The 56,421-nt window shown below is 41.9% G+C and carries 64 protein-coding genes and 1 riboswitch (1 of these 65 running past the window's edge); of the genes, 25 read left to right on the forward strand and 39 right to left on the reverse strand.

The genetic code is table 11. The features are described 5' to 3' along the window. Positions 1-94 precede the first annotated feature (94 nt). Positions 95-1,264 carry an aminotransferase gene (locus ACCB35_RS18060; RefSeq protein WP_374054739.1) on the reverse strand — a complete coding sequence of 390 codons (1,170 nt, stop codon included), beginning with the start codon at positions 1,262-1,264 and terminating at the stop codon, positions 95-97. Next, entirely contained in the window at positions 1,261-1,761 is a 501-nt protein-coding gene (locus tag ACCB35_RS18065) for an Lrp/AsnC family transcriptional regulator (protein WP_374054740.1), read from the reverse strand. Before ACCB35_RS18065 ends, ACCB35_RS18060 begins: the two co-directional genes overlap by 4 nt. 199 nt (positions 1,762-1,960) lie before the next feature. Here ACCB35_RS18065 and ACCB35_RS18070 point away from each other — a divergent pair, with 199 nt between their 5' ends. Beyond that, entirely contained in the window at positions 1,961-2,869 is a 909-nt protein-coding gene (locus tag ACCB35_RS18070; protein ID WP_374054741.1) for an alpha/beta fold hydrolase, read from the forward strand. Between the two features lie 101 nt (positions 2,870-2,970). Continuing rightward, complete coding sequence (locus tag ACCB35_RS18075) at positions 2,971-4,176, forward strand: MalY/PatB family protein (protein ID WP_374054742.1); 1,206 nt, start codon at positions 2,971-2,973, stop codon at positions 4,174-4,176. 241 nt (positions 4,177-4,417) lie between these two features. On the opposite strand, the gene ACCB35_RS18080 is transcribed toward ACCB35_RS18075, so the two are convergent. The 3 genes from ACCB35_RS18080 to ACCB35_RS18090 form a co-directional block, all read right to left on the reverse strand. Next, positions 4,418-4,948, reverse strand: a complete 531-nt coding sequence (locus ACCB35_RS18080) for a superoxide dismutase family protein (RefSeq protein WP_374054743.1) — start codon at positions 4,946-4,948, stop codon at positions 4,418-4,420. A 172-nt stretch (positions 4,949-5,120) separates the two neighbouring features. Next, positions 5,121-5,324 carry a hypothetical protein gene (locus ACCB35_RS18085; protein ID WP_044338116.1) on the reverse strand — a complete coding sequence of 68 codons (204 nt, stop codon included), beginning with the start codon at positions 5,322-5,324 and terminating at the stop codon, positions 5,121-5,123. Between the two features lie 232 nt (positions 5,325-5,556). Continuing rightward, positions 5,557-6,147 (reverse strand): peptidylprolyl isomerase, encoded by a 591-nt coding sequence (locus tag ACCB35_RS18090; protein ID WP_374057068.1) that lies wholly within the window; start codon positions 6,145-6,147, stop codon positions 5,557-5,559. A 242-nt stretch (positions 6,148-6,389) separates the two neighbouring features. On the opposite strand from ACCB35_RS18090, the gene ACCB35_RS18095 reads away from it, so the two are divergent. Then, the gene (locus ACCB35_RS18095; protein WP_374054744.1) at positions 6,390-6,788 is read left to right on the forward strand and encodes a kinase-associated lipoprotein B; all 399 of its coding nucleotides are present in this window, start codon (positions 6,390-6,392) and stop codon (positions 6,786-6,788) included. Positions 6,789-6,833: 45 nt separating this feature from the next. Here the strand turns inward: ACCB35_RS18095 and kapD are convergent, their stop codons facing one another. Further along, a complete protein-coding gene (gene kapD / locus ACCB35_RS18100) occupies positions 6,834-7,454 on the reverse strand; it encodes a 3'-5' exonuclease KapD (RefSeq protein ID WP_374054745.1) in 621 nt (206 codons plus the stop codon). Between the two features lie 245 nt (positions 7,455-7,699). Here kapD and ACCB35_RS18105 point away from each other — a divergent pair, with 245 nt between their 5' ends. Together ACCB35_RS18105 and ACCB35_RS18110 are read left to right on the forward strand one after the other, a co-directional pair. Beyond that, complete coding sequence (locus ACCB35_RS18105) at positions 7,700-8,911, forward strand: MFS transporter (RefSeq protein WP_374057069.1); 1,212 nt, start codon at positions 7,700-7,702, stop codon at positions 8,909-8,911. Positions 8,912-8,927: 16 nt separating this feature from the next. After that, positions 8,928-10,775, forward strand: coding sequence for a transglycosylase domain-containing protein (locus tag ACCB35_RS18110; RefSeq protein WP_374054746.1), 1,848 nt, complete (start codon positions 8,928-8,930; stop codon positions 10,773-10,775). 36 nt (positions 10,776-10,811) lie between these two features. On the opposite strand, the gene ACCB35_RS18115 is transcribed toward ACCB35_RS18110, so the two are convergent. Then, positions 10,812-11,387, reverse strand: a complete 576-nt coding sequence (locus tag ACCB35_RS18115) for a DUF5366 family protein (protein WP_374054747.1) — start codon at positions 11,385-11,387, stop codon at positions 10,812-10,814. Between the two features lie 167 nt (positions 11,388-11,554). After that, positions 11,555-11,818, reverse strand: coding sequence for a hypothetical protein (locus ACCB35_RS18120; RefSeq protein ID WP_044338122.1), 264 nt, complete (start codon positions 11,816-11,818; stop codon positions 11,555-11,557). Positions 11,819-12,120: 302 nt separating this feature from the next. Between ACCB35_RS18120 and ACCB35_RS18125 the strand changes: the two genes are divergently transcribed. Genes ACCB35_RS18125 through mnhG form a run of 7 tightly spaced genes read left to right on the forward strand, consistent with a single transcriptional unit; the run spans position 12,121 to position 17,879 of the window. Next, the gene (locus tag ACCB35_RS18125) at positions 12,121-14,526 is read left to right on the forward strand and encodes a Na+/H+ antiporter subunit A (protein WP_374054748.1); all 2,406 of its coding nucleotides are present in this window, start codon (positions 12,121-12,123) and stop codon (positions 14,524-14,526) included. Further along, positions 14,523-14,951, forward strand: coding sequence for a Na(+)/H(+) antiporter subunit B (locus ACCB35_RS18130; protein WP_044338124.1), 429 nt, complete (start codon positions 14,523-14,525; stop codon positions 14,949-14,951). Before ACCB35_RS18125 ends, ACCB35_RS18130 begins: the two co-directional genes overlap by 4 nt. Next, positions 14,951-15,292, forward strand: a complete 342-nt coding sequence (locus tag ACCB35_RS18135; RefSeq protein WP_044338125.1) for a Na(+)/H(+) antiporter subunit C — start codon at positions 14,951-14,953, stop codon at positions 15,290-15,292. Before ACCB35_RS18130 ends, ACCB35_RS18135 begins: the two co-directional genes overlap by 1 nt. After that, complete coding sequence (locus ACCB35_RS18140; RefSeq protein ID WP_374054749.1) at positions 15,285-16,766, forward strand: Na+/H+ antiporter subunit D; 1,482 nt, start codon at positions 15,285-15,287, stop codon at positions 16,764-16,766. The genes ACCB35_RS18135 and ACCB35_RS18140 overlap by 8 nt, the downstream gene beginning before the upstream one ends. A 6-nt stretch (positions 16,767-16,772) precedes the next feature. After that, positions 16,773-17,249 carry a Na+/H+ antiporter subunit E gene (locus ACCB35_RS18145; protein ID WP_044338127.1) on the forward strand — a complete coding sequence of 159 codons (477 nt, stop codon included), beginning with the start codon at positions 16,773-16,775 and terminating at the stop codon, positions 17,247-17,249. Continuing rightward, positions 17,249-17,533 carry a Na(+)/H(+) antiporter subunit F1 gene (locus tag ACCB35_RS18150; RefSeq protein WP_113968950.1) on the forward strand — a complete coding sequence of 95 codons (285 nt, stop codon included), beginning with the start codon at positions 17,249-17,251 and terminating at the stop codon, positions 17,531-17,533. The genes ACCB35_RS18145 and ACCB35_RS18150 overlap by 1 nt, the downstream gene beginning before the upstream one ends. Continuing rightward, positions 17,517-17,879, forward strand: a complete 363-nt coding sequence (mnhG, locus tag ACCB35_RS18155) for a monovalent cation/H(+) antiporter subunit G (protein WP_044338129.1) — start codon at positions 17,517-17,519, stop codon at positions 17,877-17,879. The genes ACCB35_RS18150 and mnhG overlap by 17 nt, the downstream gene beginning before the upstream one ends. Positions 17,880-17,946: 67 nt before the next feature. Here the strand turns inward: mnhG and ACCB35_RS18160 are convergent, their stop codons facing one another. Both ACCB35_RS18160 and ACCB35_RS18165 read right to left on the reverse strand, forming a co-directional pair. Beyond that, positions 17,947-18,315, reverse strand: a complete 369-nt coding sequence (locus ACCB35_RS18160) for a DUF2188 domain-containing protein (RefSeq protein ID WP_374054750.1) — start codon at positions 18,313-18,315, stop codon at positions 17,947-17,949. An 85-nt stretch (positions 18,316-18,400) separates the two neighbouring features. Continuing rightward, complete coding sequence (locus ACCB35_RS18165) at positions 18,401-18,784, reverse strand: PaaI family thioesterase (protein WP_374054751.1); 384 nt, start codon at positions 18,782-18,784, stop codon at positions 18,401-18,403. 177 nt (positions 18,785-18,961) lie between these two features. Between ACCB35_RS18165 and ACCB35_RS18170 the strand changes: the two genes are divergently transcribed. Next, positions 18,962-19,348: a hypothetical protein gene (locus ACCB35_RS18170; RefSeq protein WP_374054752.1), complete on the forward strand. Its 387-nt coding sequence runs from the start codon at positions 18,962-18,964 to the stop codon at positions 19,346-19,348. Positions 19,349-19,450: 102 nt separating this feature from the next. On the opposite strand, the gene ACCB35_RS18175 is transcribed toward ACCB35_RS18170, so the two are convergent. The 3 genes from ACCB35_RS18175 to ACCB35_RS18185 all read right to left on the reverse strand — a co-directional run bounded on the left by ACCB35_RS18175 (position 19,451) and on the right by ACCB35_RS18185 (position 23,095). Next, complete coding sequence (locus ACCB35_RS18175; RefSeq protein ID WP_044338132.1) at positions 19,451-19,651, reverse strand: hypothetical protein; 201 nt, start codon at positions 19,649-19,651, stop codon at positions 19,451-19,453. 169 nt (positions 19,652-19,820) lie between these two features. After that, positions 19,821-21,137: a Na+/H+ antiporter family protein gene (locus ACCB35_RS18180; RefSeq protein WP_374054753.1), complete on the reverse strand. Its 1,317-nt coding sequence runs from the start codon at positions 21,135-21,137 to the stop codon at positions 19,821-19,823. 452 nt (positions 21,138-21,589) lie between these two features. Beyond that, entirely contained in the window at positions 21,590-23,095 is a 1,506-nt protein-coding gene (locus ACCB35_RS18185) for a leucyl aminopeptidase (protein WP_044338134.1), read from the reverse strand. A gap of 157 nt (positions 23,096-23,252) precedes the next feature. On the opposite strand from ACCB35_RS18185, the gene ACCB35_RS18190 reads away from it, so the two are divergent. Continuing rightward, positions 23,253-23,732, forward strand: a complete 480-nt coding sequence (locus ACCB35_RS18190; protein WP_374054754.1) for a divergent PAP2 family protein — start codon at positions 23,253-23,255, stop codon at positions 23,730-23,732. Positions 23,733-23,742: 10 nt separating this feature from the next. Beyond that, entirely contained in the window at positions 23,743-24,531 is a 789-nt protein-coding gene (locus tag ACCB35_RS18195; protein ID WP_374054755.1) for a cobalamin-binding protein, read from the forward strand. Between the two features lie 44 nt (positions 24,532-24,575). On the opposite strand, the gene ACCB35_RS18200 is transcribed toward ACCB35_RS18195, so the two are convergent. The 5 genes from ACCB35_RS18200 to ACCB35_RS18220 all read right to left on the reverse strand — a co-directional run bounded on the left by ACCB35_RS18200 (position 24,576) and on the right by ACCB35_RS18220 (position 28,140). Continuing rightward, positions 24,576-25,280, reverse strand: coding sequence for a 3D domain-containing protein (locus ACCB35_RS18200; RefSeq protein WP_374054756.1), 705 nt, complete (start codon positions 25,278-25,280; stop codon positions 24,576-24,578). Between the two features lie 264 nt (positions 25,281-25,544). Further along, positions 25,545-25,862, reverse strand: coding sequence for a YuiB family protein (locus tag ACCB35_RS18205; RefSeq protein WP_374054757.1), 318 nt, complete (start codon positions 25,860-25,862; stop codon positions 25,545-25,547). 212 nt (positions 25,863-26,074) lie between these two features. Then, complete coding sequence (locus tag ACCB35_RS18210) at positions 26,075-26,200, reverse strand: YuiA family protein (RefSeq protein ID WP_172655674.1); 126 nt, start codon at positions 26,198-26,200, stop codon at positions 26,075-26,077. Positions 26,201-26,359: 159 nt separating this feature from the next. Further along, a complete protein-coding gene (locus ACCB35_RS18215; RefSeq protein WP_374057070.1) occupies positions 26,360-26,857 on the reverse strand; it encodes an NUDIX domain-containing protein in 498 nt (165 codons plus the stop codon). A gap of 65 nt (positions 26,858-26,922) precedes the next feature. After that, positions 26,923-28,140, reverse strand: coding sequence for an NAD(P)/FAD-dependent oxidoreductase (locus tag ACCB35_RS18220; RefSeq protein ID WP_044338140.1), 1,218 nt, complete (start codon positions 28,138-28,140; stop codon positions 26,923-26,925). Positions 28,141-29,197: 1,057 nt separating this feature from the next. Here ACCB35_RS18220 and ACCB35_RS18225 point away from each other — a divergent pair. Both ACCB35_RS18225 and ACCB35_RS18230 read left to right on the forward strand, forming a co-directional pair. Next, positions 29,198-30,196 carry an NAD(P)/FAD-dependent oxidoreductase gene (locus tag ACCB35_RS18225; protein WP_374054758.1) on the forward strand — a complete coding sequence of 333 codons (999 nt, stop codon included), beginning with the start codon at positions 29,198-29,200 and terminating at the stop codon, positions 30,194-30,196. Between the two features lie 261 nt (positions 30,197-30,457). Next, entirely contained in the window at positions 30,458-31,102 is a 645-nt protein-coding gene (locus tag ACCB35_RS18230; protein ID WP_044338143.1) for an SDR family oxidoreductase, read from the forward strand. 51 nt (positions 31,103-31,153) lie between these two features. Here ACCB35_RS18230 and ACCB35_RS18235 read toward each other — a convergent pair whose 3' ends face one another. Further along, a complete protein-coding gene (locus ACCB35_RS18235; RefSeq protein ID WP_044338144.1) occupies positions 31,154-31,516 on the reverse strand; it encodes an iron-sulfur cluster assembly accessory protein in 363 nt (120 codons plus the stop codon). A 337-nt stretch (positions 31,517-31,853) separates the two neighbouring features. After that, the gene (locus ACCB35_RS18240; RefSeq protein ID WP_044338477.1) at positions 31,854-32,135 is read right to left on the reverse strand and encodes a YuzB family protein; all 282 of its coding nucleotides are present in this window, start codon (positions 32,133-32,135) and stop codon (positions 31,854-31,856) included. 286 nt (positions 32,136-32,421) lie between these two features. On the opposite strand from ACCB35_RS18240, the gene ACCB35_RS18245 reads away from it, so the two are divergent. Then, positions 32,422-33,489, forward strand: coding sequence for an NAD(P)/FAD-dependent oxidoreductase (locus tag ACCB35_RS18245; protein ID WP_374054759.1), 1,068 nt, complete (start codon positions 32,422-32,424; stop codon positions 33,487-33,489). Between the two features lie 104 nt (positions 33,490-33,593). Here the strand turns inward: ACCB35_RS18245 and ACCB35_RS18250 are convergent, their stop codons facing one another. After that, positions 33,594-33,920 (reverse strand): YuzD family protein, encoded by a 327-nt coding sequence (locus tag ACCB35_RS18250; RefSeq protein ID WP_374054760.1) that lies wholly within the window; start codon positions 33,918-33,920, stop codon positions 33,594-33,596. 856 nt (positions 33,921-34,776) lie between these two features. Here ACCB35_RS18250 and ACCB35_RS18255 point away from each other — a divergent pair. Beyond that, complete coding sequence (locus tag ACCB35_RS18255) at positions 34,777-35,013, forward strand: NifU family protein (protein WP_034763763.1); 237 nt, start codon at positions 34,777-34,779, stop codon at positions 35,011-35,013. Between the two features lie 54 nt (positions 35,014-35,067). Here ACCB35_RS18255 and ACCB35_RS18260 read toward each other — a convergent pair whose 3' ends face one another. Next, positions 35,068-36,027, reverse strand: a complete 960-nt coding sequence (locus tag ACCB35_RS18260; RefSeq protein ID WP_374054761.1) for a 2-hydroxyacid dehydrogenase — start codon at positions 36,025-36,027, stop codon at positions 35,068-35,070. Positions 36,028-36,106: 79 nt separating this feature from the next. Then, a complete protein-coding gene (gene yutH, locus ACCB35_RS18265; protein ID WP_374054762.1) occupies positions 36,107-37,108 on the reverse strand; it encodes a spore coat putative kinase YutH in 1,002 nt (333 codons plus the stop codon). Positions 37,109-37,397: 289 nt separating this feature from the next. Between yutH and ACCB35_RS18270 the strand changes: the two genes are divergently transcribed. Both ACCB35_RS18270 and sda read left to right on the forward strand, forming a co-directional pair. After that, positions 37,398-37,898 carry a phosphatidylglycerophosphatase A gene (locus ACCB35_RS18270; RefSeq protein WP_044338149.1) on the forward strand — a complete coding sequence of 167 codons (501 nt, stop codon included), beginning with the start codon at positions 37,398-37,400 and terminating at the stop codon, positions 37,896-37,898. 312 nt (positions 37,899-38,210) lie between these two features. Then, positions 38,211-38,333 carry a sporulation histidine kinase inhibitor Sda gene (gene sda / locus ACCB35_RS18275; protein ID WP_374054763.1) on the forward strand — a complete coding sequence of 41 codons (123 nt, stop codon included), beginning with the start codon at positions 38,211-38,213 and terminating at the stop codon, positions 38,331-38,333. 4 nt (positions 38,334-38,337) lie between these two features. On the opposite strand, the gene ACCB35_RS18280 is transcribed toward sda, so the two are convergent. The 3 genes from ACCB35_RS18280 to ACCB35_RS18290 form a co-directional block, all read right to left on the reverse strand. Continuing rightward, positions 38,338-38,589 carry a helix-turn-helix domain-containing protein gene (locus tag ACCB35_RS18280; RefSeq protein ID WP_374054764.1) on the reverse strand — a complete coding sequence of 84 codons (252 nt, stop codon included), beginning with the start codon at positions 38,587-38,589 and terminating at the stop codon, positions 38,338-38,340. Positions 38,590-39,174: 585 nt separating this feature from the next. Continuing rightward, complete coding sequence (locus ACCB35_RS18285) at positions 39,175-39,939, reverse strand: TIGR01457 family HAD-type hydrolase (RefSeq protein WP_374054765.1); 765 nt, start codon at positions 39,937-39,939, stop codon at positions 39,175-39,177. Between the two features lie 124 nt (positions 39,940-40,063). After that, the gene (locus tag ACCB35_RS18290; protein ID WP_374054766.1) at positions 40,064-40,501 is read right to left on the reverse strand and encodes a DUF86 domain-containing protein; all 438 of its coding nucleotides are present in this window, start codon (positions 40,499-40,501) and stop codon (positions 40,064-40,066) included. A gap of 135 nt (positions 40,502-40,636) precedes the next feature. Between ACCB35_RS18290 and ACCB35_RS18295 the strand changes: the two genes are divergently transcribed. Beyond that, positions 40,637-40,906, forward strand: coding sequence for a DUF3055 domain-containing protein (locus tag ACCB35_RS18295; RefSeq protein ID WP_044338152.1), 270 nt, complete (start codon positions 40,637-40,639; stop codon positions 40,904-40,906). 67 nt (positions 40,907-40,973) lie between these two features. After that, entirely contained in the window at positions 40,974-41,276 is a 303-nt protein-coding gene (locus ACCB35_RS18300; RefSeq protein ID WP_044338153.1) for a hypothetical protein, read from the forward strand. Positions 41,277-41,321: 45 nt separating this feature from the next. Here ACCB35_RS18300 and ACCB35_RS18305 read toward each other — a convergent pair whose 3' ends face one another. Then, positions 41,322-41,597 carry a YutD family protein gene (locus tag ACCB35_RS18305; protein WP_044338154.1) on the reverse strand — a complete coding sequence of 92 codons (276 nt, stop codon included), beginning with the start codon at positions 41,595-41,597 and terminating at the stop codon, positions 41,322-41,324. 111 nt (positions 41,598-41,708) lie between these two features. Between ACCB35_RS18305 and ACCB35_RS18310 the strand changes: the two genes are divergently transcribed. Then, positions 41,709-42,428: a YhcN/YlaJ family sporulation lipoprotein gene (locus tag ACCB35_RS18310; RefSeq protein ID WP_044338155.1), complete on the forward strand. Its 720-nt coding sequence runs from the start codon at positions 41,709-41,711 to the stop codon at positions 42,426-42,428. 143 nt (positions 42,429-42,571) lie between these two features. Here the strand turns inward: ACCB35_RS18310 and lipA are convergent, their stop codons facing one another. Next, the gene (gene lipA, locus ACCB35_RS18315) at positions 42,572-43,489 is read right to left on the reverse strand and encodes a lipoyl synthase (RefSeq protein WP_044338156.1); all 918 of its coding nucleotides are present in this window, start codon (positions 43,487-43,489) and stop codon (positions 42,572-42,574) included. A 229-nt stretch (positions 43,490-43,718) separates the two neighbouring features. Here lipA and ACCB35_RS18320 point away from each other — a divergent pair, with 229 nt between their 5' ends. Next, positions 43,719-44,717 (forward strand): M23 family metallopeptidase, encoded by a 999-nt coding sequence (locus tag ACCB35_RS18320; protein WP_374054767.1) that lies wholly within the window; start codon positions 43,719-43,721, stop codon positions 44,715-44,717. Positions 44,718-44,757: 40 nt separating this feature from the next. Here the strand turns inward: ACCB35_RS18320 and ACCB35_RS18325 are convergent, their stop codons facing one another. The 11 genes from ACCB35_RS18325 to sufB all read right to left on the reverse strand — a co-directional run. Next, complete coding sequence (locus ACCB35_RS18325; protein WP_082051191.1) at positions 44,758-44,865, reverse strand: methionine/alanine import family NSS transporter small subunit; 108 nt, start codon at positions 44,863-44,865, stop codon at positions 44,758-44,760. A 1-nt stretch (position 44,866) separates the two neighbouring features. Continuing rightward, complete coding sequence (locus tag ACCB35_RS18330; protein WP_374054768.1) at positions 44,867-46,393, reverse strand: sodium-dependent transporter; 1,527 nt, start codon at positions 46,391-46,393, stop codon at positions 44,867-44,869. A 318-nt stretch (positions 46,394-46,711) separates the two neighbouring features. After that, positions 46,712-48,277 (reverse strand): Na+/H+ antiporter NhaC family protein, encoded by a 1,566-nt coding sequence (locus ACCB35_RS18335; RefSeq protein WP_374054769.1) that lies wholly within the window; start codon positions 48,275-48,277, stop codon positions 46,712-46,714. A gap of 115 nt (positions 48,278-48,392) precedes the next feature. After that, positions 48,393-48,575, reverse strand: a riboswitch (Lysine riboswitch). Positions 48,576-48,654: 79 nt separating this feature from the next. Continuing rightward, positions 48,655-49,419, reverse strand: a complete 765-nt coding sequence (gene yunB / locus ACCB35_RS18340; RefSeq protein WP_044338159.1) for a sporulation protein YunB — start codon at positions 49,417-49,419, stop codon at positions 48,655-48,657. A 59-nt stretch (positions 49,420-49,478) separates the two neighbouring features. Then, a complete protein-coding gene (locus tag ACCB35_RS18345; protein WP_374054770.1) occupies positions 49,479-50,528 on the reverse strand; it encodes an HD-GYP domain-containing protein in 1,050 nt (349 codons plus the stop codon). A gap of 692 nt (positions 50,529-51,220) precedes the next feature. Continuing rightward, on the reverse strand, positions 51,221-51,772 hold the full coding sequence (locus ACCB35_RS18350; protein ID WP_374054771.1) for a hypothetical protein: 552 nt from the start codon (positions 51,770-51,772) through the stop codon (positions 51,221-51,223). A 262-nt stretch (positions 51,773-52,034) separates the two neighbouring features. Next, complete coding sequence (locus tag ACCB35_RS18355; protein WP_374054772.1) at positions 52,035-52,337, reverse strand: YunC family protein; 303 nt, start codon at positions 52,335-52,337, stop codon at positions 52,035-52,037. Between the two features lie 56 nt (positions 52,338-52,393). Continuing rightward, positions 52,394-53,746 carry a bifunctional UDP-sugar hydrolase/5'-nucleotidase gene (locus ACCB35_RS18360; RefSeq protein ID WP_374054773.1) on the reverse strand — a complete coding sequence of 451 codons (1,353 nt, stop codon included), beginning with the start codon at positions 53,744-53,746 and terminating at the stop codon, positions 52,394-52,396. Positions 53,747-53,773: 27 nt separating this feature from the next. Further along, a complete protein-coding gene (locus ACCB35_RS18365) occupies positions 53,774-54,598 on the reverse strand; it encodes a sulfite exporter TauE/SafE family protein (protein WP_374054774.1) in 825 nt (274 codons plus the stop codon). A 21-nt stretch (positions 54,599-54,619) separates the two neighbouring features. Continuing rightward, the gene (locus ACCB35_RS18370; RefSeq protein ID WP_374054775.1) at positions 54,620-55,462 is read right to left on the reverse strand and encodes a DUF72 domain-containing protein; all 843 of its coding nucleotides are present in this window, start codon (positions 55,460-55,462) and stop codon (positions 54,620-54,622) included. 153 nt (positions 55,463-55,615) lie between these two features. Next, positions 55,616-56,421, reverse strand: partial view of a Fe-S cluster assembly protein SufB gene (sufB, locus tag ACCB35_RS18375; RefSeq protein ID WP_044338167.1) — the 3' portion only. 592 nt of this gene lie beyond the right edge of the window; the window shows 806 of its 1,398 coding nt (coding positions 593-1,398); the start codon falls outside the window, past its right edge; it ends in the stop codon at positions 55,616-55,618.

Below are 56,421 nucleotides of genomic sequence, written 5' to 3' on the forward strand. Positions count from 1 at the left end.
TTGTTGGACGATATTAATCGTCCTATTTTTTTTGCCCAAATAAAATAGGTGCCAGGCACAAATGTGTTCTTTTGTGCCTGGCACCCTTCATTTCTTAACTATGATTCTCAACGAACCTCTTCATCCGTTTCACGGCTTCCTGCAGCTGCTCCATACTTGACGCATAAGAACAGCGGATATATCCTTCTCCACCTTTACCGAATACATTGCCGGGTACAACTGCAACTTTTTCTTCCATAAGGAGCTTTTCTGCAAATTCCTCTGAAGACAACCCTGTTTTCTTAATGGATGGAAAGGCATAGAATGCTCCTCCCGGGGTATGGCATGTTAAGCCCAGTTCATTTAAGGAGTCTACAAAATAGTGACGTCGATGACGATAGCTTCGCTTCATTTCCATCACATCATCCATCCCTTTATCCAGTGCCTCGACAGCAGCATGTTGGGCAGGGGTAGAAGCGCACATCATGGCGTATTGATGAATTTTAAGTAATGAGGAAGCGATCTCTTCAGGTGCACAAATAAACCCAAGCCTCCAGCCCGTCATGGCAAACCCTTTTGAAAACCCATTGATCACAATGGTACGTTTTCTCATGTCCTTTAAAGATGCAATTGACACGTGGTGGTGATCATAGGCCAGCTCAGAGTAGATTTCATCTGAAAGGACCACCAGATCATGCTTCCGAATCACCACTGCCAATTCTTCCAGGTTCTTTCTTTCAAGGACCGTCCCTGTCGGATTATTGGGCGAACAAAGTAAGACGGCTTTCGTTCGTGGAGTGATGGCTGCTTCAAGTTCTTCGGCTGTGACTTTGAAGTCATTTTCCGGCTTGGTTTCAACCGTTACAGGTACTCCCCCTGCCAATTGAACAAGTGGTACGTAGGAAACGAAGCTTGGCTCCACTACAATCACTTCATCTCCCTGATCAATGATTGCCCGCATACTGATATCAAGGGCTTGAGAGGCACCTACAGTTACAATGATTTCATTTTTCGCGTCATAGTCGACGGAGTATCCTTCTTTCATATACAAGCCAATCTTTTCCCGGAGTTCAAGTAGGCCTGCGTTCGCCGTATATGAGGTGTAGCCTTGCTCCAAGGACAGAATCGCAGCTTCCCGAACCGTCCAGGAGGTAATGAAATCCGGTTCCCCAACCCCGAGCGATATGACACCTTCCATATTTGCAGCCAAATCGAAGAATTTCCGGATGCCGGAAGGCTTTAAGTTTTTCACTGATTGAGATATGTAAGAGGTCTTTGTTGTCATGGTGACACCACAATTCGTTTATCTTCACCATGATCACCAAAAATGGTTCCATCATGCTTGTATTTCTTTAATTGAAAGTGAGTTGTTGTAGATAATACAGAATCCAGAGTGGATAGCTTCTCAGAAACAAAAGTAGCCACTTCGTGCATGGAACGGCCTTCCACCGTCACAGAAAGGTCATACGCCCCCGACATTAGATAGACGCTTTTCACTTCTTTGTAACGATAAATACGATGAGCCACTTCATCAAATCCTACTCCTCTTTTTGGAGCGACTTTTACATCGATCATCGCCGTTACCCCTTCATGGCCTTCTACCTTGGACCAATCCACAACGGAACTGTACCTGACCAGAACATTGTCTTTTTCAAGCTTCTCAATCGCTTCCTCAATTTCTTCAGTTGATACTTGAAGCATTTTCCCTAAACTCTCTGTGGAAATTCTGGCATCCTTCTGTAAAATCCTTACTAAATCGAGCTCCATTTCTCTCAGTTGCATTCTTCTTCCTCCTCATCACCACTAAATGGTTTTATTATATCAGAAGTCACTATTATGAAAAGAGGGATCATCACTTTAAGACTATTTTCCCCATTCCATCTATAATTACAATTGAATATGTTATAACTTTCAAATAGAGGTGTTAAATGCGTAATTACGGGTAAAATACCTGTAAGCCAGTAGAGAGGAGTGACGAAGTATGCAAGAACAAGATTTTGCAAAAGTGGTTCAAGTGAATGGTGCTAATGTCTACTTTGAACATCATCAGCATCCTACTGCCTCGGAAACCTTCGTCCTTCTTCATGGATTTCTATCGTCAACCTTTAGCTTTAGAAGGCTTACACCTCTTCTGAAAGAAAATTATAATGTCATATCCATCGATCTTCCTCCCTTTGGGAACAGCGAGAAAAACAATCGATTTATCTACTCTTACGACAACCTGGCCAACACGGTCATCGCCTTGCTGGACCACTTGGATGTTAGGAATATCCATTTAACGGGTCATTCAATGGGTGGTCAAATCGCTTTGAACGTGATGAAAAAAGCACCTTCATTAGTCGAAAAAGGTGTTCTTCTATGCAGTTCCGGCTATCTCAAGAAAATGAAGTGGCCTGTCACGATGCTGAGTCACATTCCCTTTTTCCATCTGTATGTAAAGCTGTGGCTTACTCGATCAGGGGTACGAAATAATCTTGAAAATGTGGTACATGATTCAAAAATGATTGATGATGAAATGATGTTTGGGTATTTGAAACCTTTTCTGGAAGATGATATTTTCAAGGCCTTAACAAGGATGATTCGAGATCGTGAAGGAGATTTATCAGGGAACGACTTGCGTAACATCCAAACACCTTGCCTCCTTGTTTGGGGAGAACATGACAGAGTGGTACCGCTATCCACCGGACATAAGCTCAAACAAGATATCCCTAACTCAAGGCTGGTGGTTTTAAAGGAAACCGGTCATCTCGTTCCTGAAGAAAAACCTGAGGAAGTATTGGAACACATTCATCAATTTGTATCAGCAAGTGCGGCAGAGTTTTCCGACGATACTCAGACACAACCACTATACAAAAAAGGACTTTCCCAAGCGCTCATTTCTGAAACGTAGGGAGAAGTCCCTTTTTCTATTAGACCGTTAAATCGAACACGAACCTTTGTACTCTGGATCACCTCTGAACAAATCATTTTCATCTTTTACGATTACATCTTATGATTATACTGACAAATACATATTGGAAAGGGGAATATCCTGTGAGTAAGTTCGAAGAGATCATCAATCGAAAAGGGTCATCCTCCGTCAAGTGGGATCTGACGAAGACAGTATTTGGAAAAGACGATGTCCTCCCCATGTGGGTGGCAGATATGGATTTCCTTCCTCCACAAGAGGTATTGGACGCCCTGCAGGAACGGTTGAAGCACGGAATCTTTGGTTATACCTTCGTCGGCGATGAAACGGCGGCAAGCATTAAAGGCTGGCTACAAAAGCGTCACGGCTGGGACATCGAGAATACGTGGCTGCAGTACAGCCCAGGAGTCGTGCCGGCCATTTCAACCATTATTCAAGCCCTCACCATACCCGGTGACAAAGTACTCATTCAGTCCCCCGTCTATACACCGTTTTTCAGCCTGGTGGAAGACAATGACCGGGAAATAGTCAATGCTCAATTAGAGTATAAGGATGGCAGCTATTCCATCGACTATCATGCCTTTGAAGAAGCACTGAAAACAGGTGTAAAGTTATTTTTACTATGCAATCCACACAATCCGAGCGGACGTGTATGGAAGAAAGAAGAGCTTACAAAAATGGCTGAATTATGCCAGCAGTACAATGTCGTGATCGTCTCGGATGAAATTCATTCAGATCTGGTTTACGACACGCACAAGCATTTCCCATTAGCGTCCCTGAATGACTCGTTCCGGGATATGACGATTACATGCATCGCACCAAGTAAAACCTTTAATCTCGCAGGATTGCAGGCTTCAGCCATGATCACCCCCAATCCGGATCTAAGGGAAAAAATCGCCGCCATTCATAAAAAACAAGGCTTCTTCACTCTCAATACCTTTGGGATTGTTGGAATGGGGGCAGCCTATCGCTTTGGTGAAGAATGGCTGAAGGAAATACTTAGGTACCTGCAGGAAAACGTGAGGGTGACGAAGGAATTCATAGGGAAGCATTTACCAGGGCTTCAAGTGGTGGAAGCAGAAGGAACGTACCTGCTCTGGATCGATTGCACAAAGATGGATCTATCAGATGAAGAACTGAAGGAACGTCTATTGGGTAAAGGAAAACTCGCATTGGAACCCGGAACGAAATACGGGCCTGGCGGGGAAGGTTTTGTACGTATGAACATTGCCTGTCCACGAACGACGCTGATGGATGGGTTGGAAAGATTGCGAAAAGCGTTAAGTTAATAGTAAAAACGGGTAAGAGTTGCTGACAACTCTTCCCGTTTTTCTTTTGTAGGGTGGTCATCGCTTCAATGACCGATTGGTTTTTCTCTTTTTGTCAGCTGAAATTGATAAAATGGGATGTTTATGAGTCATTTTCAACTTCTGCATTTTCATTTCAATTTCCGTGATTACTTTTTTGTACCAGGTACAATCCAAGTCATTTGTACCTGGTACAAACTATGCTGTAAACCCTCTACTTACTCTATTTCTTCTTATCACTCACAATCTCCCCGCAGGCAATCCGTTTACCGGAATCACCAGAAGGCTGTGTCATGCCATCATCCTTATTTTCATCAATGATCAAAGAAGTACCTTCTTTTGTAAATAGAGATGTCTTTCCTTTTGTCAAGGTGACCCCTCCTGCCATCAGCTTTGCCTTTGTTGTACCGTCATCATCCACGATGATATTAGGCAGGTCTCCTCCATGGGCTCCTTCAGGATGAAGAAGTCCATGTTTGGTGTCATCCGGATTGAAGTGATTGCCCGCAGAGACAAAATCCGGACGTTTACATACTCCTTTTTCGTGGATATGAATCCCGTGCTCACCCGGTGGCAAACCTTCAAGATCCAAGTCGACTTCAACTCCGTCTGATTTCTCTTGCAGAATGGCTTTTCCAAGTGAATCCCCGTTCTCATTTTTCATTTCCACTTCGACCTTTTTAGGGTTTTCAATGGCACATGCCCCAAGTAATACGCTCATGATGACCATATATAATAATGATGTTTTTTTCATATCGCTCTTCCTCCAAATCTGCATACTCTTCCTCCATTGTTAACGTTTGAGGGAAAATGTATTCCTTTTTTGCGCGAAAAAAAGGATCAGGCAGGAGGTGGTATCCGAAGGAAATTGCACAGAATCAGCACAAAAAAAACACGCCTAGATATTTAAGCGCGTTTCACTCTTATTATTCTGATTCCCTTTTATGCTGCGCCGCTTCCTCTTCCATCTTTTTCGTTTTCAATTCTTCACGTTTTGAAACCTTTATAATTAAACGGAACGTCAATAAGGCAGCTATTAAGAAGATGGCCATTGTAATGCTTGCCGGGATATATTCCGACTTGTCTTCAGGAAAGTATAGAAATAGATTTAATACAAAAGAAGAAAGCATCGTAAGCTCCTTTCAAAAAACAAACTCTTCGTTTATTATACCAACACTGTAAAGGACAAACCAACTTGAAATCGTTCTGTTTTTAACGATTTATTGAACTATTATTCGAACAACCCTCGACAATTTCCGAGGAAATACTTGTATAATCCTGCATTTCTAGCACCTACAGGGCCTACATGCTATAATCAAAAAGCGATGGACCTCTAATAGGGTCCATCGCTCTCTCTCATTACTATTTTACAACCTTAATGCTTTCGATCACAATTTCTTCTTTTGGAAGGTCGTTCGCACCAACTTCTACGTTAGCAATTTCATCAACGATGTCCATGCCTTCAACCACTTGACCGAACACGGTATGCTTTTGATCAAGCCAAGGGGTTCCACCATTTTTCATGTAGGCGTCAATGATTTCTGATGGGAAACCTGCTGATTTCATTTGCTCTTCAAATTGTGGATCGATGTCATCCTTTTGCACGATGAAGAATTGACTTCCATTCGTATTAGGACCTGCATTGGCCATGGAAAGGGCGCCACGAAGGTTGAATAATTCAGGTGAGAATTCATCTTCAAAGGATTCGCCATAAATACTTTCCCCGCCCGTTCCGTTTCCATTCGGGTCACCCCCCTGGATCATGAAGTCTTTGATCACTCGATGGAATTTCAGTCCGTCATAATAGCCGTTTTCACTATGAGTGATAAAGTTTTCAACGGTTTTAGGTGCCTGCTCTGGGAATAGTTTTATTTTAATCGTTCCCATTGATGTTTTCATTTCTACTAATTTTTCGTTTTCAGCAACTTCTGTTGTAAGCTGAGGGAATGTCATTGGGTCATCTCCTTTGGTTTCTTCTGTAGTTTTCTTTTCCTCTGTTTGTTGTGTTTCTTCTTTAGTGGCATCTTCCTTCTCTGTTTGTCCACAAGAAGCAAGTACTAAACCTAGTAAACACAGGATCACGATCATCAGACGCTTCATATATGTACCTCCACATGTTACCTTTATAGTAGTTATTTCTCAATTCATTCCGCTTTCATTATAATAGAGTTTGAAGTATTAGAGGAGGTTTTTTTATGAAAAACATACAAATTGGTGATTATGTCACGGCTTTTTATAAAACCGGGAAATATATCGGGGAAGTGACCGGAGAGCGGCCCGGTGCCTATGTAGTGAAGATCCTCTCAGTGTTGAAGCACCCTCGACAAGGGGACCTCCATAACCCTCAGGAGGTTGATGTTCCACTGTTCCACGAACGAAAAGCCCTTGCCCACCGTGAGCAGGCAAACATGCCGAAAAAAATGGTCAAGCCCTTTGATGGCGATATACCAGACTATAATGAATCATTAGTGGCTGCCTACCTTTCCCTTAAAAATGAGCTGGAAGCAGACTCTTCCCCTCACGCCCAAAAGAGCCTTGAAACCCTTCAATCCGTTCAGAGAGAATATGAACTGATGTATAGTCTGACATTTTAACCGAAAATGAGGGACGGACCTCGGTAAGGTCCGTCCCTCATTTCGTCATGCAAGCTGATTGTAAAATTTGGAGAGGTCGATTCTGTCCCCTATGGTGGTGGGTTCAGCTTTATCGAGGTATTTTTTGTCTTTTTCGACCAGGTTGTAGATATGGTGGGTGGTGAGGGCATCATCTAATGCTTTATGATGTTTTCCGACTCCTTCTCTCCCGTATTCCTGGACTGCTTTCCATAGTCCCGTTTGGTTTTGATCACCAAAGAAGCGTTTATATTCCATGGACAAGTCGACAAATTGAGCTTGGAAAGGAAATGGAATATCAGACTGGGAACAATTATCCCTCAGTACCTTCATATCCATGTTTCCCCACGTCACTACCTTTTCGACTCCCCTTGCATTTAAACCGTTGAAATAGTCAATCAAGCACTTAAACGATATTCCCGAATCCACTTCCTGCTGATTAATTGATAAGAACCGTTTACAGCGATTGGTTAGTTTGGGAAACGCAGTCGGTTTCACATAAGATGAAAACGTATCGGATACTTTCCCTTTCTCAACCACCACGACACCGGCTTCAATAATTTCAGGAAAAAAACCTTTGGGGACTCTATGTCTTTCCGGCATAGAAAACTCAAAATCTATGAACACAAGCTGATCCGCTTTCGCCACTATACTCCCTCCTCAAAATGTGGATAAGACCCCAATTTATCTAAAAAAAATAGAATTCATAAAGTGGTACACGCGTCACTTTCCCATACTTCTTATTCTTACATTATATCATGCTGGACCTAGAAAATATGACTAATTCCAGGTTTTCAGCGTGAATAAATGTTATTCGGTGGACTGGCGACTGTTTCTTTAATAAAATGAATATTTAGTTATACGAAATAAATATCACATAGAAGGTGTTAACCATTTCAATCAAAAAAAAGAATCTAACGATTATGCTTTTGGCCAATTTCATGGTAGCTGCAAGTGCCACAATGGTCTTGCCGTTTTTATCCCTTTATATTGAAACCTTTGGTACATACAGTCACGAATATGTACAGCGCTGGTCAGGGTTTGTTTTCGGGGTTACCTTTTTAACGGCTTTCTTCATTTCTCCTTTATGGGGACGAGTCGGGGACCGTTTCGGGTATAAACCGATCCTCTTGATCACAGGTTACGGAATTGCAGCATCCATTTTTCTGATGGGCCTTATGGAATCGGTATGGGGACTCTTTCTACTTCGAATGGTCATGGGTGCTGTGACAGGCTTCATCCCTACCTCAATGGCCCTTATTTCCTCCCAAACCCCAAAGGAGGAAGCGGGTCGCACATTAGGGACCTTGCAAATGGGAACCGTATCAGGAGGGTTATTCGGTCCGGTCATTGGTGGGATCCTCGCCGATAATGTGGGCTTTTCCTATACGTTTATTTTCACCTCCATTGCCATCGCTGTAGCAGCGACTGTTGTATGGGCAGGCATTAATGAGCAACGGAGCAAAGAGCAGCGTAATCAACGAAACCAGTATTCAAGTAAAGAAGTGCTTCAGCATATTTTCAGTCATAAATTATTAGTGACGGTTATCTTACTGTCATTCCTAATCCAGGTAGCGAATTTTAGCATCCAGCCTCTTCTCGCCCTTTATGTAGACGAACTTACCTCTTCTACGAACCTGGCATTTTTGGCGGGAATTGCTTTCTCTGCTACGGGATTTGGAAATCTACTCGCGACGAGACGATGGGGTCAGCTTGGTGATGATATCGGTTATGAGAAAGTTTTATCGATCCTCCTGATCCTGGCCGCTATTTTCATCGTTCCCCAGGCACTGGCTGTTGAACTGTGGCAGCTCGTCCTGTTCCGTTTCTTGTTCGGAATCGCGATTGGAGGGATGATTCCTTGTGTGACGGCTTACATCCGTCAGGAAGCCCCTGTAAGCATGCAAGGGGAAGTGCTTGGATACAATCAAAGCTTTCGTTTTCTGGGAAACGTGGTTGGACCTGCTTTCGGAGGAATTGTATCCGGATATATTGGTATTTCTTCCGTTTTTTATGTAACAGGTGCTTTATTCTTAGGCGCGTTTGGATTATTATGGTGGAGTATACGTCATTCTGAAACAACCAGCCATGTGAGAGATTACTAGAAAAGTAGAGTGAGAAATGAGAGTTTTCGCAGGTTATATATCGGTTATCAGTTTTATGCTCATATTTTTTACCACATTATTTTTTACAACGGATGAATTAAACAAAGTACAAAGCTTTCAAAAGGAACTGGAACTCGCAGTAAGTACAGATACTATAGACCTGAACCGGACGAGCTTGCTTCTCGACCAAAACGGGCGTGTTTTTTCAGAGGTTAACCGTCCCTATCGCTTATATGTTTCGGATGAACAGATTCCTCTCTTTATAAAGGATATTCTTGTCGCGTCAGAAGATCAGCACTTTTATGAACACGTTGGATTTGATGCCGGAGCGATTCTTCGGGCTGTGGTGAAAAATTTAGTGTTTACCCACATTCAACAGGGTGGAAGCACGATTACACAACAGCTCGCAAGAAATTTATATCTAGGTCAGGAAAAAACGTACAATCGTAAATTGACCGAGTTATTTTATGCCCATGAAATTGAAAAATCATTATCAAAAGATGAAATTTTAGAGCTTTATCTGAATGTCATTTACTTCAGTAACGGCGTTTACGGGATTGAAACAGCGTCACAATATTACTTTCAGAAGAGTGTAACGGAACTGAACCAAGCAGAGATGGCATTTATTGCATCAATTCCCAATAATCCCGGAAAATATGATCCCATCGATCATTTCGATCAGACGAAAGTTCGTCAGGAGCGACTCCTGGATATTCTGGTGACTACGTCCAAGCTTTCCAAAGATCAGGCGGAAAAACTAAAAAAAGTTCCGATTTCCTTAAACGTCCGCAAGAAGACAGACTTATACCCTGACTACGCTTTTTACGTTGAAAACGAATTAAAAGAACTGATCTCCATGCACGAGGGGTTCAAAGTAGAGTTTGATAACGCAGCATCTCCTGAAGAAAAAGAGAGGATCGGTCAGAAGCTTGAGGAACGTTTTCAGGAAGTGATTTCCTCAGGTGTCCGGATTCAAACTGCTTTAAGCCCTGATCTTCAACAAAGAAGTGTTCATGCCTTAAATGAGAACTTACAGGGAGAGCTGCAGGGTGCCACCATCACCATCGATAACAAGACCAGGACCATTGTGGCATTGTCCGGCGGAAGGGACTATCAGAAATACAATTTTCATCATGCATTCCAAGCCTTCAGGCAACCGGGTTCAGCGATAAAACCACTCCTCGTATATGGGCCGTATATCGAGGAATACCAGGCTTCCATTACAGACAGAGTGAATGCAAACCGGTACTGCATCGGTGATTATTGTCCTGTGAATTATGGAGGGGTTCAGCCTGGTGATGTGACCTTGAAACAATCGCTGGCACAATCCTATAACAGCCCGGCACTTCGATTGATGGAGAGAGTCGGCATAGATGAAGCCTTCAACTACCTATCCGCTTTTTCTTTTAAAAAGGTCTTAAAAGAGGACAAAACGTTTGCTTCATCTGTTGGAGGATTCACTTATGGAATGTCACCCTTAGAATTAACCGATGCCTACACATCCTTTATTGATGGTAATTATCAGGAGAGTCATGCCATTATCCACGTGAAAGACACCAACGGCAAGGTCCTTTATAAATGGAAGAATGATGAGAAGAAGGTATGGTCCGCAGATACTACATCCAAAATAAGGAATATGTTGACCGAAGCAGCTACTTCGGGAACCGGAAGAGCAGCTTACGTTTCAAAACCTTATGTGGGAATCAAAACCGGAACCACCAATAACTATCATGACTACTGGGTGATGGGATTAACAGACACCTTCACCACTGGGGTATGGGTCGGGCACGACATCCCCCGGAACATGAGTCAAATCGAGCAACAGCGTCCAAGCCATAAGATTTGGAAAAGGATCATGGAATAACAAAAGAGTCTGCACATGTTGCAGACTCTTTTGTTATTATAATTTCACCTTCGACATCACCGGCAAACTCGCCATCACCCCATTATATAATTTCAAAAAAACAAAGAATATCGTTAAGAATAAGGATGACCACGAGAATACTTGTAAACTGACGACTCCGATTATTCCCATTTTTGAGAGGGACGGACTTATTTTATAAACAAAATAAACAAAGTACACGATGGAACTTAAAGTAAATATGATCAAAAGTCCCAGGAAGGATTTCAGGCTTAGGACAGACACCAGGCCACCGATAAAATATATCATCGAGCCTGTTCTAACACGGTTATACAATAAGCCATTTGAATCCATTGAGAAAAACAGCATGGATACGCCATTGATCGTCTCCGCTATCAGCTTCAAGGCAGCAAACACCATAAAAAAAGCGACCATTAACAAAATCATAATGGCGAGCTTTAATTGCATATCCGATAAAAACTCCCTCATTCCTGGATAGACACCTATTTTCTTGAAGATGTCCACAAACACTTCCACACCATATACGGAAAAAGTAAGGCTAAATAATAATATAGAAAAAAGAGGCAAATAACTTGTTAAGTATGTATTTTTCACTCAAAACTCTCCCATAACGATTCTTCAACCACTCTCATCATAATCGTTTATGAGTATCTTGAAAAGGGTATACAAACAGAAGGAACAATGACTAAATACCTATCATCCCTTTACTATCATGACAAAAAAGAATGCCCCTTCAATTCATCTAAAGAAAGGACAGACTCTTATTGTTGCGTTCCGGGATTGGAATGTGGCACGACCCGGATATATTCCCGAGATCGAAATGGTTGTCTTTGACGAATCGGCTCTCTCGTTACTTCTTCTTCCACTTCTTCTGTTTCACCGTATTGAACCGGTCTGATATTCATACTGGTCGGGTCTTCCACTTCAATGATACCTCTATTAAACCGATCTTGTGATTCAATTAACCACGCAAAGCCAAAAAAAGTAAAGAATATGGTCGTAACCGCTACAGTTTTCTTTTTCATAACTTCACCACCTTATGGATAGGATTCTCCAATTAGACCGAAACTATTCTTAAGCTCTTAGTAATACAGAAAAAATCTAACAATTTTTCAGGTGTATTTTCCGTCTATCTTCATATTTAATACTTCAAGAACAATCTGATACGAACGGAATCCTGAGTAATGCAAGCATTTATTTTTTACGTTATAATGCTCTTTGAGGTTCAGCTTCGGTCGAGGTTTTTGAAAAAGATGCTTATTTAAAATCTGGAAAGACATTAGACCATGCTTTAGAATAAATGAATTTTACATGAGGGGGGTTTTATATGACTTTGTTACATTGGGCTATTGTATCGCCTTTTTTATTTGCCATACTCATTCCATTTCTTTATAAGGCGTTCCGGAATGTACATACCGGCTGGTTCGTATTACTGCTGCCAGTCGCTTTATTTACTTACTTTTTTCAATTCATCTCCATCACCAAAAATGGAGACACCGTCAAGGAAACCTTGGAGTGGATGCCGTCATTCGGGATCGACTTCATCGCCTATGTCGACGGCCTTGGATTACTTTTTTCCCTTCTCATCACAGGGATTGGTTCACTGGTAGTCCTGTACTCGATTTACTACTTAGATAAGAAGAAAGAACAACTACATAACTTTTATGTGTATCTAATGATGTTTATGGGAGCGATGTTGGGAGTTGTCCTTTCCGATAATTTAATCGTTCTTTACATGTTCTGGGAGTTCACTTCCATCTCCTCATTCTTATTGATCGGTTACTGGTACCACCGTGAGCGTTCGAGATACGGTGCACAGAAATCCATGCTCATTACCGTATTTGGCGGACTGAGTATGCTTGGAGGATTCTTACTTCTTTATCTTATGGGCGGGACCTTCAGCATCAGGGAATTAGTCATGCAAGCAGATCAGCTCATGACTGAAGCACTGTTCCTTCCAGCATTATTGCTTGTCCTTTTAGGGGCATTTACGAAGTCCGCTCAATTCCCGTTCCACATTTGGTTACCTGACGCCATGGAGGCCCCGACACCGGTCAGTGCGTACCTGCACTCTGCCACAATGGTTAAAGCCGGTATTTATCTGGTGGCCAGAATGAGCCCGGTATTTGCAGAATCAAGTGTATGGCTGTGGCTTGTGGGCGGATTCGGTATCTTCACCCTATTCTGGGGTTCCTTTAATGCGGTGAAACAAACGGACCTTAAAGGAATACTTGCATTTTCAACCGTCAGTCAACTTGGTCTAATCATGTCTTTATTGGGAGTCGGAGCAGCGGCTCTTCACTATAGTCAATTGGAAGACAATATTTATATGGTTGCTACCCTAGCAGCCGTTTTCCATCTAATTAACCATGCGACCTTTAAAGGAAGCTTGTTCATGGTTGTCGGCATCATTGACCATGAAACAGGCACGAGGGATATTCGTAAGCTTGGTGGATTGATGAACTTTATGCCAATCACCTTCACCATCGCGATAATCGGGGCCTTCTCCATGGCTGGACTTCCTCCATTTAATGGATTCTTAAGTAAAGAGATGTTCTTTACAGGTATGGTAAGGGTCCTTGAAATGGATATTTTCAACTTGGATACACTGGGCATGATTTTCCCTATCCTTGCATGGACAGGCAGTGTGTTCACGTTTATATACAGCATGATTCTTGTGTTTAAGACCTTTACAGGTAAGCACCAGCCGGAAAAACTTGAAAAGAAACCACATGAAGCTCCACTTGGAATGTTGATTCCACCAATCATTCTGGCTTCACTTGTGATCATTTTTGGTTTCTTCCCAAATATCCTGTCAGAACGAATCATCGCTCCGGCAGTGGCTGCCATTACTCCAAGCCTTATCCAGGAAGGGCATGCGGTCGAAACTGATATTTATTTCTGGCATGGTTTTACTCCTGAACTATTTATGACTTTCGGTGTCATTCTATTTGGGATCCTGTTATATCTCCTGCTTCCAAAATGGAGAAAAGTATACTCATGGATCCCTGATCGTTTCACATTGAATTCATTTTATGATGGTGGATTGATTGGATCCGAACGCGGAGCTTACAACTTTACAAAAGGCTATATGACAGGATTTATCCGTACGTATCTCGTATATATCTTTTCCTTCTTGATTGCCGTATTATTGTTTAGTTTGTGGTTTAAAGGTGCATTTGCGATCAATACAGATGACCTGGCTCCAATTGGAATCTATGAGGTAGCCATAGCGCTTTTACTTGTTATCAGCTCTGTTACCATCCTGTTTGCAAAATCACGATTGACGTCCATCATTTCGCTGGGTGCTGCCGGATATACGGTTTCTTTATTCTTCGTATTATTCCGTGCACCCGACTTGGCTCTGACACAGCTTGTGATCGAGACCGTGTCTGTTGCTCTTTTCTTACTCTGCTTCTATCACCTGCCTCCATTAAGCAGGCATGAAGAACGAATGAGATTCAAGCTTGGAAATGCCTTGATTGCCATCGGAGTCGGGGTGGTCGTCACCTTATTTGCGATTTCTGCATACAGCACAAAACTTTCCGAGTCGATTTCAAGCTATTACATCAAGAATGTGTATGAAGAAGCGGGCGGTAAGAATATGGTAAACGTTATACTCGTTGACTTCCGTGGATTTGATACATTATTTGAAATTTGTGTATTGGCGATCGCCTCACTTGGTATTTTCTCCATGATTAAATTGCGTCTGACAAGGGGGAAAGAAGGATGAAAACAAAAACGAATGACGTCATCTTACAAACCGTAACGAACGTTGTCGCATTCATCATTATCCTGTTTTCTCTGAGACTTTTCTTCGCCGGGCACTATACCCCGGGTGGAGGCTTCATTGGAGGATTGATGACTTCGGCTGCGATTGTACTACTGTTGTTGGCGTATGATATCAAAACGGTAGCCAATATCCTGCCGGTGGATTATAAAATCATTACTGCGATCGGTTTACTCCTGGCAGTAGCGACTTCTGCGGGGGCACTTCTGTTCGATGTCCCTTTCCTGACTCATGCGTACGATTATTTCCATCTTCCACTGTTAGGAAAGACATCCCTGCATACAGCCGTTTTATTTGATACAGGAGTGTATCTGGTTGTTATCGGTGTCACGATGACCATTATTCAAACGATTGGGGTGAGCGAATAATGGAAATATTAATGGCCATTGTTGTCGGTATTCTTATTACGATCGCCGTTTACTTAATGTTATCCAAAAGCTTGCTCCGAATCATTATTGGAACAGCATTATTGAGTCACGGCGCACATCTTTTGCTTCTTTCCATTAGCGGTCTAAAAGGAGGAGCTGCACCTCTTCTTGGAGAACACGCAAAATCTTATGTCGATCCGTTGCCACAAGCATTGATTCTAACAGCGATTGTTATTAGCTTTGGAGTGACCGCTTTCTTCCTTGTTCTAGCTTATCGTGCTTATCAAGAGCTTGGAACGGATAATATGGATCAGATGAGAGGAAACGAAGGAAATGACTAACTTATTAATACTACCCATTTTAATCCCGTTATTTACGGCGATTATCTTAATGTTTATCAGCAAATATGTGAAGGTGCAACGAGGGATTTCGGCCGTTTCGACTCTGGCCACCATTGCAGCATCCCTTGTACTCATCAACACCATCTATATTGATGGAATACAAACGATTGACTTAGGAAGCTGGGTGGCTCCTTTTGGGATTACACTCGTTTCTGACATGCTCTCTGCATTACTGGTGACAACGACAAGCATCATCACATTTGTCGTGTTACTCTACTCCTTTAAGTCGATTGGAGCAGACAGAGAAAGATTCTACTACTACCCTGTTGTGCAGTTCCTGCTGGTAGGTGTGAACGGTGCATTTACAACCGGGGATATTTTTAACCTTTTCGTCTTTTTTGAAGTGATGCTGATGAGCTCTTACGTACTATTGGTCCTCGGTGGAACAAAAGCTCAATTGCGTGAAGGGATCAAATACATTCTTGTCAATGTCATCTCTTCTGCTTTATTCGTTATTACCGTGGCGTATTTATATTCTGTAGTTGGTACGCTGAATATGGCAGATATTTCGAGAAAGATTGCAGAAGTCGATCAACCGGGAATTCTTACAGCGATCGCTATCATGTTTCTCTTAGTCTTTGGACTTAAGGGTGCGATCTTCCCGCTTTACTTTTGGTTACCAGGCTCATACTATGCTCCACCGACACCGGTGCTGGCTTTATTCGGAGCCTTGCTGACAAAAGTAGGGATCTATTCGATTTTACGGACGTATACACTATTTTTCTATCATGATACTGGGTTTACCCATGTGATCCTAAGCATGTTAGCCATCCTGACAATTGTCCTTGGCTGTATCGGCGCCATTGCGTATTGGGATGTTAAGAAGATCATTATCTACAACATCATCATTGCAGTTGGTGTGATATTATTCGGGGTATCGACCATGAACCCTGAAGCATTGGAAGGAGCCATTTACTATCTGGTCCACGACATGTTCATTAAAGCCGCTCTCTTCCTCCTTGTCGGGGTGATGATCGCGATAACGGGCACGACTGACCTTAAGAAGATGGGCGGTCTCATCAAGGAGTACCCGTGGCTCGGCTGGACATTCCTGGTCGCTGCATTCTCCTTGGCAGGAATCCCTCCTTTGAGTGGATTTATTGGAAAACTATTAATTCTGAGAGGAAGCTTTGCAGCAGAAGCCTATGTAGGTGCTGGTGTCATTCTGGCATCAAGTCTTTTAGTACTGTATTCTGTTATTAAAATCTTCCTGAACGGTATATGGGGCACTCCGAAAGAATACAAAGGGGTTTCAAAAGGACACGCTCGTTACTTATGGATGACCTCCGCGATACTCGTCGTGTTAGCTGTATGTTACGGCTTTGGTGCCGAAGCGATCCGTCCTCTATTCTCACAAGCAGCGGAAGTACTGGTGAATCCGAATCTCTATATAGACGCAGTGTTAAAGGAGTAATGTAGAATGGCTTTTCAAATTTTATTAAACTTTTTCATGGCCTTTGTCTGGATGTTTCTTTCGGTATCCTTTACTTCTCAGTCATTTATAATTGGCTATTTGCTAGGATTGCTTGTGATTTTTGCATTCAGAAGGTTTTTCAGCTCACGGTTTTATTTATTGCGCGTGACTGCCGTGATCAACTTATTTTTCTTGTTCTTAAAAGAACTTATCCTTGCTAACATATCGGTCCTAAAAACGATTCTGAGACCGAAGCTTGATTTCAAACCTGGAATCTTCGCTTTACCGACAGAATTAAAAACCGATTGGGAGATTACTTTATTGGCTAATCTTATCACCTTAACACCGGGTACACTGGTGATGGATGTATCGTACGATAATAAGATCCTTTATGTCCATGCCATCGATATCCCCGATAAGGATCAAGCCATTGATGAGATTAAAAATTCCTTTGAGAAAGCCATTATGGAGGTGAGTCGCTGATGTTACACACGATTTTTCAAATCACATTACTATGCGTCTCTCTATCCATGCTGGGACTTGTATACAGGGTAGTGAAAGGACCTACAACTCCAGATCGCGTAGTTGCCCTGGATGCAATCGGAATTAACCTTATTGCCATCATTGCCCTGGTGTCCATGATGCTCGATACCTACGCCTTTCTGGAAGTCATTCTCCTTCTTGGAATTCTGGCTTTCTTAGGAACCGTTGCCTTTTCAAAGTTCTTAGAGAAAGGGGAGATCATCGAACGTGAGCGAGATCATTAGATTTTTCATCGGGTTCTTTTTAGTAATAGGAGGGTTTCTCAGCCTTGTCACCGCCTTTGGGTTACTGAGACTACCAGATGTATATACGAGGAATCATGCAGCATCTAAAAGTGCGACACTGGGCGTGATGTCGATTCTGCTCGCTACATTCCTTTACTTTTACCTAGAGCATGGGCATTTTAACTCGAGAGTGATTCTGACCATTGTCTTCATCTTCGTAACAGCACCTGTTGCCGGACATCTTATTGCAAGAGCTGCCTATAACTCAGGTGTTAAGCTTTGGGACCAAAGCGTGCAAGATGATTTAAAAGATAAAAAAGAATACGACCGTCAGAACAGTCAATAAAAAGCATATGATGAAACAAAAAGGCTTGACCCCACGAGCATTCACTCGATTGGTCAAGCCTTTTTTATTATTGTTGATATAAGTGATTCTCGACGCTTCCATCTTGCTTGTGCACAATCAACGTACCGGAATGATCCGTCACATAGTTTTTTGCTTTTGTAAGAAGCTTATCCTTCGTCTCTTCTACCATGATTGCCCGCTTTCCGTCTGCTTTCTTTAACTGCCATCCATCATCATGGGGGCTCACATGATACTCCGTTTTATCTGACGCGCTTCCCTCTTCAGACTTATGGGCCTGGTCAGTGGCAATCGCAATGGCCCGTCCTTCTTCATACCCTTCATCGAGAAGAGCATTGGCAATCTCAATGGCTTTGTTTCGAACATCAGCAGGCAGGTTTTTCAGTGAATCAGGATAATCATTTTTGGTCCAGCTCATTAAATCAAGCCTCCTATTTTAAATGGTTAGTTATTGATTTCCCATTTATTCACTTATTAAACGTATGGATATGTAAGGACTTCGATTATCTCTTAGGTACAACCGCCATCGTACATCTTGATACACAAATTAATTGGTCATCTTCATCTGTGATCTTAATCTCCCACACCATAGTCGTTCTTCCTTGATGCATCACCGTTCCTGTTGCTGTGACAAGTCCTTCCCGCTTTGCTTTGATGTGGTTCGCATTGATCTCCAAGCCAAAGCAGATTTCTTTATCAAGATCAATCAATTGCACTGCTCCCACGCTCGCCACTGTTTCTGCAAGTGCCACTGATGCTCCTCCATGAAGGAATCCGAATGGCTGCCTGGTATTTTCATTTACCGGCATCGTCGCAATTACTTTCCCTTTCCCGAGTTCTACAAACTCAATCCCTAATGTACTGATTAATGTATTTTTCATATTCATGTGCATCACCTCATCATAATATTCTTCTATACTATCTGTTCGAGAAAGGCTCGAAAAATCCTTTATTTTCCCTAAAAGGGCTTGCCTGCCCTCCCCTTCATTCTTTTTGTTTCACGAATAATTCCTTCTTCCATTTCATACATTTCCTTAGAGCATTCATAAGAAAGGGGTTATATTATGTATCGATACCATCCTTTTTACCAGCCTGTTCAACGCCCCTACCCGCCTACTTATTCAAGGACACAGCCTGTTTTTTCATATAATCGAAATTATCCCCCCGTTGATAGCAATACGTTTATGTCTTCAGCAGGTAAAACCTTAATCCTGATGGATGATGCCCAAAAGGTGCTGCGCAGGATTAACAGTTCAAAAGATTTTTCATCGAAGTTCATGAAAGCTGCCCAACAATCCAATCTGCCTGAAGTACATAAGTTACTTCAAACTATCGGCACAACAGTACAACCCGTAGTCTCATTTAATCCTGACGGTGTGCGTCTAGTCTTCGATGAGAAGCTTGGCCAGGTGGATTGTTGTCACTTGATTGTGATTGTCCGGTGGATGTAGGAAAGCTGTGAGAGAATTGAGACCGCCATTTATTATAACCATAACAAACAATAGCAGTGTCTCTTTACGACACTGCTATTCTCATATATTTTTTTGCTGCTCTTAATAATATGGGTAATAACCCGGGTACCCTCCATACCCATACGGTGCATAGTACGGATAATAATACGGTCGTGGAGCTAAGAGTGCCGAACCCAATAACCCGCCGAGTACCCCTCCTACGAATGGTGCGCCGAAGAAACCTCCGCCATAAAATGGCCTTCTTCCCCACGGTCTTCTTTCATACACAACACGGTGATTCATCTGGCTGCCTCCTCCTTCTCTTTTCAATCGTTTATAGCCACTATTTCTTTTTAGGCTTCACTATTTTGTATGCGAAAGAATGAAGTTTGGAGTGGGCGATGACCTATTTTCCCGGTGATGGGGTACACATGCAAAAAAAGCAGGGAACACATCCCCTGCTTTTTTACGTTTATAAAATGATCGCTGCAATCCAACCGAATAGGATCAGTGGAATATTGTAATGTAAGAATGTTGGTACACATGTATCCCAGATATGATTATGCTGTCCATCTGCATTTAATCCTGCTGTCGGTCCAAGCGTACTGTCTGATGCCGGAGAACCTGCGTCACCAAGTGCCCCTGCTGTTCCCACAATCGCAATCGTTGCGAGAGGGCTGAATCCAAGCTCCATGGCAAGTGGTACGAAAATGGCTGCAATGATTGGAATCGTAGCAAATGAAGATCCGATTCCCATTGTCACAAGAAGCCCTACAATCAACATGATTAGAGCTGCTAATGCCTGGTTTCCGCCGATTACGTCAGCAGTCGCTTCAACCAATGTTTCGACATCGCCTGTGGCTTTTACCACTTCAGCAAAACCTGATGCAGTGATCATCACAAAGCCGATGAAGGCCATCATTTTCATTCCTTCGTTCAGTAACCCGTCGGCCTCTTTCCATTTAATCGATCCAGATATATAAAGTACAGCAATTCCGGCTAATGCACCAAAGATCATTGATTCCAGTTGAAGCTGAACATATAAAGCGACAACGATAGAAACGAGGGCGAAAATCATCGCTCTCTTATTATAAACGACCTTCTCCTCAGCGATCACTTCTTCTGCTTCATTGTAGTCCCTTGGTTTACGGTAGCTCACAAATACGGCGATGATTAACCCGATCACCATGCCCCCTACCGGGAGGAGCATCGCTTTGGGGATATCCCCTAATGCGATTTCCATGCCGCTTGTGCCCATGTTTTGAGCAATGATTTCATGGAACTGCAAGCCGAATCCTACTGGTAAAAGAATATAGGGAGCCGTTAAACCAAACGTAATCACGGAGGCGATTAAACGTCTGTCTATCCGTAACTCTGTCATCACCTTCAATAAAGGCGGAATCAAAATAGGAATAAAGGCAATGTGAATCGGAATCACATTCTGTGAAAAACAAGCCATAATTAAAATAGATAATACAATAAGTGCTTTGGAAAGGGCTGTTTTTCTGGAATCACCTTTTTTCCCAACTACCTTCAGTACCCAGTCAACAAGCAGATTCGGGATTCCCGTGTAGGAAATTGCCACCGCGAATCCACCCAGTAATGCATAACTTAACGCGATATTTGCCCCGCCGCTGATTCCTTCAGAAAATACGGCTATCGTCTCGTCTAATCCCAACCCCCCGGTCAATCCTCCGACTAACGCACCAGTGATCAGGGCGAATACGACATTCACACGTACCAGGCTCAGTACAAGCATGACAAGAACCGCTATAACAACTGCATTCATAACTAACTTCCTCCTCAAAATTCTCCATACAACGATATATCCTTTGCTTTAGTTCGCTAAATTGGTAGAGTAATAAAATCACGATTTCAACTTTAACAAGATAAAGAGAGTTTGTCAACACTTTAGCAGGGTAAAAGATGGGTTGGGGAATTTTTCAGGAGAGCAGTGGGGTCAGATTGAGGATTGGTGCGGTTGGTGCGGTTGGCGTGGTTGGATTCCATTAAATTTTAAACGGCTGGATTTTGATTGAAAACGGCTGGATTTTCTCCTTTTTAGGCTGGATTCTGAAGGAAAACGGCCGGATTACCCCGCTTATCCTAAACTGGATCCCGGTTTCACATACACTTTCACCTATCCCCTACATTCCTAATCAGGAATTCTCATAAAAAAAAAGCCTTTTTTTCAGTGTCATCGTGCTTGAACACTGAAAAAAGACTCTCCATTCCATCACATTATTTCTCTAAAGGCACAAAACGTTCAACCAATAGTGCCAGGGTTCTTGCCATGACACCCGTTCCGCCTTTCGGACCAAGTTCATAGCTTCCTTTTGTCGTAGCCGTACCGGCGATATCAAGGTGCACCCAAGGAAGACCTTCAGCAAATTCTCCGACAAATGCCCCACCCATGATGGCGTGACCCGCTCGTCCCGGAGAGTTGTTCAAGTCGGCAATATCACTTCCACGAACACGTTTCTTATCGTTTTCCGTATATGGAAGCTGCCAAATGTATTCGCCTGATTCACCTGACGCTTCCAGCACTTGCTCAAAGAACGCTTCATTATTCGTGAGGGCCCCTGTTTTGTCTTCACCCAGAGCAATGATGACTCCCCCTGTTAAAGTTGCAACGTCCACTAAATAATTTGCCCCTTGATGCTTCGCATAGGTCATACCGTCAGCAAGAGCAAGACGGCCCTCAGCGTCTGTATTTAACACTTCAATGGTTTTACCACTCATAGAGGTAATCACATCGTCAGGCTTGAATGCAGAGCCGCTGACCATATTGTCTGTTGAAGGAATGACGGCAACTACATTTTGTTCAGGTTTGATTTCTCCGATGATTTCCATGGCACCAAGAACAGCTGCAGCTCCTCCCATATCGGTTTTCATTCCGACGATTCCATCTTTAGGCTTAATGGAGTAACCGCCTGTATCAAAGGTGATTCCTTTTCCGACTAAACCGATGACATCTTTCCATTCATCTTTACCGCTGTATTTAAGAACAATCATTTTCGGTGGTTCGACGGACCCCTGATTGACTGCTAGCAATGCGCCCATTCCCAGATGCTCCATCTCTTCTTTATCCAAAATCTCAACTTCAAAGTTGTATCGCTCAGCTAATTCAAGGGCGTATTCGGCTAATTTAGTCGAGGTTAATAGATTACCAGGAGTGTTCACCAGCGTACGCGCTGAATTGACTCCGTTACCAAAGGCAGAGCCGATATGTAAAGCCATCTCTACTTCTTTAGAGTCTGAGCCCGTAAAGAACTCGATCGACTCCACCTGTACCTCCGGTTGATTAGATTTCTTTTTATAGCCGTGGAACTCATATGTAGACATCGTAAAGGCTTCCATGAAGGCATGGGCTGCATCTGTTGCTGCCATTTCATCAGAAACAAACGTATCCAGTGCTACTGAAAAAGAAGAAACCTTCATATCCTTTAACGTCTTTGATGCTACGCCTAACGATTCTTTTAAAGAATCAAACGTAAGCTCTTTTTGTTTTCCAAGACCTACGAATAATAACCGCTTCGTTTCCAGCTTTCCAAATGTATGTATCTTTGACACTTTCTTTGCTTCCGAAGAAATGTCTCCGTCTTTTACCAGTTGTGTAAGATAGCCTTCAAACGTGCGGTCAAGTTCTTTCAGCTCTCTTTCGAATGTTGGCTGATGATAAATCCCGACGACCAGGCACTCTTGATTTGCGGTCCTTACTTCATTTTGATTAATCGAAAATTTCATTTTAACCGACACCTCCATTCTCTATTATAGCGAAGATGTCCCATTATTTCGACTATCTACCAAACCACTCCATAAAGTTAATTCAGTGGTTAATAGGGTATGATATAATGAGAACATTATTTTTATTCAAACAATTGAAAGGGTGGCATTTAACAGCATGGAAGTATTTTTAAATTTTCCATTATGGGCATCTTTATTTTCAATCTTCTTTGCTCAGTTTGTAAAGGTTCCCATACAGTTTATCGCGACCAGGGAGTTAAATTGGTCATTGATTACCTCAACAGGCGGGATGCCAAGTTCCCATTCAGCGGCCGTAACGGCATTATCTACTGGAGTGGCCCTGGAAGTGGGCGTGGATTCACCGATCTTCGCCGTATCCGCCATGTTTGCCATCATTACGATGTTTGACGCAACGGGGGTAAGGAGGCAGGCAGGAGAACAAGCGATTGTTTTGAATCGGTTGATGGTTGATTTCCAGAAGTTCATGTCAGAAGCAAAAGGCTGGCAGAACAAGCCTGAACAAGAAAAGCGCAAGGAGCTGAAAGAATTACTCGGTCACAAACCCATTGAAGTGTTCTTTGGGGGACTTTCGGGGATCATTCTAACGCTTCTGCTTCATTATTTTTTAAATGCTTAGGAGTGTCACGATGAGAATTGTTTCAATCTGCCCCAGTAATACAGAAATAATCGATTATCTTGGATTAACATCGAATCTTGTAGGAGTGGATGATTACTCCGATTATCCTAAAGAGGTCGATTCCCTTCCCCGGCTTGGACCGGACCTCTCTATTAACATGGATAAGGTAGAGGCCTTGAAACCTGATTTGGTGCTCTCTTCATTAAGTGTACCCGGTATGGAAAAAAACATAGAAGAATTGGAAAAGCGGAACATCCCCCACATTACGTTAAATCCTCAGAACTTTTCTGACATTGCCGAAGACCTTTTAACGGTTGGGAAAGCTTGTGGAATCGAAGAACACGGAATTCGGCGTCAGAAAGAATTTTTACAGACCGTAAATCGCTTAAAAGCGATCAGTTCAGGGGTTCAAAATCCACCATCTCTCTACTGGGAATGGTGGCCAAAGCCTGTTTTCACTCCTGGTAAGATCAACTGGTTAACCGAGTTGAGCGAGATGATCGGTGCTCGAAATCTTTTTGATGATGTGGATCTGGCGAGTGTTCAAACGGATTGGGACGACGTACTGAAACGTGATCCAGACTATATCTGTCTTGCATGGGTCGGCGTCCAGCAGAAACGGGTTAACCCTGATATCGTGAGGAAGCGTACTGGCTGGAACGAAATGAAGGCTATTCAAAAAGACCGGATTTTCGTTCTGGAGGAAGCCCTTTATTGCAGGCCATCACCCCTTCTTTTAAAAGGTGCTGTCAAGCTTGCAGAAGTTCTTCATCCTGAATTGTATAAAGGGGTCCGATGATAATAAAAAGCTCGCAGTTCAACTTGTGAACTGCGAGCTCTTTTCTATTCTTCTTTTGGTGATAATATCTGCTGTCTAAACACTTGCATGGATTTATTTTCATTTAGATCTACTAATTGCTGTTCAGACAACTCACCTGAACCCATCTGGATTACATATACGTCCAGAGTCTGTTTACCCCATTCATTATACACATCGTCCACTGTCTCGTAATAGAGGTCCAGTCTATTCCCCTTAATAGCGCTCCCTTTATCGGCTACTACCCCATATCCATAATGGGGGATAAAAAGAATGGTACCAATAGGATAAACGGAAAGATCGGCTGCAATCGTAGAATATAAATCACGTTTCACTTTCACACCAGAATATGTAATTCCATAGAGGGGATGCCCCGGGTTTTTCCCGGTCGATTCAATCCCGGCTGTGTAGCCTGTTGCTACCACCTCATGCTTCGTATACTGTTCCCAATCAACCGACTCTTCCAACGTCCTCGGTTCAACAGGCGTACTTGCAGAAATTTGAGTCTCAAAACCTGCGAGCCTCTTAAGAAATTTAAATGACAAACCTAAACGATTTGTCTGATGCTCTTTATAATTCAAACTGGTTTGATCATGGTCACCCTTGTCCATCAACCAGGCTTTAAGGGTTTGGGCCTCTACTCCCGAAACTGATTGAAAAGTAGTTCCCAGTGCCAGGACAAATAAACTGACCATAACGAATCTCTTCGTCCATGTTTTAAACAAATTCATGTATTCACTCCTCCCACCCTTATTACTTCCCAACCAGGAGGAGATATATGCATAAATTGAGAAAAAAATCGAATAATTTCAATATTTGGAAATAATTAGGATGGTCGTTTAGAGGGGCCCTTACAGAGGAATTTCATCTCCCAGATGCGACTTACAATGGGACGAAGGTATTTCCTCATTAACCTATTATGTACACTTTTTATAAAAAAATCATAATAAAAAACCGTTCAACTCGAGAAAGATACCTCGGCTAAACGGATTTGATTAAAACATTCGATATCCTTTTGCTCTTAAAATCCTCATCACGACTCCTGCCAGAATCGCTCCTGCCAATCCACTTCCTAAAATCACAAGATCGGCTATAGCCAAGTGACTGATTTTCGTACCTAACTCAGAAAAAGACTCTCCTGCATTTCGGAAATAATCTATAAAACGAACATCGTCTACAATAAAAATGACGACAATTGGATAAATGATGGCCATGATCCACGTCATACGCAATAACATATTTAACAAGAAACCTATTCCAAAAAATAGAACAAAAAATAAAAGCATCGAAATTATCATTACATGTATAGGCATTTTACCGATTACACCTCCATAAACACTAAATAATAGTGTACCTCGAGTGAAATGAAAGCGTCAATATTTTCAAGGAAGATTTGTGGCTTATTCACAAAATAAACTTATTTTCCATGCGGACATAAAAAAACAGACCCAATATCAGGATTCATACTTCACAAGCGAAGTATCCACCTACATTAGGCCTGCTTTTATCATCTATCCTTTAGGGCTTATTTCTGTTTCCCGCTGCCTCCGCAGCACGGACACGTTTCAGAACCACCCAATACTAACTGAAAGTATCCTTTTCCTGAACAATAAAGACAGTATTTCGTTTTAGTACTTGCAGTAGCTCTCATCAAATCCCTCTCCCTTTTCTTTAATTTCTTAATTTTCTGATAATATATCATCTATCCAGAATAAAGAAAAGGGACATTAGAGGGGATGTACCTCTAAGAAAGCGAATACATTTGTGTTTTTCTTTCATTATCTCTTTTTTTCTTAAAATTTACAGAATTTTATAAAAATAAATGATAACGTGTGTATGCAAATTGGTCCCCAGGATTGATTCCTTCAATCATGTTTAACTCATGTTGAGATTCCATTCGTTTGATCATCTCATGCACCATAACGGATGTCTTATCATCCTCCAATAATTCTTGAGGCGATTTCCACTGGACATCCCACAATTCAGCTTCTTCCATTTCAATAGAAGAATTTCCCTCATTATCCAGCAGAAAGATCATCATGTTATCACTAATGTCATGTTGGATGACTCCTGTTCTTACGCCGATGATTCCTTTGATGGTCGTATGTAATCCTGTCTCTTCCATCACTTCTCTTATCACCGCTTCATCAACTGTTTCACCAGCATTGACAAATCCTGCAGGCAAGGACCACATTCCTTTCAAACCGCTGTATTTCTTTTTCACCACAAGCCATTTACCGCTTTCATCAATGACCAGTCCTGCAACCGCCAGCCAAACCTTCCCTCTTTTCACTGCAAACACCCCCATCAACATTTCCCCATAATAAAAAGCAGAGCGGAAACCACCCTGCTTTTTCACTTATGATTTAAGACTTAAAAGAACTTGAACTTTCCTTTTTTGAAGACAAGTGATGGTCCACCAACCATGTAAAGAGCGCGGTTGTCGACTACTTTCTTCATGAAGGAAGCTTTTGTCCCAGTGATTTTCTTACCGTAAACGACACCGATTGCGTCATCTTCACCCAGTGAACATACTGTTCCTTTGATGTCTGGAGTGAATTCTTCCAAGTGATCTTTACCGTGTAGTAAAGAAGCAATGTTACGGGCACATACTTCCCCTTGCTGCATCGCAATTTGTGCAGTTGGAGGGTATGGACGCTCTGTCTCTTCATTGATCATTAGTGAACAGTCACCGATGATGAAGATGTTGTCATGTCCTGGTGCGCGAAGATCTTTGTTGATTTTAACGCGAGCACGCATGTTTTCGATTCCAGCTCTTTCGATGATGGAGTTACCACGTACACCGGCAGCCCATACGATTGTACCTGCCTTGATTTCTTCCACTTCGTCTTCACCTTTAGCGATGAGTACGCTGTCTGCTTTTGCTTCTTTAAGTGGAGTTCCGATATGGAATTCAACACCTTTTTTCTCAAGCTTGGCACGTGCGTATTTCACTAGCTCTGGATCGAATCCAGGAAGGATCATTGGGGCAGCTTCCACGCACACGATGCGTACTTTCTTGCGGTCGATATCATATTCATGACAAAGTTCAGGAACACGGTTACCCAATTCACCTAAGAATTCGATTCCTGTGAATCCTGCTCCCCCTACAACGATTGTAAGGCGGTCATCCTTTTTCTCTTCTTCGTTTTTATACGTGGCAAATTGTAATTCAATGTGCTCACGGATTTGACGGGCAGAGTTGATGTTTGAAATCATGAATGCATGCTCATGAAGACCCTGGATACCAAATGTCTCTGATTCTGCACCTAATGCAACGACGAGGTAATCGAATTCTACTTCACCGTCACTTGTGATGACTTTCTTTTCTTCAACTTTAATGTCTTCAACAGTAGCTTGTAAGAAGTTTACTTTGCTTGTGTTAACAACATCTTTAATGTTGTAACGAACACGATCATGATGAAGTGTACCTGCAGAAGCTTCGTGTAACCAAGTAGTCTCGTAATGATAATCATTTTTATTAACTAAAATAATTTCTGCTTCATTTGTACCTAATTGCTTCTGAAGACGAGTTACCGTCATTAATCCACCATAACCTGCACCTAATACAACGATTCTTGGCTTTCTCAACTGAATCACATCCACCTTTTTTGATAAATTTGCTTTGGATACTCTTAGAGTCCTCCACATCTTGCGTTTTTATCCCGTTCAATCTGATGCTATTACCTTTTTCCCTATAGGAAAGAAACTGAAACAAATTAAACGAGACTGTTTTCCTTCATTCATGAGGAAATAGTGTATGAAAAATAAATAAAAACGAATAAATAAGAAAGTATGTGACGTATTTCACGAACTACTACATACATATGCGAAAATTGTCATAAATTCTTAACAATATGCCTACATTACATAATATTCTTTTTGCCAGGTATTTTCAAGATATATATAGGAAATTGAAAACTTAAGAATATTCGAAAAGCGGAGGCGGCTCGCTCATAGGCGACAAGCATAAGGCGAACCTGCCGGAAAGGCGTTCATTGCCTTTTTGGCTGGTTTGCCTTATGACCTCGAGGGACTAGCCGCCGAAGCTGGACAAACCGAAAAGCGGAGGCGGCTCGCTCAGGCCCGACAAGCATAAGGCGAGAACGCCGGAAAGGCGCACTTTGCCTTTTTGGCGCTCTTGACTTATGACCTCGAGGGACTAGCCGCCGGAGCTGGACAAACCGAAAAGCCGAGGCGGCTCGCTCAGGCCCGACAAGCATAAGGCGAGAACGCCGGAAAGGCGCACTTTGCCTTTTTGGCGCTCTTGACTTATGACCTCGAGGGACTAGCCGCCGGAGCTGGACAAACCGAAAAGCCGAGGCGGCTCGCTCAGGCCCGACAAGCATAAGGCGAGAACGCCGGAAAGGCGCACTTTGCCTTTTTGGCGCTCTTGACTTATGACCTCGAGGGACTAGCCGCCGGAGCTGGACAAACCGAAAAGCCGAGGCGGCTCGCTCAGGCCCGACAAGCATAAGACCAGAACGCCGGAAAGCGGATGAAATCCCATCTCCTCCAAAAGTCTGAAACTCCACTCCCCAAAAAGACTGATTATTCCCAATTATAATTTCAAATATTGTGAAGAATCGAGAGCTGTATGATAGAATAAATTAAAGTGAAAGACATCTTAATTGTTGGAGGGATCTAGTTGAAGGAAGATCAAAAAGTGTATGATATTACGATCATAGGCGGCGGTCCTACAGGGTTGTTTACGGCGTTCTATGGCGGCATGAGAAAAGCTTCAGTTAAGATTATTGAAAGTTTACCACAACTCGGGGGCCAGCTGGCTACTCTATATCCTGAGAAATACATATATGATGTTGCAGGTTTTCCTAAAGTGAAAGCCCAGGACCTTGTAAATAACTTAAAAGAACAGATGGCAAAGTTTGAGACGACGATTTGTCTTGAACAAGCTGTGGAAGGTGTAGAAAAACAGGCTGATGGCATGTTTAAACTCACAACAGATAAAGAGATTCATTTTTCCAGAACGATCATTATCACAGCAGGGAACGGTGCGTTCCAGCCTCGCCGTCTGGAACTCGAGCATGCGTCCGAATTTGAAGGGAAGAATCTTCATTACTTTGTTGATAATTTAGAGCATTTCAGGGATAAGAAGGTTGTGATTTGCGGTGGTGGCGATTCAGCCGTTGACTGGGCTCTTATGCTAGAGCCGATTGCAGAAAAAGTCTACCTCGTGCACAGAAGGGATAAATTCAGGGCACATGAGCATAGTGTGGAAAACCTGCACAATTCTACTGTGGAACTTAAAACACCTTATGTCCCTTCAGAACTGGTTGTGGATGATAACAAAATCAATCAGCTGATTCTAGAAGAAACCAAGGGTGATGAGAAGGAAATCCTTGATCTCGATGAGTTGATTGTAAACTTTGGATTTGTTTCTTCTCTTGGTCCGATCAAGGATTGGGGACTTGAGATTGAAAAGAATTCCATCGTGGTCAATTCAAGAATGGAAACGAATATTCCCGGTATCTATGCAGCAGGTGACATTAGTACGTACGACGGTAAAGTGAAACTCATTGCAAGCGGATTTGGTGAGGCACCGACGGCCGTTAACAATGCAAAAGCATATATGGATCCTAAAGCAAGAGTCCAGCCGATGCACAGTACATCCATGTTTACAGACTAAAGACGATTATGAGGGAGGTTTTAGGATATGTAATCCTATGCCTCTTTTTCATTTGGTGAAGAACAACCATTTATACAGAAAAAAGATCGCAGCTCTTATGAAAGTAAACTTTCCATTTAAGAAGTAACGTGACCTGGTCTTCGTCAAACACCCTCTCGCATACTAAACATTTTCATCATCACCCATTGATTTGTTTATTTTAGCAATGAATGGGTAGACCAATAATAGGACAAAAAACATAGATAAAGGATGATGGATGGAATGAATGTATTAGTTATTGGAGCAAATGGTCACACTGGCCGTCATATAGTGAAAGAACTTTCAAATAGCAGTCAGCATTTTGTGAGAGCCATGATTCGAAAAACAGAACAAGCGAAAGATATGGAAGACTTGGGGGCAAGACCGATTGTTGCAGACCTGGAGCAGGACTTTTCGTACGCTCTTGAAAATGTAAATGCCGTTATTTTTGCAGCTGGAAGTGGCGGATCGACCGGTGACGATAAAACACTTGCCATTGACCAGGAGGGTGCTAAAAAAGCGGTGGACTATGCGAAGAAGATGGGAATTGAGCGTTTTGTGATGCTCAGCTCAATGGGTGCCGATAACCCGTCAAGCGGCCCGGATGAATTGCAATTCTACTTAAAAGCAAAAGGTGCAGCAGATGCCCACTTGAAGGAAAGCGGCTTAAACTACACAATTGTCCGACCTGGATCCCTTTCCTTCGATGATGCGACCGGTAAGATTGAAGCGGCTACCAGCATCGAAGATAAAAGCCGCGACATTTCCCGTGCAGACGTAGCAAAGGTGCTCGTCGATTCCTTGACCATCGAAGAAACGAATCACAAAGTATTTGAAATCTTAAGCGGTGACACACCTGTGGAAGAAGCGTTAAAGAATATTCATTAATACTTGAAAAGGGACGGACCTCCAAAAATGGAGGTCCGTCCCTTTTAATCATTAGCAATTCTCCGGCGTCCCCTTATTCGTCGCCGTCACGAATGATGATCCGCATCCGCATGAAGCGATGGCGTTCGGATTGTCGATGGTGAACCCACCGCCCATCATGGACTGCTTATAATCAATTTTAGTGCCGTTCAAGATAGCAGCATCATTTTTAGCTACCACAAGCTTGATTCCATGCTGCTCTGTTGTTGTATCTCCATCTTGAATCTCATGTTCAAAACCCATTCCATAAGAAAGACCGCTACAGCCTCCCCCTTTAACCGCTACTCTTAACATGGCATCCGTTTCGTCATGTTCCTTCATCATATCTTTAATCTGAAGGGCTGCGGCTTCGGTTAAAATGACAACTTCACTCATACACTACACCCCCAACCTTTTCATATCTTACTACTTAGTATACTCCTTTCTATTTTACTACTCAACCAAAGGGGCTTTGGTGAATGAATGGAAGAAAACTTTTTAATGAAGCTCTTTTCAACATGTTTGTTTGCTACTTTAGAGGAGAAAGTAGGATGGATTTCACCAGCACGAGGCTTTCCGTACGCAAGCTGCAAATGGAGCGGACCGACTCAACATAAACCCCACAACAGTTTCCAGAAGCCGGAAGAACTTATATGGCAAATCAACAAACAAAAAACAGAACGAAAACAATGAAAAAACAAAAAAATAAGCCGGTCATCTGACCAGCTTTTCTTTAGAACATTGGGTTGTCTTCAAGAAACTGATAGATATGATCCACCAGTTCTTCAGGTGTGTCCCCTGTCACGACTTCACCATTTACGAGTGCATAAAAGGATTGGGCGCATTTTCCGCAGTAGCCCAGGCATCCGTACTCAATGACATCCAGGTTAGGGTCTCTTTCTAATATCTCAAGCGCTTTTTGCGCACCACTAGCAAGATTGCTTATACAAAATTCTATAATAGGTTTCAATACTATCACCTCACTACTCTTTGTTATGCTACCTTTTTTTATCATTATCGTCAATCATTTGAATTCCATGTAATGGTATAACAGATTGTGAACATTTTCGCTTATTTCTGTTGTGAAAACGCCACTATTTCGATATACTTTTAATGTTAATAGGTTTATTAATGTGATAATTGCCCGAATTATGCTTCATATTGAAAATGCTTACTTTTTCAGGACCCGTTTTAACGTGAATGTCCTTTAAATCCTGTCCCATACAACTATAGGGATATAAAACATATACAAACACACTATTTCAACGATAATGAAGAGTGCAAAAAAGGGGAAATTTTTCATGAAACAATTAGTGCTGCTTGGCGGAGGATATGGGAACATGCGCGTTCTTCTTCGCTTATTACCCAACCAATTACCTGAAGATGTGTCGATTACCCTGATTGATCGAAATCCTTACCACTGTCTTAAAACTGAGTACTACGCATTAGCTGCAGGTACGATTTCAGATCAACATGTACGCGTATCATTCCCGGAACATGCCCGTTTATCCTATGTATATGGAGATATCTCCGGAGTCGATATGGAGAACAAACTTGTTCATATGAAAGATCAAGACCCTGTGCCTTACGATGATCTGGTCATTGGACTTGGTTGTGAGGATAAATATCATAATGTACCTGGTGCAGATGAACATACTTACTCGATTCAAACGATTGAAAAGTCCCGTAAAACGTACCAAACCCTATGTAACCTTCCGGCGGGTTCGATCGTTGGAATCGTCGGAGCTGGTTTAAGCGGGATTGAGCTTGCCAGTGAGCTTCGAGAAAGCCGTTCTGATTTGAAAATTAAACTTTTCGATCGCGGTCCACGTATCCTTAATGCTTTCCCTGAACGATTAAGCTCTTATGTTCATGGGTGGTTCGACGAGAATGATGTAGACATCGTCAATGGCTCCAATATTACAAAAGTGGAGCCAAACACCCTTCATAACCATGAAGAACAGATTTTCTGCGATGCCATCGTTTGGACGGCTGGGATACAGCCAAGCAAAGTCGTTCGTGATATGGATGTTGAAAAGGATGCAAGCGGTCGCGTTATTCTAACAAAGTATCATAACCTGCCTCAGGATGAGAATGTTTACGTGGTTGGTGACTGCGCAAGCCTCCCTCAAGCTCCAAGTGCCCAGCTTGCTGAGGGACAAGCAGAACAAATCGTGGCAGTCTTACTTAAACGTTGGAAGAATGAGCCGCTGCCGGCAGAACTGCCTAAGATTAAGCTAAAAGGAATTCTTGGTTCACTCGGGAAGAAACATGGTTTTGGTCTGGTAAATGAGCGTTCCATCACAGGTCGTGTCGCTCGATTGTTGAAATCCGGTGTGTTGTGGATGTATAAATATCATAATGGATGATGTAAAAAAGAACCGCGATCGGGCGGTTCTTTTTTTAGGTACAGCGTAATTATTTTCAATAAAAAAGACTCTCCCCATAAGAAGAGCCTTTCTAACCCAATCAATCAAACCGCTTTATACCCATATTTCTCAAGTTCGGAATAAATCGTTTTTAACCGGGGATTCCCTTCTCCGATAATATTCCCTTCTAACAGGACAATCGGATAAAACATATCCTCTTCGATCACTTTTAAAGCAAATTGCTTAACGAATTCATCTTCAGGAGGATTGTGGATGTCCACATATTTAATCACGAAGGGCTGATCCGGATACTTTCGACTAACAGCAGCCTCAAGCCATTCGTACGTTTCTTTCGATGATGGTAAATTCACGCAGCTTGGACACAGTATTTCTGCCCCATACACGTAAAGTTCAACAGGTTTACGCTCCATATGACTCTCCCCTTTGTTTCCCTCTTTAGTTTATTTTACAAAAAAAACAGCAGGGTTGGAACAACAATGTGCCAATTTCTATACTGGAAACTGCATTTAGAAAATTTCTGATGGTCTTTTCGTAAATATTGTGATTATTTTAAAGAAGAAAGTACTAGTTGATTTCCGCTCCAGGATGCTCGCTTTCCGCGGGGCTGGCGGTGAGCCTCCTCGGCTGCGCCTCCGGGGTCTCACCTGTCCAGCTACGGCGGCTAGCCCCTCGAGGTCATAAGCTAAATGGTCCATGAAGGCAAAGTACGCCTTCCCGGCCCATTCATCTTATGCTTGTCGGGGCTGAGCAAGCCGCCTCCGCTTTTCGTCCTGTCCAGCTATTCCCGCAGGAGTCGATCATCCTGCAGCGAGAATCAACTTTCTGAGCATATATCCTTAATCGAAACAATTAAAACAAGCTTTATCTCTTTTTAGGTAAGTATTTTAAATAGGTAAAGATTGATTGTCTTAAGGAAAAAGAATTTTGTTTTCTAATTAAATTGTAATTGACACCTTCTAGATCTGTCGCGAAAAATCTGTTAAAGATGGTGAGGGGAACTGCGCAGACTCCTGCGGAAGTACGGGCGTGCCGAGACCCCGGAAGCGAAGCTGAGGAGGCTCGGCCGAACGTCCGCGGAAAGCGGAGCGGTTCCCCTCACCATCCAGCACTCACTCATTGACAGATCCCTGGCAGATTCATTGTTTTTTAACCACTATCGTTCCTCAGAGCCATTTAAAAAAAAAGAAATTCCCAATAGTTTGCAGGTTGATAGATTTTTTGTGAATATGTCATTATAATAGAGAGTAAGGAAAGGAGTAGATAATTATGGCTGAAAACGAAATGATTGCACCTGTTCAGGAAGTATTAGATAAATTACGTCCGTTCCTACTTCGCGATGGTGGAGACTGTGAACTTGTGGACGTTGAAGATGGTATCGTAAAATTACGCCTTCTCGGTGCTTGTGGAAGCTGCCCAAGTTCAACCATCACATTAAAAGCAGGAATCGAACGCGCATTAGTAGAAGAAGTTCCTGGTATCGTTGAAGTAGAGCAAGTATTCTAATGTACCATTGACCAAACAGCCTAAATCCTTCAATGGATTTAGGCTGTTTTTTGATTATAGAGATGTCCGCGGTTTGTTTCCCTTTAATACGGCATGAATATTCTCTACACATAACGCCATCATCTCGTACCGTGTTTCTTTCGAGGAACTGCCAATATGAGGAAGTGCGACCACTTGATCTAACTTGATAAGAGGATGGTCTGCATCGATCGGCTCCACTTCGAAAACATCTAAACCTGCCCCTGCAATGTCGCCCCTCTTTACCGCTTGTTCTAAAGCCTCTTCATTTACGATTGGGCCACGGGCCGCATTGATGAAAATCGCTGTATCTTTCATCAATAAAAATTGTTCATCTTGAAACATACCTTCTGTGTCTTCATTTAAGGGAGCAAGAACCACGACAAAGTCCGATTGAGTAAGGAGTTCCTCAAATGTTGTATAGTGAACACCAAGATCTCGTTCCACTGCATGCTTTCTGGAACGATTATGATATAGAACATTCATATTGAACCCCTTCGCCCTTCTTGCCACAGCTTCACCTATACTTCCCATTCCCACAATCCCAATGGTTTTGTGATGAATATCTAAACCAGCTAACAAAAGGGGTGACCAGCTTTTCCACTTTCCTTCTTTAATATAACGGTCTGCTTCGACGATTCGTCTTGCCGTTGCCATTAATAGTCCAAAGGTTAAATCAGCCGTTGTCTCTGTTAGGACATCCGGCGTATTGCAAATGGTTACGCCTACTTCTTTTGCAGCTTCAAGATCTATATTGTCATGACCGACAGCCAGATTTGCCACAACTCTTAATGAAGGAGATTTCTGTAATAACTCCCGATCTATCTTGTCCGATAACATCGTAAGTAAAGCAGACGCACTCTCTGCTTTATGGAGAAGGATGTCTCTTGGTACCGGAACATCTTCATGCTCCCACATGTCAACTTCGAATTCTTTCTGCAAAGGGGTAATGACTGATTCCGGCAATTTTCTTGTAATATAGATGGATGGCTTCATATGTAGTCCCTGCCTTCACTCTTTTTCTACAGTTTAGCATAAAAGTGAAAGCCTTTCAGATTGGGGATGGTCATCGATGTTACAGCCATGCAACAAGTGGGATTCCCCATTTTTTTACGGGAACCTCAGACAAATGATAAAAATCAGAAAGGAATGCTTCATATTGGTGTGAAGTCTTCAGATAGCGCTCCAGCTTATCTTCAACTACCTTCTTCTTCTGTTCCGATTGTGAAATATAATATTCCTCTACGCACTCAAAATAGTGAAGGGGAAACAAAAGCCTTGAATACAGCAATCTCCATGAAAATGGCGAGAGTGGGGTAATGGATTCATATTCTCTGATGAATTCCTGAAGCTCGGGATGAAACGTTTGACTTCTCATGAAATAGCGTTCTCTCACCCACTCTGCAATGTCCCGGGTGCTGTGATCGAACACCCATTGAAACGGAAAATGGATGCACACTTCCGTCCCCCATGTGGATTGAAGAAAACGCTCATGGCAAACCGTTCCCGCATCCTCTGGCTTCGGATCTTCATCAAGCTCCGTATCCACAAGGTACTGGATAGCGTTTTCCGCCAGGGCACTGTAATAAGGGTAGCTCTCAACAAATCGACGTTCAAATTCGTCAGCTGGCTGGTCCTGAATAACCTGATAGTAAGCCTTTTCTAACTGGGCAAGCCTCTTTTCCCACAGACTTTTCCATTGTCCCATACGATTTATTTTTTCTACCTTTTCCTCAAAGGTCCGTCCCCTGAAATGGAATTTGCTTAACTTCCTCCCCAGCTTTTTATCAGGGGGAGATTGGATGCTTTCATTTCGCAGGACCACATAATCTTTATCTTTTTCCACCACGAGGAATCTTCCTTCGGTGCTCTGAACGAAGGTTGAAACATGGCGATCTCCCTGACCTTTTAGGTGTTCTGCCAATTTGTAGAGTTCCACTAAGGTTTCTTGTTCCATATTCGATACGCCCACAATACTATATACTAATCCCCCGACCATATATCGATCCATCATTCCATCAAAAAACGCCCGCTCTGGATGCACTCCAAAATGATTGATTAATATTTCTTGCGACATGTTGATCTCTCCTATCTAAAATGACCGTCTTTTTTCACAGGGTGATCCGTGTTAAACAAAAAATTTTTCATAATGTCATTTTATTCAAAACCACTTCATTACAAAGAACGCACTCTATATGAAAATAACCTTTAAGAACAATTATGAATATCTAAAACTGGAGATGGGCAAGAATGAGAATAGAAGCTATTATTATGTCTATTTTTCAAATGGGAATCATATGTGTAAAACAAGGCTTCGTCTAATCGAAATAGGGGTTTTATAATCTTTCAAAGAAAAGGTGAATAGGATGAAGGATAAAGAATCAATGGATTTATTAGAGAAAACGGCACGTAAATGGCTGCATGAAAGAGGAGTAGAGATTGAAGATATCGCTCAATTGGTCATGTACCTTCAACAAAAGTACCATCCTGATCTCGAACTAAAGGAATGTGTCTATAACGTTGAACGTGTTTTAACGAAGCGGGAAGTGCAAAATGCGATACTAACGGGTATTCAACTTGATATATTAGCTGAGAAAAAGCTGCTGGAAGAACCACTTCAGGCGATTATCGAAGTAGATGAAGGATTATATGGTGTGGATGAAATTCTAGCCTTTTCGATTGTTAATGTATATGGATCGATTGGATTTACCAACTACGGTTATATCGATAAACAAAAGCCTGGAATCCTGGAGAGGTTGAATGATAAATCATCTGGTATGTGTCATACATTCTTGGACGATATTGTGGGTGCTATTGCAGCAGCCGCTTCAAGTCGACTGGCACATAGGGCTAAATGCGCAGAATAAGCGCTAACCTTAATAAAATACGTATCGAAATCAGACGACAGGGGTCGTCTGATTTTTCAGTGAAAGAAGAAGTGTATTTATCCGGTGATAAAATAAATCATACTGTATTCCCTAAATAATTACATACTAAACATTTTCACTAACTTTTTTATTGCACATCAATGAATAGTTTTATATAATTACAATTATAGTTGTAATAATAAATAATATAGTTGTACCAGGGACTTCTCTTAAAATTACACAGCAAATAAAGGCTGTCACTTAAAAGAGATTAGATACGTTTCATACATACATAGCAATAAAATAAACGACGTGAAATCTCATCCAACCTTAAGTGGACATGCCCTTTTTGCTGCCTACCAGAAAGCAAAACAGTTAAAACTCAGCAATGATATAATCATTCTGATCGAACAAGAAATAAAAAGAGTAAATTAGTTCATTAAAGAATCGTTTGATTGTAGATTTCTTCGTGCTCTTCACAAGTCGGCATAATGTCTTCCCACTGAACGTCAAGAGCACATACAATGGCATTCAACTTGTTCAGGGACGGATTAGCCTCACCCTTTTCAATCAACGAAATATAATTTACCGTCAATCCACATTTGTGACTTAATGCTTGTATGGTGATTTCTTTAGCTCTTCTATGGTGCCTTATTTTCTTTCCGACAATTCCTGTAACTGTAATACTCATTACCTCACTACCCTTTTAAAAATTCTTTAGAAATGACGACACAGAATGTTTCGAAAATCAATTAAAGAAACAGTGACTTTCATTCTTAAAGTTGATTGCATTCGTAAAGAATAGTTAGAAATTGAAAAGGTATCAATGGCTAATAGTCCCCTACTACCCTTGATGTTTACCCTAGATTAATATCTTTACACTTAATTTTGTAATATAAAAAAAAAAATTACATTCATACTGTTTTTTAAAAGAAACTGTCTTCCTGGTCCTTCTGAGTACTCAAATATGTGTAATGGAAAAGTTAGTTAGAGGCAAAAACCACATAATACTTTAGGAGTATAATTCTCGTTCCTGCTATCATTATACTTGCTTCAATACCTATAGAGGCATAGATATTAGCAAAAAGGACCAATTGCATAGGTCCTTAAGTATAAATAGTATTTTGATTACTTCTTTTAACACTAGTTCTATTTTACTTATACGAACGAAGGTTGTCTATTATGAATGTGTTACTAATTTAAGACATTTTTCTATTTGTGTATTCAGAAGGGTTTGTAGGAAGTGGGGGCTGCTAGAGCAGCCTCCACTTTGTTATTATATATCCCATTCGTCTAATGTTTCAATTGTATAGGTCGGCTGAATATCCTTTGAACTTAAAGCCTCTTTGGTTGTGATTCCTGTGTGGACAAGCAGCGTATCGAGTCCGGCGTTAATTCCAGCCAAAATATCGGTATCATAGTTATCTCCAACCATTAACGTGTCTTCCTTCGGGACTCCTAATACAGACAGTGCTTGCTCCATAATGATCGATTCGGGCTTTCCGATAAAAATCGGTTCTGTTTGTGTGGAAACGGTGACAACTGACGTCAGTGAACCATTCCCTGGAAGCAACCCTCTTTCAGTCGGTATCGCGATATCTCCATTGGTTGAAATAAAGGTAGCTCCATTTCTCACACCAAGGCAAGCGAGAGACAGCTTTTCGTAATTAATGCCACGATCAATCCCCACTACTACGAAATCCGGTTTTTCATCTGTTAGAGTAATTCCATTCTCCTCCAGTGCTGAACGGATCCCTTCTTCACCGATGACATATGCCGTCCCATTCGGCTTTTCTTTTGCCATATACTGAGCTGTCGCCATTGAAGTAGTAAATATCTGTTCCTTCGTGGCAGGAATATCAAAGGACTGCAATTTTTCCGCAACCTGTTCCGGTCTTCTCGAAGAATTGTTGGTGACAAACAAATAAGGCAATCCCTTTTCTTGTAATCGTTTAACAAAATCCCCTGCTTCTTCGATCTTCTCTTTTCCTTTATACATCGTGCCATCTAAATCGATCAAGTATCCTCTATATTCTTTCATTGTTTACCTCCATAAGTTGTTTTTAGTATGCCCAAACACCGGTGGGACCTGTTGATTTTTCGATAAAATGCAGCTTTAAACAGAACAAAACGCTCCCTGAATCAGAAAGCGCTGTCATATCTTATTAATTTTTAAATGCAGAAACAGGTCCCAGTTCATTTTCAAGATAGCTCCGAACCTGTTGAGGGAACTTCTCTAATGAGAAGAATACTTCGTTTAATACCTTATGTAAATGATCATGAATAACGGCTGTATACTCTTGCACAAGAACCTTACGCAGGCCTACAAGAAGTTTAAGGTCTTCACTCATCTTGTCATCGATCACCTTTTCATCCAAAAGGATATCAATGATGTCTTCATAGCTTCCCGGATCTCTCATAATGAACCCATCAATCATGCTGTTCCCTACATCAAGTACGGATTCAATGATCGTATGAGCCATTCGCTCCAAGGCCAGTTTTTCTATTATGGAGCTCCATTTCTCATTGGAACGAACGATGGTTAACTGCTCACTCATATAAAGCAACGTCACTTCAATCTTTTCTCTATCTACGAAATACATGATGGCACCTCTTCCTGAACGAAATCATTCACACTTTATTTTAACATAATTTCATCTCCACCATACAGGTAGATCCTGCAATTCTCTACTCAGTTTGTTATGATGAAATAAGCAGAAAAAGAGGAGGACATCGTCATGAGTGAACGATTTTATTTATACGATGATACAGAAAATACAAAAACACGCTTTGTGAGTTTTATGGGAGAAAATCAAAGGTACGACTTAGCCATTACCCAAACAGATCGCTATTATGGTAAATCTTTGGTATTAGATCTTCAAGGGAGTCGATTCGCGATCGTTGGCAGAGATGACCTTGATGAACCCGGATATGTAGAAAGTGTATTCAAGTTAACTCATGAAGAAGCCGATGAATTAAGGGACTTCTTAGGAGAAATCATTATGTAGAACGTGCTCTAAGGAATGAAGTCCACCCCACTCTCACATACTATAAGTATGAAAGGTGGGAGATAAAATGAGTAAAGAACCTAGAGACAAAGAAGAAGAAGTATATAGTGACTTCTCTAATGTTGAAACGTATCGCAATTTTATCGTTCCAGAAACACTTCCTGAAGGACCTTACGGATCTCCGCGAGGAAAACATACTCCCGTTGAGAACAAAAGCACTCCATGGGAAGAAGGACAACGATATTACAGTGCCTTCAACTATGAAAATAAATCACTCCATCAAGATATACCACGTCAGGAGCCCGGATCACACCCTGTTCATGCCGATCCCGATGTGAATGAAGAACCTCCATATACTGAAAATAAGTAAAAAAGACAAAAGGAACAAACGAAACGGTTTGTTCCTTTTTCACCATTATTTATTGACTTTTTTCACAAGAAAATAAGCGCAGCCGAAATTACAATATTCATACAAGTAATCCTTATGCGTGCTCACCTTAGTGTCAAAAGAAGCTTTTTGATTGTGATCATCGAAAAATCCCTTTAAACGAAGCTGGCCATATCCCCAATCCCCAAGGATATAATCATATTTGCTTAAGATATCGCTATATCTTTCCTTAAATGCTTCCTCGTTGAATCCGTCTCTAAATTCCTCAACGATTTCGTAGCATGTATTCTGCACACAAATCATCTCGTCCACCCACTTTCATTTCCTTATCTTAAATTATAACGGATTGTCCATTAATTACTATGAAAAATTGTAATAAGAGATGGTCACCCTATCGAATAGGGGGTGTTTAAATTGAATAAATTCATTCTTGGTACAACTGTACTAAGTATTGCGCTAATCGGAACTGCCTGTGATGGAATCGACACGGCCAACGAGGAAATGTTTCACGATAATGGGAATACCATAAACGTGAATGACCGTGAGGACCTGTACAACGAAAATAGCTGGACCAAAAAAGGAGCTCACCGCGGTGAGGACTTCGGTTATGTACGTCAACAAAAAAGTCCTACAGGCGGTCAAACCATCTCGACAAAAGATATGTACAGCATCAACCGCGAACAAGTGGCCGACACGATCAGCAAAATGAGTGTCGCTCTCCCTGACGTGAAAGATTGTTCCACTCTCGTCACTGACGAAGAAGTATTGGTTTCATATGTGACGGACAAAAAGGACAAAGATGGCCGCTTTGAAGTAGCCGATCAGGTAAAGAAAACAGCCATGTCTGTTATTCCCCGTTGGTACCACGTCTATGTGACCGATGACAAGAGCCTGATGCGGAATGTAGAAAACCTGGCCAAGATGGATAGCGATAGCCGTAACGCAAACACGGCCATCGATGATACCATCAATCTCATGCTGCAGGATTCTCCTCAGGGAAGAAATGTAGACGCAGGTGAAAATCCAAATGGTGAAATGACATCTGAGAAATACGAAATGCAGGACGACGATGTCCACAAAATTAACAAAGACCGCCAAAAACGAAAAGACAACACAGACAACATGGTCGATTAATAGTAAGGCGGAGGCTGCAGAGTGACGAAGCTTTTTGGCGTAAATGCCGAAAAAAGCACTCTCTGTCATTCTCTCCTTCTCTGCAAAAAGGACTGACTGTCGGAGATTTTCTCCTTCAGGTCAGTCCTTTTATATATGAAAGATTATGCTTTTTGAACTTCTTGCTCTCCGGCTGCCTGTCTTGCTTTGGCAGCTGCGTTCACTTGCTCATCTGCATGATAAGAAGATCGAACAAGTGGACCTGCTTCACAGTGACTGAAGCCTTTTTCCATCGCTGCTTCACGTAGTTCAGCAAACTCATCCGGGTGATAATACTTCTGAACTTTCAAGTGTTTCTTAGATGGCTGCAGATATTGACCTAATGTCACAATATCAACATGGTTTGCACGCAGGTCATCCATTGTTTCAAGGATTTCTTCCTTGGTTTCCCCAAGACCGACCATGATACTTGATTTTGTTGGGATATCCGGGTTTAATTCTTTAGCTCGGCGCAGGAATTCCAATGTGCGGTCATAAGTAGCACGGGCTCGAACTCTTGGAGTCAAGCGGCGAACGGTTTCGACATTGTAGTTCATAATATCTGGTTTTGCATCCATCAATGTTTTGATGTTATCGAATACTCCACCCATATCGGAAGGTAATACTTCAATGGAAGTGAATGGACTTTTACGACGAATAGCACGAACCGTTTCAGCAAAGACCTGTGATCCACCATCTTTCAGGTCATCACGGGCAACCGCTGTGATTACGACGTGCTTTAGATTCATTAATTGTACGGAATCAGCAACTCGTTCCGGTTCTTTCAGATCCAATTCAGTCGGAAGTCCTGTTTTAACGGCACAGAAACGGCAGGCACGGGTACAAATATCCCCAAGAATCATGAATGTAGCTGTCCTTCTGGTTCCCCAACATTCATGGATATTAGGACAACGAGCCTCTTCACATACTGTGTGAAGGTTGTTTTCACGCATCATCTTCTTCAAGCCCATATAATTATCGTTCGTATTCAGCTTAATTTTAAGCCAATCCGGTTTACGAATATGTTCATCTTTCTTGCTCATACCCCTCATCTCCAATCCTAAATAATTCTGACTTAGGCAAAGAGTGAAACGCTTTCTAGATCGTTCATCTTATGTAAAAAAAGCCATCATCAATATACTTCTTTTGTCACTTTATCATACTAAAAATGTGAAAACAAGCATGTGATACCCTATTACCATTTATTGATGATTATGAATCCCGATGAACGATACAAACTAGAAGTAGGCCCCTAAAAATGGAGGGATTATTTTGTACAAACGATTGGTATTTACCTTTGTAGCTTTTTGCATATTCATAAGTCCTTGTCAAACCTTTGCAGCAGAAAAGCTGACAGACGAACAGATCCACACAAAGAGAATGGAGTTATTTCAGAAAAGCGAGGCACTTACCCAAATTCCCTGGTACTATCTTGCTGCCGTCGATCAGTACGAGCGGAGTCTTCGTTTTGCCCGTAAAGATCGGGAAAAACCCTCTTCTCTTATATCTATTTATATGGAGCCTGAAAAGTGGGTCGGCCCTCTAAACCCTGATCCGGAAGATGACAATCCCGAAACCATCACTCTATTCAATGGTATGGGCCGGGATGGAGACTTCGATGGAAAAGCAAGTCTGAAGAGTGATGAAGATATATTGGCTTCTTTGACAGAGTATATATTGCGGTACGGAATTGACCGGGATAATTTCAAGCTTGCTCTTTGGGACTATTACAAGCGTGATAAAACGGTCAGTATCATCATGGGAAATGCAAAAATCTATAAGCAATACGGTACAATCCATTTAAACCAAAAAGCCTTCCCCCTTCCCCTCAGGTTCAACTACAGCTACCGAAACACTTGGGGTGATGCCCGTGGCTGGGGAGGAAGACGAATACACGAAGGGACGGACCTCTTTGCTGATTATGGTGTCCCTGTAAGAGCGACATCGTATGGAATCATCGAGATGAAAGGATGGAACCGATATGGAGGCTGGCGGATAGGGATACGTGACATTAATAATACGTATCATTATTTTGCTCACCTTAGCGGCTTCTCTAAAGACCTTCACGTAGGACAAGTGGTTGAACCAGGAATGGTTATAGGCGGTGTTGGGAGCTCAGGATATGGACCTCCTGGAACATCGGGAAAATTCCCTCCTCATCTGCACTATGGGATGTATAAGGACAATGGCTTGACGGAGTGGTCCTTTGATCCATACCCCCACTTAAGAATGTGGGAGCGTCAAGACAGAATCAAAAGCAAAAAACGTTAAAAAAGCAGACAATGGTTATCCCATCGTCTGCTTCATCTTTTTACACCTGTTTTTTTGATTTGGAAACAGCGTTCATGATACTAGCTGCTAATCCACCCCAGATAATGACCATCCCAACAATCATCATTATAATTGCACTACCAGTCATGTCAGCTTACCTCCTTATAGCTCTCAGCTTCTGTTTTTGCATGCCAGCGTTTAAAGGAGAAAGCAACACCGGCAAGGATTGCGAATCCTGCAACAAACCAACCACTGTAAAGAATGAAGGCATCTGAGTAACCTCCGTAGTTTCCAGTTTCAGTTTCAAATTCTTTTAGCAGGTTCATTTTGAATAACCCGAACATCATCCATCCAAGGACGATTGGTGTGATGACACCCAAGCATACCTTCCACCATGCACCCAGCTGAATATCAGAGATTCCATTGGCGTGGGATTGGAATGTACCTAACTTGCGCAGGAACCAGGCAATCACTACTACTTCAACTAATCCAGCGAATGCTACACCGAACTGGTTAATAAAGTAGTCTGCCGCATCCAGGAAGAGTAATCCGCCTTGAGTGGCAAATAAGATAGAGATGATCGCAGAAAGTCCTCCACCGAATAGAACGGCTTTTGTACGGGAAATTCCGAACTTCTCAGAAACACCCGCTACATACGTCTCTGTAATCGAGATGAGTGATGACAACCCTGCTAATACAAGTGAAGCGAAGAACAAGAATCCGAATAAACCGTTAAGGGCCGGGAATTCATTAATGATTTGCGGGAATACCACAAACGCCAATCCAACTCCCCCGCTTACTACTTCCTGAACGCCTACACCTTGGGATTGAGCCATGAAACCTAAAGCAGCAAATACTCCAATACCTGCTAATAATTCAAACCCTGAGTTACTAAAGCCTGTAATGAAAGCGTTATTCGTAATATCCGATTTCTTCGGAAGATAGCTTGAATACGTAATCATGATTGCAAAAGCGATTGATAAACTGAAGAAAATCTGCCCATATGCTGCCACCCATACACTTGGATCAGCAATTTTGCTGAAATCCGGTTTGAAGAAAGCATCAAGGCCATCCAATGCTCCAGGCAAGGTTAGAGCGCGAACAACAATGATTAAGAACAAAATGACTAATGCCGGAATGAAAATCTTATTCGCTACTTCGATACCCTTCTTTACACCCTTGAAAAGGATCCCTAATGTAATTACCCAAACCAATACAAGTGGAATGAATACTCCAGGAACGATACTGCCTGTCTGGCCTGGATCAACGGTAAGCTTTAAATAGTCATTGAATAGGAATGTCTCTGTATCCTTCCCCCAACCCAGATTGAAAGAAAATACACTGTAGGACATCGCCCATGCGATAATGACGGCATAATAGGTGGAAATGACAAAGGCGATTAATACCTGCCACCAGCCAAGCCACTCTGATTTTCTATTAAGACGGAAATAAGATAGCGGTGCTGAGCCACGATACTTGTGACCTAATGTAAATTCAAGTACTAATAATGGAATTCCCGCTGTTAGAAGAGCGAATAAATAAGGAATAAAGAATGCTCCTCCACCATTTTCATACGCTACTGCCGGAAAACGCCATATGTTTCCCAAACCGATTGCTGACCCGACAGCAGCCAGAATAAATCCTGCTCGTGTTCCAAACTGGGCACGATTCTCCATCTTGGTCCCCCCTAGTTCTTTTCAACTACCATATTAAGGTATTTGAAATTTTTATATTTTCAGATTATTTGTAATCTAAAGTCAGTATAGCTAGTTCCAAGACAATTGTCAAAGCTATTTTTAAGCTTAGAGTAAGTTTTTTTCAGATGGGGACAGGTACTATTTCACTATATGAATTTTGTCGAAACATGAAGAATTGACGTTCGGAAAGGTTGAGAGGGCTTTTGGGATACCACCATAGGTTTTAACCCCCCCCTGACAACAAGTAAGAATGTATAAAAAAACCAGAAGCCAATGAGCTCCTGGTTCTTCATTTAATTATTGTTCTGAAACAGCAGGTTTTGCTTTTTCACCAAATAGAAAAGCGAATGCCACGATTAAAATAATCACAACTCCTAAACCAAATAACGTGCTGCCCGTGAATCCAAGTACAAGATATCCAATTGAAGCAGCAACCGCTCCGATCAATGCATATGGAAGCTGTGTAAGAACGTGATCGATATGATTGCTTCCTGCCCCTGTAGAGGAAAGGATGGTTGTATCCGAGATTGGAGAACAGTGATCTCCCAACACGGATCCGGCTAATACAGCTGCCATAGCAGGAAGTAAGATACTTACATCTGTCGCTGCAGCAATTTCCCCGGCGATTGGAAGTAAGATTCCGAAAGATCCCCATGAAGTTCCCGTCGAGAATGCCATGATTCCGGCAACTAAGAACAAAATGACTGGAAGTGCCTGCATCGGTAAGCTTGATTGTTCAACCAGACCCGCAAGATACGTACCTGTTTGCAATTGATCGATCAATGTGACGATCGTCCAGGCGAAGATAAGGATATAAACGGCAGGTAACATGGATTTGATTCCTTCCACTACTGCTACTCCAACTGCTTTACCTTCGATTCCTTTCAAGGTGACTTGACGGATGAAGAAGATCAGCGCAACAAGGAGACCGAATAATCCACCATATAATAAAGATTTCGTTACATCTGTATTTTCAAAAATCGGAAGGATGTCAAATGATCCGACGGCTTGATATCCTGTCCAGAGCATCATTCCAATTGTACCGACAACAAGTGCTACGATCGGCCAGACAAGATCACCAACTGATCCTTTCGAGCTGACAGGCAGATCATTTTTCAATTCTCCTGGAATTTCTTTTTCAGGATCATAAAGGGCCCCTGTTTCTAGGGCTCTTACTTCATGCTCTTTCATTTTTCCGAAGTCCAGTCCTTTAGCAGCAACCATGATCACAAGCAGGACAGCTGCCCAGACGTAGAGGTTCATCGGAATCATTTGAACGAATGCTGAAAATGCTGTGTATTCTGTGATGCTGTGAGTAGCCAAAATGGAACCGATAATCCCGATGATGTACGCTCCCCAGCTTGAGATTGGAGAAACGACACAAATCGGTGCCGATGTCGAGTCGATGATATAGGCTAGTTTGGCTCGTGAAATTTTGTGACGATCCGTGATGGGTCTCGAAACCTGGCCAACAGCAAGGGCGTTAAAATAGTCATCAATAAAAATTATGATACCTAAAACAGCAGCAAGAAGCTGTGCACCTTTTCTTGTTTTCACACGTTTCATCGCCCATTCACCAAATGCGCGGCTACCGCCGGAAATGTTCACAAATGCTGTGATCACACCTAGAATGAGTAAGAAGAAAATAATATAGACATTCCATGTGTTGAGTGCTCCATCTGCGACAAAGATGCCTTTAAAGGCGTCCCACATAAAGCTGAATGTTTTCGTAATTGAGAAATCTGCTAACAGAAAGGCAGAAGCAACGATTCCTACTCCCAATGAAAGTAGAACCCGTCTCGTAAGAATAACCATAAGAATGGCTAAAAGGGGTGGTAATAGTGAGTAAATCGTGTTTTCCATAGTGTCCTCCTCCTATTTGATAGGGGGGAACCATCGTAGCATGACAGAGGATAATAAAAAAAGGCAACGATAGAGAAACTATCATTACCTTAGTAAGTAATTTAAGTGCTCCATCACGATCTGTAGCTCCCCATTATAGAGATTCCCCTATAATGACAGTGTTATCCTTCTTCAAGATAACCCCAGCAAATACACCTTCGACATGCATATTTACTTCGGCAAAAGTTCCCTTTCATCTGTTCTCCCAGTTGTCATCCTCAAACAGCATACTCTTGAACTCTGCGCCTCTACCCCATCGGACTGATGATGTGGTGTGTTATAAAATTTTCTTTATTAATATAACAAACTATCATTCTTTTGACAACTTTTTTTCCTGACTAATTTGTGGGAATTTCAATGGATGGGCTGGATTCCCCTCCACCATTGTTATAAAACTGTGGTACATCCAGGTGAACGGTACCCATGGCAACCAGGATATCCTGCTTGATGGTTTCCGTTTTCGTTGCAAATGGAATGATGATCTGGACATTGACTTCAAGCTCGACAAACACTTTTACAACGGCATTATTGATCCCGAATTGCTCAACGGTAGTTTTAATATCGGAACGGACATCTCCGATCGAATGAAAGCGTATTGGTACCTTTGGACCCAGATTACCGAGTAACACGTTGTTGGTCGCCTGGCCAAGAGGCACCGAGTAAGTGATTCCCTTCGATGTTTTAGATTTCCCTTCATCAATTTCAACTTCGGTTATAAATTCAAGGTTTTCTAGATTTCCTTCCTCTGCTTCTTGCAGGTTTTGCTGTACTAAGTTTGTGATTTCTGCCTGAACCCGGTTGATTGTTTGAGTATTGTATTTAAATGAAACAATATCGCCTTCTGTATTCTTCACTTCTTCCGTTATGTCCGAAATGTCGAGAACATCGGCAATTTTTTTGTTAATTGCTTTATTGATAACCAGCGTACCGATCCTGCTGGTCTGGGTTTCGGCATAAGCAAGCAGTGTCGGTTTTAAACCTTTATTAATGATCCACAATCCGAAACCAGTGGAAATCATAAAGAAAAGAATCGTAATGATCATCACATATCGAAAAGGTAGCGGCCCTCCTCTTCGGGGTTTGTATGTTTTGAACTTTGACAAAAAAATCCCCCCTTACAAGCTATTTGTATGCACAGTAAGAGGGGTTTAACGCAAAAAAATTATTTAATTTTCAGGGATTGGGGTTCATAATCCGGATCAAACCCGGTAATCACCTTATCTAATTCCGTACTTAAATCAATGGGATAAGGAGTTTGTAATTCCTGTCCGGCCTCTTCGATGATCCGAATCACCGGTCGATCCGTCACCCCTTTATTTTGTTCTGTCACTATTCCTTTTCGGCCGTCATTCAGCTCCACGACCATCCCATTTGGATAGATGGCAACTGAAGCCCTGAAGGCTTCGATCACGTTTGTATCAAACAGGGTGCCGCTGCCTGCGTATAATACCTCTAGTGCTTGATGTGGAAGCATGGCTTTTCTATATACACGATTGGACGTCATGGCATCAAACACATCCGCCACGGCGATGATTTTTGCGAAAGGATGTATATCCTCGCCTTTGATACCCCGTGGATAACCGGATCCATCAAGGCGCTCATGATGCTGATAAGCGCAATGAGCAATGATCAAAGACACAGAATGAAGCTGTCTCAGAATCTCAAATCCGTGTTCTGAATGCTTCTTAATTTCAGAGAACTCACCTTCTGTCAGCTTACCCGGCTTCAAAAGAATCTCCTCAGGCACCAGCATCTTACCGATATCATGTAAAATCGCTCCCACCCCTAACTGCTCGAGCTGTTTAGTAGAAAGCTTGAGTTCGAGACCAATGGAGAGCGTATACAATGTAACATTAAATGAATGGTGAAAGATATAGGAATCATATGTGAAAACATCTGTCAAAATGGTTAGGAGATCATGATTCGCCTTTACTTCAGACAAAACTACATCTATCACCTGCTTCAATTGTATAGCACTATCTTCGATCATGAGCGTGCTAGGGGGCGCATTCGATGCGCTTAATTGATTAAAGGCCATTTCAATGTTGTTTACAGCCTGCTGTCTCACCTTATTTGAAACGGTTCCATTTACATGGATTCCCCTTGAAAGCGAGTCTTCAATATAGACATACTGAATACTAAGCTCCTGCAATCTATAAATCATGCGTTCTGTTATCGGAACGTTATCATGAATTAAAGCTTGACCTCTCATGTTATATACGGTTGTAGCTAGAACCATGCCCGGTTTCAAAGCCCTAGTTGATATAAGCCTCATAGAATTCTCCTATGTAATTCTTTCATTTTTCGACAAAATTTCCTAGTATCTCCATTATAAAGGATAAAAACGTACTTGCAAGGTGTATTTCCTTATATATTGTTAATTATTCATGAAAGAATATTGACGGTGATCCCTGCTACCAAACAAAAACCCGGCGCACCGTTTTTACTTTTGAGGCGCAAACATCAAAACATAAACCTAATCATAACGGAAACTTCGTAATTTCCATTCTATAATTCACAGTGTATTTCACTTCAAAAAGGGGGCTGAGATAAAACTAAAAAACCGCCGTGTAGATACTGACTATTTCAGTGTAAACTCTTAATACCGCTAATGATTTCCGTGCAAGACTTCGCTTTCCGCGGGTAGCCCGTGAGCCTCCTCGGCAAGCCTGCGGGGTCTCACATAAGCTACATTTCCCGCAGGAGTCTTCGTCTTGCACTCCAATCAAACGCTGGGAAGAGCTAAATTGAAATGACATTTGAACAAATTAAAAATCCGAACTAATTTGCCTCATAAAAGACAAATTAATTCGGGTTTACTTGGTCTAAAACACGTTAATCCCAGCCTCTATTTTTTAAACGCTTTCTTCCATTAACGCCCCCTTTAAAGGAACAACTCAAAATCTAATCCATTTCCATAAAATCGATAAAGGGTCTTTCATCTTCCTGGTCCTTTGTCCGATAAAATTTTAGAACTGCTTTCTCATACTCGTTTTCAGCACTAAAGTTTTCTTGATAATTCTCCCCAATATAAATTGCACGGTATTTATTGCCTTCTGCATCTAAAACATCCATAATTCCTGAAGAAAAGTGGTCATTTAACCCAGAAAAACTATCTGCAACAGACAACCTAGCTGCTTCTTCACCCACCTCTGCTATCTTTACCTCACTGTATCGCATTTTTTTATTGTCCATTTCTTCTCTCGTTAAAAGTGTTCTTTCTGGAACAGCTTCTTCCTGTGACACTTCTAGCTTCTCATAAACAGTTGAGTCCCTAGAGTCAGGAGAACATCCTACAAGTAACAAAACAACCATAATTAAATACATACAGTTTTTGATTTTTATGCCCCCTTTATGAATTAGACGAAAGCCAAATTTATTAAGTTTTCGATACTCCATTAACCTGCCCGTTAATTGAATAGTGGTAATTAAATTATTATTACTAAACTTTAACATTTTTTTAGATAAACTTTTGTTGTTACTCTACAAAATCAAAATGTTAATCTCACTAAATTTACATACCCTACAACAATTACTTCCGCCCTTGTGAACTGGGAGGTGAACCCGCATATGATTTAGCAACCGAAACTCATGTGACACCTTTTATCTCAATAAAAAACGCACTGTGAATTTCATTGTGAAATACAGTACGTTTTGCTTTGATATTTACTTGTTTGCACCTCTGAAGTTACCAAAAGTGCAGCTGATCCTCTGACACTTATATCATTTTTAACAACGCATCCCGGCCGATCATGCCCGGTTTGATGCCACGATTTTCTGCTTCAATGGTGATGGATTCCAGAGGGGCATCAAGAAGCTGGTCGATTGTTTTCACACCGACTGCTCTTCCTGCAATGATTCCTCTGTCTTTCAATTTCTCATTTAGTAATGCTACGTCCAGTGCTCCACACATTATATATCCTATATCACTCGCCACGACGAGGAGATTGGTTTTTGGCAGTTCAACAGAAATCGCTAAAAAGGTATGTCCCTGAATGGTAATCGGAGATACATTCATCATGTTTCATCGCTCCTTTCACTCATATGTATGATGCGGAAAGGGAAACGGTGAAACATTTACTGCTTTAATTTCCATTCCAGGACATCTCGTAAAAACTCAGGCATAAAGTATTTTTTTTCGAGTCTTTGAAGGTCAGGAAAGAAGTGTCCAAACGTGAACATATCAGGCAAGGCAAGCTTGTACACTTTCTCTGAATCGATCGGATTGTGATCGATTAAGATTTCATGGTCTTCAACTTGAATATTCGTGTAAACAAATCGACCCATCACTTTGCCCCTGAATCCTAACCCTTTCACTTGAAGATGAGGCCATTCCTCATTAAATGTTTGTTTAATGATTTCCTTAAGCTCGGCCCCCTTCACCTTAATGAGGCATGGATTGATCGGATGGGGCAGGATCCGATGCAAATCCTGTTTCGTCACCGGTCCCTCATCCAGTCCATGGATAAGCAGGCCAGAATTAAGAAAGGCACAATCAGCCTGGCACCATTCACTAAGGGCATCACATAAAACGTTCGGAAGCAGGGATGGATTAAACCAATCCACATGTAGGGGTTTCGTCAAACATGATACTTCTTTTCTTAACAATTCCTCCCCCGCCTGATACCACCCCAGGCTTTCCTGTTTTTCCTTTTCAACAGAGGGAAGCTCGTGCTGTTCATATAGCTGAGCTTTTTTCCCTACAATATTTTTATTGGTTATATCGACCTCAATCATCATATGCCCAACATAATGACCAAATTTCCCTGCTGCCCCAAGCATCGTTCCCTTAATTTCTTTTCCTTGATGAAGGACATGATGAGTATGAGCCCCGAGGATAACGTCAATCTCAGGAAATTGTTCCGCAATCACCTCGTCATCCCTTATCCCTAAGTGTGAAAGAAGGATTATCATATCCACCTGTGGATGAAGCTCTTGAACCAATTTCTGCAGTTCATCCATTGGAGAAGTAATATTCCAGCCGAGGGTTTTGTAGAACGGTTTGAAATAGGCTGTCAATCCAATGACACCTATCTTCATTTCACTATCCGTTTGAAAAATATGATAAGGCTTCACCCAGTCGGGATGTTGTGCAGACTGATCAAATAGATTGCCTACAATCACGTGAAAATCCGCTTTATCATAAAGGCTGTTTAAATCTTCATAGTCCAGTGTAATTCCTTCATTGTTCCCAATCGTTACAGCATCAAAGCCAACTTCATTTAGAAATTCGATGTTTCCTTTTCCTAAAGTCGCTTCACTTAATGGATGCCAGCGGTCTACATGGTCTCCGATATCGAATAGATAAACAGGTTCCCCTTCATCTATATGCCATTGTTTTCTCATCTTCAAAAAATCACGGATCCTTGACCAATGCTCAAAATGACTGTGAAGGTCGTTTGTATGATAAATATGAATGGTTTCTCTCACTATTTGCTCACTCCTATTGGAGGTATGTTATCCTGTAATCCCTTGGTAAATCAATCGAATTCCAATTAATATCAAGATAATGCGTAAAATACTCACTAATACTTTTGACTCAAGTTTCGTATTTAAATAGGCTCCGAACTTAGCTCCAATCCATGCCCCCGGAATAAGGGCAAGAGCATACAACCACTTTACATTGCCCAGCATGATATGTGTACCAGAGCCGACCAATGCCGATAGAAAAATCATGAACATGGATGTGGCAACGGCTACATGGGGCGGAAATAGAAAAATTAATATCATGGCAGGTACCATTAACGATCCCCCGCCAATGCCAAATAAACCAGAAGTAAATCCAACGACAAATGCAATAGCCGCTCCTAATACAGGAGGATACCCATATCGAAAGGTCTCTCCAGCGGGATCCGTAAACTCCCTTTGAAAGGAAGCATCCTTAAATTTCTCAATAGGCTTTAACTTGTTTCGAACCATAAGAATAATCGCGATTAAAATCATGAAAATACCAAAGTATAAATTAAAGCTCTCCATGTTCAATCCCTTGTTTACCCAAGCTCCCAATATTGAACCCGGCCCACTGCCCGCAAAGAAGATCAAGCCGCTTTTATAATCTACAGTCTTGTGCTTTAGATAAGCCAGGGTTGATGATAACCCTGTAAAAATCATAATGACCAATGATGTTCCTACAGCTGTCTGAGGGTTCATTCCTTCAATCAAGCTTGTATATGTACCGAAATAAATGAGGGCAGGAACAATGATCACCCCTCCGCCCAGTCCTACGAGAGATCCCATTGCTCCTGCTAGAAGTCCGATTGATAGAAGAACCATCCATTCCATCTGTCTTTCATCTCCTGTCAGCTAAAATAAATCCAGTTGCTTTGGTGCAAGTCCTCCATATTCAAGACCTAATAATTCAATGAGCTGTTTCGCGTTATCAGCGGCGTCCCCACCGGAATTATTATTGAAAAGAATATAAAGATCGTTAGAGGTTTCGTGCAACTGATGGATATGCGGAATCCACTCCTCTAATTCAGCACGATTATAGCGATATAAATAACGAACCTCCCGCCAATCTCCTCCATTCGGTTTATTCCACCCATACAGATTCCTTCCGTGAAACCGAATTAGAGTCGCATCTTTATGCGTGGCTTCCAAGACCCGCGGTACAGATCCCTCTCCTGCCTGAGGTTCATCGCAAATGCTATGGATCCATCCTTCCTTTTTCATAAACATTAACGTCTTATCCCTGAACTCCGGTCTGAACCAGCTTTGATGACGGAACTCCAAAGACAGGGGAAATTCCTGTAATTCCTCCCTACAGTATCGGATATAGTCAACATGCTCCTTTTTACAATCATACCAAGGGGGAAATTGAAGCAGCACCATTGCTAATTTTCCTGCATCCACATACGGGGCAAGGGATTCCTTAAAGGCATTGAACATTTCATCCTTTGTTTCAAAGGGGATCTCCCCCCGCTGATGGCCCGTCATTCCCTGATACGCTTTTACTATGAACTTAAAGTCCTTGGGTGTTTCCTTTACCCATTTTTCAGCATTTCGAAGTGGCTGGACAGCGTAGAAGGTTGTGTCCACCTCGACAATGGGAAAATGAGCACCGTATTCTTTTAGTTTGTCTCTCGGGGAAACATTTTCATAAAGGGTATCATGATCTCCCCACCCTGTTACACCTATGTATATCATCCGCATTCACCTGCTTTATTATGAACATGTCCATTTTATCATAAGGGAAATGGAAATTCTTATGTTTGGCTTGGATGGAGAAAAAACGTGGTGAATTATTAATGGAACCAAAAAACTCCCCTGATGAAACATCAAGGGAGTTTGAATAATGTGTTATCCGATTGAACCTTCCATCTCGAATTTGATCAGGCGGTTCATTTCGACTGCGTATTCCATTGGAAGTTCTTTCGTGAATGGCTCGATGAAGCCCATTACGATCATTTCTGTTGCTTCTTCCTCTGAAATACCGCGGCTCATAAGATAGAATAATTGTTCTTCGGATACTTTAGAAACCTTCGCTTCGTGTTCTAACGAGATGTTATCGTTCAGAATTTCATTGTAAGGGATCGTATCGGAAGTTGATTGGTTATCCATGATCAGCGTATCACACTCAATGTTTGAACGTGCGCCTTCCGCTTTACGGCCGAAGTGTACAATTCCACGGTAAGTTACTTTACCACCATGCTTGGAGATGGATTTAGAAACGATCGTAGAAGATGTATTCGGTGCCAGGTGAATCATTTTCGCTCCGGCATCCTGGTGCTGACCTTTACCTGCGAGTGCAATGGAAAGTGTCATACCACGTGCGCCTTCACCTTTAAGGATGACCGCCGGGTATTTCATCGTTAATTTAGAACCGATGTTTCCATCTACCCATTCCATCGTTGCGTTTGCTTCACATACAGCACGTTTCGTCACCAGGTTGAACACGTTGTTCGCCCAGTTTTGAATCGTCGTATAACGGCAGTACGCATCTTTCTTGATGATGATTTCAACGACTGCAGAGTGAAGTGAATTCGTTGTGTAAACCGGTGCCGTACAACCTTCAACATAGTGAACGCTTGCGCCTTCATCGACGATGATCAGCGTACGCTCGAATTGACCCATGTTTTCAGAATTGATACGGAAATAGGCTTGAA

Origin of the sequence: Rossellomorea sp. FM04394, from assembly GCF_041889765.1 — a bacterium.
Classification (GTDB): Bacteria; Bacillota; Bacilli; order Bacillales; family Bacillaceae_B; genus Rossellomorea; species Rossellomorea aquimaris_B.

Bases quoted from the DNA above. Each gene is read 5' to 3' on its own strand.
- ACCB35_RS18170 (WP_374054752.1), top strand. From the start codon at position 18,962: ATGTATCGATACCATCCTTTTTACCAGCCTGTTCAACGCCCCTACCCG.
- ACCB35_RS18285 (WP_374054765.1), bottom strand. From the start codon at position 39,939: ATGAAAGAATATAGAGGATACTTGATCGATTTAGATGGCACGATGTAT.
- ACCB35_RS18295 (WP_044338152.1), top strand. From the start codon at position 40,637: ATGAGTGAACGATTTTATTTATACGATGATACAGAAAATACAAAAACA.
- ACCB35_RS18080 (WP_374054743.1), bottom strand. From the start codon at position 4,948: ATGAAAAAAACATCATTATTATATATGGTCATCATGAGCGTATTACTT.
- ACCB35_RS18110 (WP_374054746.1), top strand. From the start codon at position 8,928: ATGAGAGTTTTCGCAGGTTATATATCGGTTATCAGTTTTATGCTCATA.
- ACCB35_RS18135 (WP_044338125.1), top strand. From the start codon at position 14,951: ATGGAAATATTAATGGCCATTGTTGTCGGTATTCTTATTACGATCGCC.
- ACCB35_RS18140 (WP_374054749.1), top strand. From the start codon at position 15,285: ATGACTAACTTATTAATACTACCCATTTTAATCCCGTTATTTACGGCG.
- ACCB35_RS18305 (WP_044338154.1), bottom strand. From the start codon at position 41,597: ATGATTTGTGTGCAGAATACATGCTACGAAATCGTTGAGGAATTTAGA.
- ACCB35_RS18165 (WP_374054751.1), bottom strand. From the start codon at position 18,784: ATGAATATGAAAAATACATTAATCAGTACATTAGGGATTGAGTTTGTA.
- ACCB35_RS18095 (WP_374054744.1), top strand. From the start codon at position 6,390: ATGAAAAACATACAAATTGGTGATTATGTCACGGCTTTTTATAAAACC.
- ACCB35_RS18370 (WP_374054775.1), bottom strand. From the start codon at position 55,462: ATGATATACATAGGTGTAACAGGGTGGGGAGATCATGATACCCTTTAT.
- ACCB35_RS18230 (WP_044338143.1), top strand. From the start codon at position 30,458: ATGAATGTATTAGTTATTGGAGCAAATGGTCACACTGGCCGTCATATA.
- ACCB35_RS18205 (WP_374054757.1), bottom strand. From the start codon at position 25,862: ATGCCTATACATGTAATGATAATTTCGATGCTTTTATTTTTTGTTCTA.
- ACCB35_RS18250 (WP_374054760.1), bottom strand. From the start codon at position 33,920: ATGGAGCGTAAACCTGTTGAACTTTACGTGTATGGGGCAGAAATACTG.
- yutH (WP_374054762.1), bottom strand. From the start codon at position 37,108: ATGTCGCAAGAAATATTAATCAATCATTTTGGAGTGCATCCAGAGCGG.
- ACCB35_RS18125 (WP_374054748.1), top strand. From the start codon at position 12,121: ATGACTTTGTTACATTGGGCTATTGTATCGCCTTTTTTATTTGCCATA.
- ACCB35_RS18175 (WP_044338132.1), bottom strand. From the start codon at position 19,651: ATGAATCACCGTGTTGTGTATGAAAGAAGACCGTGGGGAAGAAGGCCA.
- ACCB35_RS18260 (WP_374054761.1), bottom strand. From the start codon at position 36,027: ATGAAGCCATCCATCTATATTACAAGAAAATTGCCGGAATCAGTCATT.
- ACCB35_RS18255 (WP_034763763.1), top strand. From the start codon at position 34,777: ATGGCTGAAAACGAAATGATTGCACCTGTTCAGGAAGTATTAGATAAA.
- ACCB35_RS18335 (WP_374054769.1), bottom strand. From the start codon at position 48,277: ATGGAAAACACGATTTACTCACTATTACCACCCCTTTTAGCCATTCTT.
- ACCB35_RS18065 (WP_374054740.1), bottom strand. From the start codon at position 1,761: ATGCAACTGAGAGAAATGGAGCTCGATTTAGTAAGGATTTTACAGAAG.
- ACCB35_RS18185 (WP_044338134.1), bottom strand. From the start codon at position 23,095: ATGAAATTTTCGATTAATCAAAATGAAGTAAGGACCGCAAATCAAGAG.
- ACCB35_RS18130 (WP_044338124.1), top strand. From the start codon at position 14,523: ATGAAAACAAAAACGAATGACGTCATCTTACAAACCGTAACGAACGTT.
- ACCB35_RS18245 (WP_374054759.1), top strand. From the start codon at position 32,422: ATGAAACAATTAGTGCTGCTTGGCGGAGGATATGGGAACATGCGCGTT.
- ACCB35_RS18160 (WP_374054750.1), bottom strand. From the start codon at position 18,315: ATGAGCTGGACCAAAAATGATTATCCTGATTCACTGAAAAACCTGCCT.
- ACCB35_RS18070 (WP_374054741.1), top strand. From the start codon at position 1,961: ATGCAAGAACAAGATTTTGCAAAAGTGGTTCAAGTGAATGGTGCTAAT.
- ACCB35_RS18215 (WP_374057070.1), bottom strand. From the start codon at position 26,857: ATGGGGGTGTTTGCAGTGAAAAGAGGGAAGGTTTGGCTGGCGGTTGCA.
- ACCB35_RS18145 (WP_044338127.1), top strand. From the start codon at position 16,773: ATGGCTTTTCAAATTTTATTAAACTTTTTCATGGCCTTTGTCTGGATG.
- ACCB35_RS18345 (WP_374054770.1), bottom strand. From the start codon at position 50,528: ATGAGAGGTCAAGCTTTAATTCATGATAACGTTCCGATAACAGAACGC.
- ACCB35_RS18150 (WP_113968950.1), top strand. From the start codon at position 17,249: ATGTTACACACGATTTTTCAAATCACATTACTATGCGTCTCTCTATCC.
- ACCB35_RS18085 (WP_044338116.1), bottom strand. From the start codon at position 5,324: ATGCTTTCTTCTTTTGTATTAAATCTATTTCTATACTTTCCTGAAGAC.
- ACCB35_RS18195 (WP_374054755.1), top strand. From the start codon at position 23,743: ATGAGAATTGTTTCAATCTGCCCCAGTAATACAGAAATAATCGATTAT.
- ACCB35_RS18210 (WP_172655674.1), bottom strand. From the start codon at position 26,200: ATGAGAGCTACTGCAAGTACTAAAACGAAATACTGTCTTTATTGTTCA.
- ACCB35_RS18235 (WP_044338144.1), bottom strand. From the start codon at position 31,516: ATGAGTGAAGTTGTCATTTTAACCGAAGCCGCAGCCCTTCAGATTAAA.
- lipA (WP_044338156.1), bottom strand. From the start codon at position 43,489: ATGAGCAAGAAAGATGAACATATTCGTAAACCGGATTGGCTTAAAATT.
- ACCB35_RS18240 (WP_044338477.1), bottom strand. From the start codon at position 32,135: ATGATAAAAAAAGGTAGCATAACAAAGAGTAGTGAGGTGATAGTATTG.
- ACCB35_RS18200 (WP_374054756.1), bottom strand. From the start codon at position 25,280: ATGAATTTGTTTAAAACATGGACGAAGAGATTCGTTATGGTCAGTTTA.
- ACCB35_RS18190 (WP_374054754.1), top strand. From the start codon at position 23,253: ATGGAAGTATTTTTAAATTTTCCATTATGGGCATCTTTATTTTCAATC.
- ACCB35_RS18325 (WP_082051191.1), bottom strand. From the start codon at position 44,865: ATGACTGGTAGTGCAATTATAATGATGATTGTTGGGATGGTCATTATC.
- ACCB35_RS18090 (WP_374057068.1), bottom strand. From the start codon at position 6,147: ATGACATTCCCTCAGCTTACAACAGAAGTTGCTGAAAACGAAAAATTA.
- ACCB35_RS18355 (WP_374054772.1), bottom strand. From the start codon at position 52,337: ATGATGAATGTATCTCCGATTACCATTCAGGGACATACCTTTTTAGCG.
- ACCB35_RS18075 (WP_374054742.1), top strand. From the start codon at position 2,971: ATGATTATACTGACAAATACATATTGGAAAGGGGAATATCCTGTGAGT.
- ACCB35_RS18350 (WP_374054771.1), bottom strand. From the start codon at position 51,772: ATGTTAAAGTTTAGTAATAATAATTTAATTACCACTATTCAATTAACG.
- ACCB35_RS18060 (WP_374054739.1), bottom strand. From the start codon at position 1,264: ATGACAACAAAGACCTCTTACATATCTCAATCAGTGAAAAACTTAAAG.
- ACCB35_RS18330 (WP_374054768.1), bottom strand. From the start codon at position 46,393: ATGGAGAATCGTGCCCAGTTTGGAACACGAGCAGGATTTATTCTGGCT.
- ACCB35_RS18300 (WP_044338153.1), top strand. From the start codon at position 40,974: ATGAGTAAAGAACCTAGAGACAAAGAAGAAGAAGTATATAGTGACTTC.
- ACCB35_RS18290 (WP_374054766.1), bottom strand. From the start codon at position 40,501: ATGTATTTCGTAGATAGAGAAAAGATTGAAGTGACGTTGCTTTATATG.
- ACCB35_RS18280 (WP_374054764.1), bottom strand. From the start codon at position 38,589: ATGAGTATTACAGTTACAGGAATTGTCGGAAAGAAAATAAGGCACCAT.
- ACCB35_RS18270 (WP_044338149.1), top strand. From the start codon at position 37,398: ATGAAGGATAAAGAATCAATGGATTTATTAGAGAAAACGGCACGTAAA.
- ACCB35_RS18120 (WP_044338122.1), bottom strand. From the start codon at position 11,818: ATGAAAAAGAAAACTGTAGCGGTTACGACCATATTCTTTACTTTTTTT.
- ACCB35_RS18365 (WP_374054774.1), bottom strand. From the start codon at position 54,598: ATGGAATGGATGGTTCTTCTATCAATCGGACTTCTAGCAGGAGCAATG.
- ACCB35_RS18180 (WP_374054753.1), bottom strand. From the start codon at position 21,137: ATGAATGCAGTTGTTATAGCGGTTCTTGTCATGCTTGTACTGAGCCTG.